General features: G+C 64.4%; 53 protein-coding genes and 1 pseudogene (1 of these 54 running past the window's edge). 21 read left to right on the forward strand and 33 right to left on the reverse strand.

All coding sequences use genetic code 11. The annotated features are described in order from the left end of the window. The 3 genes and pseudogenes from E3U47_RS13790 to E3U47_RS13800 all read right to left on the reverse strand — a co-directional run. Positions 1-390, reverse strand: a pseudogene (locus E3U47_RS13790) (copper oxidase); the annotation flags it as partial. Between the two features lie 286 nt (positions 391-676). Beyond that, positions 677-1,570: a dihydrodipicolinate synthase family protein gene (locus tag E3U47_RS13795; protein WP_134691989.1), complete on the reverse strand. Its 894-nt coding sequence runs from the start codon at positions 1,568-1,570 to the stop codon at positions 677-679. A gap of 32 nt (positions 1,571-1,602) precedes the next feature. Continuing rightward, positions 1,603-2,385: an aldolase gene (locus tag E3U47_RS13800; protein ID WP_134691990.1), complete on the reverse strand. Its 783-nt coding sequence runs from the start codon at positions 2,383-2,385 to the stop codon at positions 1,603-1,605. 153 nt (positions 2,386-2,538) lie between these two features. Here E3U47_RS13800 and E3U47_RS13805 point away from each other — a divergent pair, with 153 nt between their 5' ends. Next, complete coding sequence (locus E3U47_RS13805) at positions 2,539-3,081, forward strand: helix-turn-helix domain-containing protein (protein WP_134691991.1); 543 nt, start codon at positions 2,539-2,541, stop codon at positions 3,079-3,081. Between the two features lie 10 nt (positions 3,082-3,091). Beyond that, the gene (locus E3U47_RS13810) at positions 3,092-3,868 is read left to right on the forward strand and encodes an AraC family transcriptional regulator (RefSeq protein WP_134691992.1); all 777 of its coding nucleotides are present in this window, start codon (positions 3,092-3,094) and stop codon (positions 3,866-3,868) included. A 49-nt stretch (positions 3,869-3,917) separates the two neighbouring features. On the opposite strand, the gene E3U47_RS13815 is transcribed toward E3U47_RS13810, so the two are convergent. Next, on the reverse strand, positions 3,918-4,499 hold the full coding sequence (locus E3U47_RS13815; RefSeq protein WP_134691993.1) for a LysE family translocator: 582 nt from the start codon (positions 4,497-4,499) through the stop codon (positions 3,918-3,920). Between the two features lie 261 nt (positions 4,500-4,760). On the opposite strand from E3U47_RS13815, the gene E3U47_RS13820 reads away from it, so the two are divergent. Then, positions 4,761-6,332 carry a TerC family protein gene (locus tag E3U47_RS13820; protein ID WP_134691994.1) on the forward strand — a complete coding sequence of 524 codons (1,572 nt, stop codon included), beginning with the start codon at positions 4,761-4,763 and terminating at the stop codon, positions 6,330-6,332. On the opposite strand, the gene rarD is transcribed toward E3U47_RS13820, so the two are convergent. Both rarD and E3U47_RS13830 read right to left on the reverse strand, forming a co-directional pair. Next, complete coding sequence (gene rarD / locus E3U47_RS13825) at positions 6,295-7,182, reverse strand: EamA family transporter RarD (RefSeq protein WP_134691995.1); 888 nt, start codon at positions 7,180-7,182, stop codon at positions 6,295-6,297. The genes E3U47_RS13820 and rarD overlap by 38 nt on opposite strands. A 33-nt stretch (positions 7,183-7,215) precedes the next feature. Continuing rightward, positions 7,216-8,802 (reverse strand): EAL domain-containing protein, encoded by a 1,587-nt coding sequence (locus tag E3U47_RS13830; RefSeq protein ID WP_134691996.1) that lies wholly within the window; start codon positions 8,800-8,802, stop codon positions 7,216-7,218. A gap of 314 nt (positions 8,803-9,116) precedes the next feature. Here E3U47_RS13830 and hppD point away from each other — a divergent pair, with 314 nt between their 5' ends. Then, positions 9,117-10,190 carry a 4-hydroxyphenylpyruvate dioxygenase gene (gene hppD / locus E3U47_RS13835; RefSeq protein WP_134691997.1) on the forward strand — a complete coding sequence of 358 codons (1,074 nt, stop codon included), beginning with the start codon at positions 9,117-9,119 and terminating at the stop codon, positions 10,188-10,190. 87 nt (positions 10,191-10,277) lie between these two features. Here the strand turns inward: hppD and E3U47_RS13840 are convergent, their stop codons facing one another. Continuing rightward, positions 10,278-10,964: a type 1 glutamine amidotransferase domain-containing protein gene (locus tag E3U47_RS13840; RefSeq protein WP_134691998.1), complete on the reverse strand. Its 687-nt coding sequence runs from the start codon at positions 10,962-10,964 to the stop codon at positions 10,278-10,280. A 126-nt stretch (positions 10,965-11,090) separates the two neighbouring features. On the opposite strand from E3U47_RS13840, the gene E3U47_RS13845 reads away from it, so the two are divergent. After that, a complete protein-coding gene (locus E3U47_RS13845; protein WP_134691999.1) occupies positions 11,091-11,540 on the forward strand; it encodes a nucleoside deaminase in 450 nt (149 codons plus the stop codon). 205 nt (positions 11,541-11,745) lie between these two features. After that, positions 11,746-13,581 (forward strand): PAS domain-containing sensor histidine kinase, encoded by a 1,836-nt coding sequence (locus E3U47_RS13850; RefSeq protein WP_256660275.1) that lies wholly within the window; start codon positions 11,746-11,748, stop codon positions 13,579-13,581. A gap of 12 nt (positions 13,582-13,593) precedes the next feature. Here the strand turns inward: E3U47_RS13850 and E3U47_RS13855 are convergent, their stop codons facing one another. The 6 genes from E3U47_RS13855 to E3U47_RS13880 form a co-directional block, all read right to left on the reverse strand. After that, a complete protein-coding gene (locus E3U47_RS13855) occupies positions 13,594-14,649 on the reverse strand; it encodes a lipopolysaccharide assembly protein LapB (protein WP_134692000.1) in 1,056 nt (351 codons plus the stop codon). Positions 14,650-14,892: 243 nt separating this feature from the next. Next, positions 14,893-16,308: an efflux transporter outer membrane subunit gene (locus tag E3U47_RS13860; protein ID WP_134692001.1), complete on the reverse strand. Its 1,416-nt coding sequence runs from the start codon at positions 16,306-16,308 to the stop codon at positions 14,893-14,895. Continuing rightward, on the reverse strand, positions 16,305-19,484 hold the full coding sequence (locus tag E3U47_RS13865) for an efflux RND transporter permease subunit (RefSeq protein ID WP_134692002.1): 3,180 nt from the start codon (positions 19,482-19,484) through the stop codon (positions 16,305-16,307). The genes E3U47_RS13860 and E3U47_RS13865 overlap by 4 nt, the downstream gene beginning before the upstream one ends. Positions 19,485-19,496: 12 nt before the next feature. After that, entirely contained in the window at positions 19,497-20,738 is a 1,242-nt protein-coding gene (gene mexE, locus E3U47_RS13870; RefSeq protein WP_134692003.1) for a multidrug efflux RND transporter periplasmic adaptor subunit MexE, read from the reverse strand. Between the two features lie 172 nt (positions 20,739-20,910). Then, positions 20,911-21,504, reverse strand: coding sequence for a DUF4157 domain-containing protein (locus tag E3U47_RS13875; protein ID WP_134692004.1), 594 nt, complete (start codon positions 21,502-21,504; stop codon positions 20,911-20,913). Beyond that, positions 21,491-22,054 (reverse strand): TetR/AcrR family transcriptional regulator, encoded by a 564-nt coding sequence (locus E3U47_RS13880; protein WP_134692005.1) that lies wholly within the window; start codon positions 22,052-22,054, stop codon positions 21,491-21,493. Before E3U47_RS13880 ends, E3U47_RS13875 begins: the two co-directional genes overlap by 14 nt. Before the next feature lie 89 nt (positions 22,055-22,143). On the opposite strand from E3U47_RS13880, the gene E3U47_RS13885 reads away from it, so the two are divergent. Further along, positions 22,144-22,875 carry an SDR family oxidoreductase gene (locus tag E3U47_RS13885; protein WP_134692006.1) on the forward strand — a complete coding sequence of 244 codons (732 nt, stop codon included), beginning with the start codon at positions 22,144-22,146 and terminating at the stop codon, positions 22,873-22,875. 24 nt (positions 22,876-22,899) lie between these two features. Beyond that, positions 22,900-23,499, forward strand: a complete 600-nt coding sequence (locus tag E3U47_RS13890) for a 2-hydroxychromene-2-carboxylate isomerase (RefSeq protein WP_134692007.1) — start codon at positions 22,900-22,902, stop codon at positions 23,497-23,499. Positions 23,500-23,533: 34 nt separating this feature from the next. On the opposite strand, the gene E3U47_RS13895 is transcribed toward E3U47_RS13890, so the two are convergent. The 5 genes from E3U47_RS13895 to E3U47_RS13915 all read right to left on the reverse strand — a co-directional run bounded on the left by E3U47_RS13895 (position 23,534) and on the right by E3U47_RS13915 (position 27,314). Then, positions 23,534-23,821: a hypothetical protein gene (locus E3U47_RS13895; RefSeq protein WP_134692008.1), complete on the reverse strand. Its 288-nt coding sequence runs from the start codon at positions 23,819-23,821 to the stop codon at positions 23,534-23,536. 7 nt (positions 23,822-23,828) lie between these two features. Continuing rightward, on the reverse strand, positions 23,829-24,374 hold the full coding sequence (locus E3U47_RS13900) for a cupin domain-containing protein (RefSeq protein WP_134692009.1): 546 nt from the start codon (positions 24,372-24,374) through the stop codon (positions 23,829-23,831). 79 nt (positions 24,375-24,453) lie between these two features. Continuing rightward, positions 24,454-25,659, reverse strand: a complete 1,206-nt coding sequence (locus tag E3U47_RS13905) for an MFS transporter (protein ID WP_134692010.1) — start codon at positions 25,657-25,659, stop codon at positions 24,454-24,456. A 78-nt stretch (positions 25,660-25,737) separates the two neighbouring features. After that, positions 25,738-26,271: a cytochrome b gene (locus E3U47_RS13910; RefSeq protein ID WP_134692011.1), complete on the reverse strand. Its 534-nt coding sequence runs from the start codon at positions 26,269-26,271 to the stop codon at positions 25,738-25,740. Then, positions 26,268-27,314, reverse strand: coding sequence for a catalase family peroxidase (locus E3U47_RS13915; RefSeq protein WP_134692012.1), 1,047 nt, complete (start codon positions 27,312-27,314; stop codon positions 26,268-26,270). Before E3U47_RS13915 ends, E3U47_RS13910 begins: the two co-directional genes overlap by 4 nt. Before the next feature lie 240 nt (positions 27,315-27,554). On the opposite strand from E3U47_RS13915, the gene E3U47_RS13920 reads away from it, so the two are divergent. Together E3U47_RS13920 and E3U47_RS13925 are read left to right on the forward strand one after the other, a co-directional pair. Further along, positions 27,555-28,073: a sigma-70 family RNA polymerase sigma factor gene (locus E3U47_RS13920; protein WP_134692013.1), complete on the forward strand. Its 519-nt coding sequence runs from the start codon at positions 27,555-27,557 to the stop codon at positions 28,071-28,073. Then, the gene (locus E3U47_RS13925; protein WP_134692014.1) at positions 28,070-28,822 is read left to right on the forward strand and encodes an anti-sigma factor; all 753 of its coding nucleotides are present in this window, start codon (positions 28,070-28,072) and stop codon (positions 28,820-28,822) included. Before E3U47_RS13920 ends, E3U47_RS13925 begins: the two co-directional genes overlap by 4 nt. A 12-nt stretch (positions 28,823-28,834) precedes the next feature. On the opposite strand, the gene E3U47_RS13930 is transcribed toward E3U47_RS13925, so the two are convergent. Both E3U47_RS13930 and xthA read right to left on the reverse strand, forming a co-directional pair. Next, positions 28,835-31,297: a hypothetical protein gene (locus E3U47_RS13930; RefSeq protein WP_134692015.1), complete on the reverse strand. Its 2,463-nt coding sequence runs from the start codon at positions 31,295-31,297 to the stop codon at positions 28,835-28,837. 74 nt (positions 31,298-31,371) lie between these two features. Then, positions 31,372-32,184, reverse strand: coding sequence for an exodeoxyribonuclease III (xthA, locus tag E3U47_RS13935; protein ID WP_134692016.1), 813 nt, complete (start codon positions 32,182-32,184; stop codon positions 31,372-31,374). A gap of 166 nt (positions 32,185-32,350) precedes the next feature. Between xthA and E3U47_RS13940 the strand changes: the two genes are divergently transcribed. From E3U47_RS13940 to E3U47_RS13950, 3 genes are read left to right on the forward strand one after another with little or no spacing between them, the layout of a single operon-like run. Continuing rightward, complete coding sequence (locus tag E3U47_RS13940; RefSeq protein WP_134692017.1) at positions 32,351-33,001, forward strand: GNAT family N-acetyltransferase; 651 nt, start codon at positions 32,351-32,353, stop codon at positions 32,999-33,001. 53 nt (positions 33,002-33,054) lie between these two features. After that, the gene (locus E3U47_RS13945; RefSeq protein WP_134692018.1) at positions 33,055-34,797 is read left to right on the forward strand and encodes an autotransporter assembly complex family protein; all 1,743 of its coding nucleotides are present in this window, start codon (positions 33,055-33,057) and stop codon (positions 34,795-34,797) included. Then, positions 34,794-38,468 carry a translocation/assembly module TamB domain-containing protein gene (locus E3U47_RS13950; protein ID WP_372239506.1) on the forward strand — a complete coding sequence of 1,225 codons (3,675 nt, stop codon included), beginning with the start codon at positions 34,794-34,796 and terminating at the stop codon, positions 38,466-38,468. Before E3U47_RS13945 ends, E3U47_RS13950 begins: the two co-directional genes overlap by 4 nt. 122 nt (positions 38,469-38,590) lie before the next feature. Here E3U47_RS13950 and E3U47_RS13955 read toward each other — a convergent pair whose 3' ends face one another. Continuing rightward, complete coding sequence (locus E3U47_RS13955) at positions 38,591-38,971, reverse strand: Mor transcription activator family protein (protein WP_134692020.1); 381 nt, start codon at positions 38,969-38,971, stop codon at positions 38,591-38,593. Positions 38,972-39,367: 396 nt separating this feature from the next. Between E3U47_RS13955 and E3U47_RS13960 the strand changes: the two genes are divergently transcribed. Beyond that, positions 39,368-39,556, forward strand: a complete 189-nt coding sequence (locus E3U47_RS13960) for a hypothetical protein (protein WP_011533313.1) — start codon at positions 39,368-39,370, stop codon at positions 39,554-39,556. A gap of 35 nt (positions 39,557-39,591) precedes the next feature. Here E3U47_RS13960 and E3U47_RS13965 read toward each other — a convergent pair whose 3' ends face one another. Then, positions 39,592-39,954 (reverse strand): fe2+ zn2+ uptake regulation protein, encoded by a 363-nt coding sequence (locus tag E3U47_RS13965; RefSeq protein WP_134692021.1) that lies wholly within the window; start codon positions 39,952-39,954, stop codon positions 39,592-39,594. Positions 39,955-40,153: 199 nt separating this feature from the next. Here E3U47_RS13965 and E3U47_RS13970 point away from each other — a divergent pair, with 199 nt between their 5' ends. Beyond that, positions 40,154-42,460 (forward strand): acylase, encoded by a 2,307-nt coding sequence (locus E3U47_RS13970; protein WP_372239507.1) that lies wholly within the window; start codon positions 40,154-40,156, stop codon positions 42,458-42,460. Positions 42,461-42,600: 140 nt separating this feature from the next. Here E3U47_RS13970 and E3U47_RS13975 read toward each other — a convergent pair whose 3' ends face one another. Both E3U47_RS13975 and E3U47_RS13980 read right to left on the reverse strand, forming a co-directional pair. Continuing rightward, positions 42,601-43,323 carry a UDP-2,3-diacylglucosamine diphosphatase gene (locus tag E3U47_RS13975; protein WP_134692023.1) on the reverse strand — a complete coding sequence of 241 codons (723 nt, stop codon included), beginning with the start codon at positions 43,321-43,323 and terminating at the stop codon, positions 42,601-42,603. Beyond that, positions 43,320-43,820 carry a peptidylprolyl isomerase gene (locus E3U47_RS13980; protein WP_134692024.1) on the reverse strand — a complete coding sequence of 167 codons (501 nt, stop codon included), beginning with the start codon at positions 43,818-43,820 and terminating at the stop codon, positions 43,320-43,322. Before E3U47_RS13980 ends, E3U47_RS13975 begins: the two co-directional genes overlap by 4 nt. Positions 43,821-44,068: 248 nt before the next feature. On the opposite strand from E3U47_RS13980, the gene E3U47_RS13985 reads away from it, so the two are divergent. Both E3U47_RS13985 and cysS read left to right on the forward strand, forming a co-directional pair. Further along, positions 44,069-45,772: a glutamine--tRNA ligase/YqeY domain fusion protein gene (locus E3U47_RS13985; RefSeq protein WP_134692025.1), complete on the forward strand. Its 1,704-nt coding sequence runs from the start codon at positions 44,069-44,071 to the stop codon at positions 45,770-45,772. Positions 45,773-45,781: 9 nt separating this feature from the next. Then, the gene (gene cysS, locus E3U47_RS13990; RefSeq protein ID WP_134692026.1) at positions 45,782-47,164 is read left to right on the forward strand and encodes a cysteine--tRNA ligase; all 1,383 of its coding nucleotides are present in this window, start codon (positions 45,782-45,784) and stop codon (positions 47,162-47,164) included. A 121-nt stretch (positions 47,165-47,285) separates the two neighbouring features. Here the strand turns inward: cysS and E3U47_RS13995 are convergent, their stop codons facing one another. The 9 genes from E3U47_RS13995 to E3U47_RS14035 all read right to left on the reverse strand — a co-directional run bounded on the left by E3U47_RS13995 (position 47,286) and on the right by E3U47_RS14035 (position 53,449). Next, on the reverse strand, positions 47,286-48,677 hold the full coding sequence (locus E3U47_RS13995; protein ID WP_134692027.1) for a HAMP domain-containing sensor histidine kinase: 1,392 nt from the start codon (positions 48,675-48,677) through the stop codon (positions 47,286-47,288). Further along, entirely contained in the window at positions 48,655-49,335 is a 681-nt protein-coding gene (locus tag E3U47_RS14000) for a response regulator transcription factor (protein WP_134692028.1), read from the reverse strand. The genes E3U47_RS13995 and E3U47_RS14000 overlap by 23 nt, the downstream gene beginning before the upstream one ends. Positions 49,336-49,494: 159 nt before the next feature. Beyond that, positions 49,495-50,514, reverse strand: a complete 1,020-nt coding sequence (locus E3U47_RS14005) for a branched-chain amino acid aminotransferase (RefSeq protein ID WP_134692029.1) — start codon at positions 50,512-50,514, stop codon at positions 49,495-49,497. A gap of 125 nt (positions 50,515-50,639) precedes the next feature. Next, the gene (locus tag E3U47_RS14010; protein ID WP_134692030.1) at positions 50,640-50,882 is read right to left on the reverse strand and encodes a hypothetical protein; all 243 of its coding nucleotides are present in this window, start codon (positions 50,880-50,882) and stop codon (positions 50,640-50,642) included. Continuing rightward, positions 50,879-51,358 carry a hypothetical protein gene (locus E3U47_RS14015; protein ID WP_134692031.1) on the reverse strand — a complete coding sequence of 160 codons (480 nt, stop codon included), beginning with the start codon at positions 51,356-51,358 and terminating at the stop codon, positions 50,879-50,881. The genes E3U47_RS14010 and E3U47_RS14015 overlap by 4 nt, the downstream gene beginning before the upstream one ends. Before the next feature lie 135 nt (positions 51,359-51,493). Beyond that, entirely contained in the window at positions 51,494-51,844 is a 351-nt protein-coding gene (locus E3U47_RS14020; protein ID WP_372239508.1) for a hypothetical protein, read from the reverse strand. Beyond that, on the reverse strand, positions 51,844-52,209 hold the full coding sequence (locus E3U47_RS14025) for a glyoxalase superfamily protein (RefSeq protein WP_134692033.1): 366 nt from the start codon (positions 52,207-52,209) through the stop codon (positions 51,844-51,846). Before E3U47_RS14025 ends, E3U47_RS14020 begins: the two co-directional genes overlap by 1 nt. 8 nt (positions 52,210-52,217) lie before the next feature. Further along, positions 52,218-52,805, reverse strand: coding sequence for an HD domain-containing protein (locus tag E3U47_RS14030; protein ID WP_134692034.1), 588 nt, complete (start codon positions 52,803-52,805; stop codon positions 52,218-52,220). 80 nt (positions 52,806-52,885) lie between these two features. Next, positions 52,886-53,449, reverse strand: a complete 564-nt coding sequence (locus E3U47_RS14035) for a helix-turn-helix transcriptional regulator (protein WP_134692035.1) — start codon at positions 53,447-53,449, stop codon at positions 52,886-52,888. A 235-nt stretch (positions 53,450-53,684) separates the two neighbouring features. Here E3U47_RS14035 and E3U47_RS14040 point away from each other — a divergent pair, with 235 nt between their 5' ends. The 4 genes in view from E3U47_RS14040 to ureC are tightly spaced (at most 10 nt apart) and all read left to right on the forward strand, a layout consistent with a single transcriptional unit that may run on beyond the window. Further along, positions 53,685-54,518 (forward strand): urease accessory protein UreD, encoded by an 834-nt coding sequence (locus E3U47_RS14040; protein WP_134692036.1) that lies wholly within the window; start codon positions 53,685-53,687, stop codon positions 54,516-54,518. Positions 54,519-54,528: 10 nt separating this feature from the next. After that, positions 54,529-54,831 carry an urease subunit gamma gene (locus E3U47_RS14045; protein WP_011533326.1) on the forward strand — a complete coding sequence of 101 codons (303 nt, stop codon included), beginning with the start codon at positions 54,529-54,531 and terminating at the stop codon, positions 54,829-54,831. Between the two features lie 10 nt (positions 54,832-54,841). Next, positions 54,842-55,159: an urease subunit beta gene (locus tag E3U47_RS14050; RefSeq protein WP_134692103.1), complete on the forward strand. Its 318-nt coding sequence runs from the start codon at positions 54,842-54,844 to the stop codon at positions 55,157-55,159. After that, a protein-coding gene (ureC, locus tag E3U47_RS14055) for an urease subunit alpha (RefSeq protein ID WP_134692037.1) crosses the window boundary here: on the forward strand, positions 55,156-56,261 show its 5' portion. The gene runs 598 nt beyond the window's last position; 1,106 of the gene's 1,704 nt are visible here — the first part of the coding sequence; the start codon lies at positions 55,156-55,158; its stop codon lies beyond the right edge, outside the window. The genes E3U47_RS14050 and ureC overlap by 4 nt, the downstream gene beginning before the upstream one ends.

The following is a 56,261-nucleotide window of genomic DNA, read 5'->3' on the forward strand; positions in this document are numbered from 1 at the left end:
GAACTCCTCGAACAGCAGCAGTTGCTGGGTGAACGGCTCGGCGCCGAACAGTGGGCTGGGCTTGCCGTTGGTGGGGTACTTGCGCGAGGTCTGCAACGTGGGGGGCAGCACATTGTTGCTGGTCACCGTGGCGCGGTCGCCATAGGCGTTGTTGCTGAGCTCCAGCGAACCCTGGTTGGCCTCGGGCATGGTCTTCAGTGCATCCAGCGCCGCCGCTGCATCCACCGGGTTGGCTGGCGGATCGCGGTAGGCGGACGGGTCGGTGGGTGGTGGCTGGCTCACGTCGTCGAGCGACCCCGCGACCGCGCTGGCCAGCCCGAGGCTGAGCAGCAGTGCCGTGAGGGAGGACAACCTGAACACCGCAAAGGAGGTTGCTGCTGGTTTTTTCATTGCCGTATGCCCCGTGTTGTGCAGACCGGCATCTGGGCCACCGCACGGGGTGGCGATGTGCCTTGTAGGGGCTTGAGCAACGGCTGTGCCAAGAGAAAAATGGCGAAACGCCACATGTTTCAAGATGTTGCAATAATGCGAAAGAGAGCCCCCTCGTGGCTTGTCGCAAAGCTGGGGACAGGCACCCACTCCTGGGTGTGGAATACGCCCCACATGTCCTTGTCTTGGCGGTATCACCCAAGGCAAAAGGGACGACATCATGTGTCGCCCCTTCGCGGTCAAATAGTCAGCCCGCGTTACGCAACTGCTTGAGCAAGGCCTGCAATGTCGCCTTGCCCGGGTCATCCAACCCGAATACCGGCCGACGTGGCTCGCCCACCGCCAATCCGCTGATCGCCAAACCGGCCTTGATGGTAGCAGGCAAGCCGCCCTTGAGGATGAACTCGAGCAGGGGCAACTGGCGGTAGAACAGGGCCTTGGCCTGTTCCAGCTCGCCGGCCTGCACTGCCTTGTACAACTGCTGGTTCAGTTCGGGAATCAGGTTGGCCGCCGCGGTGCACCAGCCCGCCGCACCGGCGACGAAGGCCTCCAGCGCCAGCGGGTTGCAGCCGTTGTAGAACGGCACCTGGCCTTCACCGAGCAACTGCAGCTTGTGCATGCGCTGGATGTCGCCGGTGCTCTCCTTGACCATGGTCACGTTGTCCACTTCGCGCACGATGCGCAGGATCAGCTCCACCGGCATGTCGGTGCCGCTGGTGGCCGGGTTGTTGTAGAGCATGATCGGGATGTCGACAGCCGCGCCGATGGCGCGGTAGTGCTGGAGGATCTCCGCTTCGCCGAGTTTCCAGTAGGCCGCCGGCAGCACCATCAGCGCGTCCGCGCCATGCTGCTGGGCGAAGCGTGCGCGGCGCACCGCGCCGGCGGTGGTCAGGTCGGAAACGCTGACGATGCTCGGCACGCGCTTGCCGATACGCTCCAGGCTGTATTGCGCGACCTGTTGCCATTCATTGTCGCTCAGGTAGGCGCCTTCGCCGGTGCTGCCCAACGGGGCGATGGCCTGGACGTTACCATCGATCAGGCGTTCGATGGACTGGCCCAGGGCTGGCAGGTCGAGCTGTTCACCGTCCTGGCTGAACGGGGTGATGGTGTAGCCGATGATGCCGTGGAATCGATTAGTCATTGTGCAAGGCTCCGCAAGCAAGGCAGTCAGGGTCAGTTCAGGCAATCGGCGTGGACACGCAGCGCCTGCCGGGCGTAATAGTTGAAGGCGGCGCCGTGGCGCTTGGGCCGGTCGATCCAGTCGTGGGCGTCGCGGCCCAGCGCCGGGGCGATCGGCTTGATGGTACCGGCGGCCATCGCCAGCAGTTGCAGGCGCGCGGCGCGCTCGATCAGTTGGGCGTAGACGCAGGCCTGTTCGATGCAGGTCCCGGTGGACAGCTGGCCATGGTGCGAGAGCAGGATGGCGCGCTTGTCGCCCAGCGCGGTGCTGATGATCTCGCCTTCCTCGTTGCCTACCGGCACGCCTGGCCAGGCTTCAAGGAACGCGCAGTCCTCGTACAGGGGGCACAGGTCCATGTGCGAGACCTGCAACGGCACTTCGAGCATCGACAGGGCGGCCACGTGGGTGGGGTGGGTGTGGATGATGCAGTTGACATCCGGGCGAGCGCGGTACACCCAGCTGTGGAAGCGGTTGGCCGGGTTGGGCATGCCCTGGCCTTCGAGCACCTCGAGGTCTTCGTTGACCAGCAGCAGGTTGCTGGCGCTGATTTCGTCGAAGCCCAGGCCCAGTTGCTGGGTGTAGAAGGTACCGGGTTGCGGGCCGCGGGCGCTGATCTGCCCGGCCAGGCCCGAGTCATGGCCATGGTCGAAGAGAATTCGGCAGGTCAGGGCCAGCTTTTCGCGCACAGTCCACGTATTATCGGCGAGCGAGCCTTGCATCTGCGTCAGTGCCTTTTGCACCAACTGGTCTTTGCTGAGGGTGAGGGTGTTGGCCATGGGGATCTTCCTCTGTGGCTTGATATTGGGTGCCAGGGCTGGCTCGCCCCCGAGCTTTGGACGGTGAGGGGGCGAACCACCATATGACACAAATTATCCTATATGACACAAAGTGTCATATACAAGTGCGTTTGTTTGGGAAACCCGCGTCACATGTCTATCCGACTGAAACTGCTGAGAAAGAAACTGGGCGTCACCCTTGAGCAGCTGGCTGAGAAGTCCGGCATGACCAAGAGCTACCTGTCCAAGGTCGAGCGTGGCCTGAACACCCCGTCGATCGCCGCCGCGCTCAAGCTGGCGCGGGCGCTGAACGTCAATGTCGAGGAGTTGTTCGCCGATGAGTGCGAAGGCCAGGCGCGTTATAGCCTGGTGCGCCGTGGCGAGCGCCAGGCGCTGGTGGGCGATGGTCAAGGCCCGGGCTATGCGGTACTGACCTCGCAGGTAGGCCAGCGCAGCCTGTTGCCGTTCCTGATCCAGCCGCCAAGCGAGTTCAGTGATCCGACCTTCAAGGAACATGCGGGGGAGGAATTCCTGTTTGTCCACGCAGGGCAGGTGGAGGTCGACTTCATGAGCGAGCGGGTGTTGCTGGAGGCCGGCGACGCCCTGCATTTCAATGCCCAGACACCCCATCGCCTGCGTTCGGCGGGCGAGCACCAGGCGCAGTTGCTGGTGGTGGTGCAGGGCGGCGAAGGCTGAGGGCCGGGCGATGATCGAGGCCTCGCGGTTCTGGCGTGATCCGGCATTGCCCTTTGTCGAGGCTCGCCGTGTCGGCGACGGCCGCCAGGTGTGCTATGCGGCGCATTCCCACGAGAGTTTCTCGATCGGCGTGATCACTGGCGGGCGCAGCAGCTACCTGACTGGCAACGCCCGGCACGAGGTGGCGGCAGGCACCACGGTGTTGATGAACCCCGGGGTGGTGCACACCTGCAACCCGATCGACGGCCAGCCGTGGTCGTACCTGATGCTATTCGTCGACATGCCTTGGCTGTTGGCCCGAGGTTTCCAGTTGCCCTCGGTGGCCTTGAGTGCGTCGGCGGCGTTGTACGGGCAGTTGCTGGGGGTGTTCGCCGGGCTGTTCGAGCCCAGGGGCGAGGGCCGGGAGGCGCAGCTGGAGGCGTTCTTCAGGGCGTTGCCGCAGTTGCTGGAAACCGATGCGAGCGGCCAGCCGGCGGGTCATCCGCGCCTTGAGCTGGCCGCCGCGTTCATCCGTGCGCATCGCCTCGACCCGCTGACACTGGAGGACATGTGCGCCGCCGCGGGCCTGTCGCGGGCCTACCTGATCCGCGCGTTCGGCAAGCGCTTCGGGCTGACGCCCCATGCCTACCTGCTCGACCAACGAGTGCAACATGCCCGGGCGCAACTGCGCGCCGGCAGGCCGATTGCCGAGGTAGCGCTGGAGGCGGGTTTCGCCGACCAGGCCCATCTGCAGCGAGCATTCAAACGACACCTGGCGGCCACGCCGGGGCACTATCGCAACGGCTGAGCCAGCGTGGGAACGGGCTTGCCACGCTACAAGGCGCAAACCGTCCGCCTCACACCATCAGGTACAACGCGCTCGCCACCAGCAATCCCGCCAGCAGCCGATTGAGCAAGCGCATTCGCCACGGCTCGCGCAGATACTGGCGGATCATGCTGCCGGCCCAGGCCCAGCTGGCCACGGATACAAAGCAGATCGGCGCGTAGATCCAGGTGAACAGCCACAACAACGGCTGCTCGCCCGCCGTGTAGGCACCGATGCCGGCCACGGCCGCCAACCAGGCCTTGGGGCTCAGCCACTGCATGGCTGCGCCATGCCATGCGCTGGGTGCCTGTCGGCTATCGTCGCTGCCAAGCCGGCCATCGTCACTGGCCAGCTTCCAGGCCATGTACAGCAAAAACAGCACCCCACCCCAGTGCAGCAGGCGTTCCAGCAGTGGCCAGCGCAGCAGCAATTCGTGCACCCCCAGCCCCACCAGCACCAGCAGCAGGCAAAACCCCAGGGTGGCACCTGCCGCATGCCCGAGGCTGGCACGCAGGCCATGGCGGGCACCGCTGCCCAGGGCGACGATATTGACCGGGCCAGGGGAGATGGAGGCGGCCAGGGCGAAAGCGGCCATGGACAGTGAAAGGCTCATGCACTGGTTCCTTGCAAGGGTGAAAGGCCCTCATCCTGGGCGCGGCGCAGGGGTGCTGTATTGAACAAAAATGCCCATCCGCTCCTGTTACAGCTTTTGTAATAGTTTTGCGCTATCAGAGAATTCTGCTTCGATTGTAGGATCGTCTTCCCTATTTTCTATCAAGGTCTATATGAGCACCTTCGCGGAGCCCCCCAGTCCCTGGCCATCCCGGCCTTCCTCCCCGCGTTCCCGTGACGCTTCCCCAGTGAGTACCCGCTAATGGAATGGCTAGCCGACCCCACGGCCTGGCTGGGCCTGTTGACGCTTATCGTCCTCGAGCTGGTGCTGGGTATCGACAACCTGGTGTTCATCGCCATCCTGGCCGACAAACTGCCGCCCCACCAGCGTGACCGCGCCCGGGTGATCGGCCTGTCGCTGGCGCTGATCATGCGCTTGGGCCTGCTGGCCAGCATCTCGTGGATGGTGACGCTGACCGCGCCGCTGTTCGAGGTCTTCGGCAAGAGCTTCTCCGGCCGTGACTTGATCATGCTGTTCGGCGGTGTGTTCCTGCTGTTCAAGGCCACCATGGAGCTGCACGAACGCCTCGAGGGCCATGTCGCCCAGGCCAGTGGCGCGGTGCGTCATGCCGCCTTCTGGCCCATCGTCGCGCAGATCGTGGTGCTGGATGCGGTGTTCTCGCTGGACGCGGTGATCACTGCCGTGGGCATGGTCGAGCATTTTTCGGTGATGATGATCGCGGTGGTCTTCTCCATCGGCATCATGATCGTCGCCAGCAAGCCGCTGACCCGTTTCGTCAACGAACACCCGACAGTGATCATGCTGTGCCTGGGCTTCTTGATGATGATCGGCTTCAGCCTCACCGCCGAGGGCCTGGGCTTCCATATCCCCAAAGGCTACCTGTACGCGGCCATCGGCTTCTCGCTGCTGATCGAGCTGTTCAACCAACTGGCCCGCGCCCGCCGCAAGCGTAGCGTGCAGCAGCACCGGCCGCTACGTGAGCGCACCGCCCATGCCGTGCTGCGCCTGATGGGTGGGCGCCGGGTAGAGGCTGATGAAGTGGGTGAGGAAATCGCCGACCTGGTGGCAGGTGGCGACGAGCAAGTGGTGTTCGACCGCCGTGAACGGGTGATGATCAGTGGCGTGCTGAACCTGGCCGAACGGCCGATCCGCACCGTGATGACGGTGCGCGCCAAGGTCGACGCCATTGACCTGTCGCAGCCGGCCGAAGTGATTACCCAGGCCCTGATCAACTCGCCGTACTCACGCCTGCCGCTGATTCGCCAAGGCCGTATCGATGAACCGCTGGGCTTCGTGCACAAGAAGGAGCTGCTCAAGGAGTTGCTGGCTGGCAACCAGCCCGAGCTGGAAACCCTGGCTCGTGCCCCGCTGAACCTGCTGGAGAGTTTCAGCATCCTCAACGCCCTAGAGCAGATGCGCGGGCAGTCGACGCACATCGCTTTCGTGGTCAACGAATTCGGTGATTTCACCGGCGTATTGACCATGACCGACATCCTCGAGTCGATTGCCGGAGAACTGCCGGATGCCAGCGAGGTGGAGGGCCCGGGCGTGGTCGAGGAGGAGGGTGGCTTTGTCGTCAGCGGCGCCCTGAACCTGGCCCAGGTGCAGGCCCGTACCGGCTTCGTGGCTCGCGCCACCGAGGACTACCAGACCCTGGCGGGCCTGGTGATGAGCTTGCTGGACCGCCTGCCTGTGGTCGGTGATCGGCTGGCCTGGAATGGCTGGGTCATGACCGTGGTCGCGGTGGAGGAGCGCCGGGTGCGCCAGGTGCGTCTTACACCGGGCGCCGACGTTGACGCAGCAGGTGCTTGAAGCCTTCGAGCACCAGCACCAGCACCGCGGCCCAGATCGGCAGGTAGGTCAGCCACTGGTCCGGGCCGATGGTTTCGCCCAGCAGCAGGGCCACTGCCACCAGCAGCACCGGCTCGACGTAGCTGAGCAGGCCGAACAGGCTGAACGGCAACAACCGGCTGGCCAGCACGTAGGCGATCAGGGCGCTGGCGCTGATCGCCCCGAGCAGCGGGATAAGCCCGTACAGGCCCGGGTGTTCGGCCAGGTCCGCCGCTGACAACGGGCCCTGGATGACGAAGTACAGGGCCCACGGCAGCAGCAGGCACATGTCGCACCACAACCCCCCCAGGTGGTCGGTGCGGCAGCGGCGGCGCAGCACGAAGTAGATCGGGTAGCCGATCATCACCAGCAACGTCTCCCAGGCGAAGCTGCCATGTTGGTAAAGCTCGTGGCCCACCCCCAGGGCCGCGCAGCCGACCGCCACCTTTTGCAGGCGCGACAGGCGCTCGCCATAGACCAGCCGCCCGGTCAGGACCATGGCCAGTGGCAGCAGGAAGTAGCCCATCGACACTTCCAGGCTGCGCCCGTGCAACGGTGCCCAGAGGAACAACCACAATTGCACGCCCATCAGCCACGAGGTGCCGAGCATGCCCAGCAGCAGGATCGGGCTGCGGCGCACCCGGCCGAGCAGTTCGCCGACGCGTTTCCAGTCCTTGGATACCAGCATGAACAGGGTCAGGCAGGGCAGGGTCAGCAGGGTTCGCCAGCCGAAGATCTCCTCGCCGTCGAGGGGCTTGAGGAAGGAGGTATAGAAGTACATCACGGCGAACAGACAGGATGCCATGACCGACGAAAGAATGCCTTTTGACACGAATGCCTCGGAAACGGGAAGTGAGCGGGTGGATCAGCCGCGCATGATCTCAGGGGCGTTGCCTTGCGGCAACCGTGGGCTGCCGGGACGCGCGGCCAGGGCCAGGAGCAGCTCGTGGGCGGGCATCGGCCGGGCGAACAGGTAGCCCTGCTGGAAGTCCACCCCGTGGCGCGCCAGGTAATCGCGCTGCACCTCGGTTTCCACGCCTTCGGCGACGATGCCCAGGTCGAGCTTGGCCGACAGTTCGATGATGGTGTCGAGGATATGCTGGGACAGCGCGTCGCCGCCGATCATGGCGACGAAGCTCTGGTCGATCTTCAGGTAATCGACCTTGAACTGGCGCAGGTAGTTGAGGCTGGACACACCAGTGCCGAAGTCGTCGAGGGCGATCATTACCCCCAGCGCGTGCAGCTTTTCGAACAGCTCGAGGGTGATCGGCGTGGGTTCGAGCAACTTGCGTTCGGTCAGCTCCAGGGTCAGCACCACCCGCCCTGGGGGAAAGTGCTGGAGAAAGGTCTGGCAGTCGTCGAGCAGGCTCAGGTCGCGGCAATGGTCGGCGGTGATGTTGACGCCGACATGAAAGCCGTCCTCCAACAGTACGACGTGAGGGGCCAGGGCCTGGGCAGTGGCCAGCATCAGGCTACGGGTCATGGCGACGATCTGGCCACTGTGCTCGGCATAGGGAATGAACAGGTCGGGGCGTACCAGGCCTTCGCGTGGGTGTTGCCAGCGCATCAGTACTTCGATGCCGGCCCAATGGTAGTCGCCGTTGCGCACCACGGGCTGGAAGTAGGGCACGAACTCGTTGGCCTCCAGCGCCCGCTCCAGTTCGGCGCGTGGGGAGCTGGCCCTACGCAGTTGCCAGCGGCAGGCAGCGCCGGCGACCGCGCCCAGCACCAGCAGCAGGCTCAGCAGCGCCGGGTAGCGCGCGCGCATCACCTCGCCAGGTTTGCTGGCGGCATAGCCGCCGTGCACGCTGAACGGATAGCGGGTGGAGGAGAAGGTCACCGCAGCGCTGGCGGCTATCGGCGGGGTACCTGGTAGAACCTTGCCATTTGCGCCCATCCAGTGGTTGCCCACCTGCACTTGCAGTTCGTCGTCCTCGCCGATCAGGCGCAGGGCGGTGAGCAGGTGGCCGCCGTCCACGGTGCTGATTGCCCCGCGGCCATCCTCGCTCACCCGGTAGACCAGCAGTGGGTGGCCCGGGGTGACTGAATTGCCGTCCATCAGCCACAGTTGCCCGCCGGTATAGTCACGGACATCCACCGGCTCGTCGAAATCGCCGAACAAGGACGAGCAATAAAGGGTGTCGCGGTCGAACAGGTTGGTCGAGCGCACGAAGGCGTTGCGGGTGACCTCCACGCGCAGCGCCAATTGCACCTGTTCGCAGGGCAGGCCGGCCATGGGCAGCAGGTGGTTGGCGGCGCTGGAGAGGCTGTCGAGGATCTGCTCGATATGCCCGACCACCTCTTTGGCGGTGGTCTGGCTGCTGACGCGCAGGTCGTGTTCGGTCTGCCAGCGCATCACCAATAGCCCGCAGAGCAGCGGTAGCACGCCCACCACCCATGGCAGCAGCGAGCGCCAGTTCCAGCGGGCAGGGCGTTTGGCGGTCAGTGGCATGGGCAGGTAAACCTTGTGGTTCGCGGGCGTGATGAAGCGAAGGATAGCCGTTTGTCGACACAGGCTGCGAACTAAAGCGCGACAAAGCTATTTACGCCCTGTAGAATTGGTTTACGAATAAAACAATAAGGTTCTCCGCTTTCCGGGGAATCAAGCCCGCTGAGAATGGGTCCATATGACATACCATGGGTTCAAGCTGATCATTGGTGACTTCCTTGCCCGTAGCGTGCGCGGCATTCCCTGTTCACCTCCACTGCTGTTCGACATCCAAAGCAACTAATCAACCGTTATTCGCTGCAGATGAGGACACGAACATGGCAGATATCTTCGAAAACCCGATGGGCCTGGAAGGCTTCGAATTCATCGAGCTCGCCTCGCCGACCCCAGGCGTGCTGGAGCCGGTATTCCAGATGCTCGGTTTCACCAAGGTGGCGACCCACCGCTCCAAGGATGTACACCTGTATCGCCAGGGTGGCATCAACCTGATTCTGAACAACGAGCCTGGCATCGCCTCGTACTTCGCCGCCGAGCACGGCCCGTCGGTGTGTGGCATGGCCTTCCGCGTGCGCAACGCCCACGAAGCCTATCGCCGCGCCCTTGAGCTGGGCGCCCAGCCGGTGGAAATCGAAACCGGCCCGATGGAGCTGCGCCTGCCGGCGATCAAGGGTATCGGCGGCGCGCCGCTGTACCTGATCGACCGCTATGAAGAAGGCAGCTCGATCTACGACATCGACTTCAAGTTCATCGAAGGCGTCGACCGCAACCCGGTCGGTGCTGGCCTGAAGATCATCGACCACCTGACCCACAACGTCTATCGCGGGCGCATGGCCTATTGGGCCGGTTTCTACGAGAAGCTGTTCAACTTCCGCGAAATCCGTTACTTCGACATCAAGGGCGAGTATACCGGCCTGACCTCCAAGGCCATGACCGCCCCGGATGGCATGATCCGCATCCCGCTGAACGAGGAATCGTCCAAGGGCGCCGGGCAGATCGAAGAGTTCCTGATGCAGTTCAACGGCGAAGGCATCCAGCATGTGGCCTTCCTCACCGACGACCTGCTCAAGACCTGGGATGCCCTCAAGGCGTGCGGCATGCGCTTCATGACCGCGCCACCGCAGACCTACTACGAAATGCTCGAAGAGCGCCTGCCGGGTCACGGTGAGCCGGTTGACCAGTTGCAAGCCCGCGGCATCCTGCTGGATGGCGCGTCCGAGGCCAACGACAAGCGTCTGCTGCTGCAGATCTTCTCGGAAACCCTGTTGGGCCCAGTCTTCTTCGAGTTCATCCAGCGCAAGGGTGACGATGGCTTCGGTGAAGGCAACTTCAAGGCGCTGTTCGAGTCGATCGAGCGCGACCAGGTGCGCCGTGGCGTGCTGAGCGTCGAGTAAGCCGTTTCAGGCCACAAGCCATCACGGGGCAAGCCCGCTCCCACATTCACGTGGGAGCGGGCTTGCCCCGTGATGCTTTTGTGCTGGTTATCGGTTGTCCAGGAAGCGCATGACGGCGTCAGCGACCTGGCTGGTTGAGGCGGGGTTCTGCCCGGTAATCAGGCTGGCATCCTCCACCACAAAGGGTGCCCAGGGGTCATCGGCCTTGCTGTACTCACCGCCGCGGGCAATGAGCTCGTTTTCGGTCAGAAACGGCACCACCTTATCCAGCTCGGCCAGTTTCTCTTCAGTGTTGGAGAAGCCGGTTACCTTGCGCCCCTTGAGCAGTAGGCTGTTGTCGCTGAGCTTGATGTTGAGCAGCCCGGCCACGCCATGGCACACCGCCGCCACCGCGCCGCCCCGTTCATGGATACGCCGCGCCAGGTCCTGCAAGGGTTGGTTGTCGGGGAAGTCCCACATCACCCCATGCCCGCCGGTGTAGTAGATCGCACTGTAGTGCTCGGCCTTGGCCTGGCCTGGGTTCAGGGTGGCACCCAGGCGGTTCATGAAGGCCCTGTCGTTGTACCACTGCCAGTCCAGCTCCGGCGCCATCTGCAAACTGTGCGGGTCGATCGGCACGTAGCCACCGGCCGGGCTGACATAGTCGACGCTATAGCCGGCTTGCTGCACCTTGTCGACGAAGTGCACGGCTTCACCCAGCCACAGCCCTGTGGCGCGCTTCAATTCTGGATATTTGGCGGTGTTGGTCAGCACGACCAGGATCTTCTTGTTCATGTGTGCATACCCGTCGAACCCATGGGAAACGGATGGCCAAGCCAGCGAAAGCCTATAGAGCATAGCCGTGCTGCGGCGAGTGTTGTGCTAGTCTGCTGCAAAACAATTGCACCCCAGGGAAAGACCATGGACCAGGCAACTTGTGCCTTCATGCAGGCCGCTATCGACGAGGCCCGCAAAGGGTTGGAAGAGGGCGGTATACCGATCGGATCGGTGCTGGTGCACGATGGCAAGATCATCGGTCGCGGACACAATCGACGAGTACAGCAAGGCAGCGCCATCCTGCATGGTGAAATGGATGCCCTGGAAAATGCCGGGCGCCAGCCCGCAAGCGTCTACCAGCAGGCCACGCTGTATACCACCCTGTCGCCCTGCGCCATGTGCAGCGGGGCCATCCTCTTGTACGGCATCAAGCAGGTGGTTATCGGCGAGCATGACACCTTCATGGGTGAAGAGCAGTTGCTGAGCGGCCGTGGGGTGACGCTCGAGATACGCCATGACCAGACCTGCAAGACGCTGATGCGCGAGTTCATCGCCAGCAAGCCTGAGCTTTGGGACGAAGACATTGGCCGCTGAGCAGGACCCATTTGCCGAGCCAGTCATCCAATTGCGGCGCTCTGCGGCGACGGTGGCCGGGCCGAACGAAGTAGTCACCGGTTTCGACTGGGGCACTACCCCCCTAGGGCCCCTGGTACTGTGGCCTGCGGCCTTGCGTATCGCCGTCGACATGCTGTTGTTGTCGCCGTTTCCCTGCGCGTTGATATGGGGGCCGGAGCTGACCTTGGTTCACAATCAGGGTTACAAGCTACTGCTGGGCGAAGTCGCGGACATTCAGGGCCAGCGCTTCGATCAGCTGTGGGCGCATGCCTGGGAGAGCCTGGGTCCATCGGTGTTCATGGCCCTCGAAGGGCGCGGCAGCCTGCTGGCGGATGCGCCGTTGCCGATCGAGCGCCAAGGCGGCGCGGCAACGGTCTGGGTCACGGGTAGTTTTTCACCTTTGCATGATGACCGCCAAGAGATAGCCGGATTCCTGCATACCTTGATCGAGACCACCGCCAGTGTCGAAACGACCCGGCAGTGGCGGGAACTGGCACAGTCCTTCGAGGCCCGGCTGGCGCATCACCTGGCCAACCCCACGCCAACTTGGCCTTGGTCTGGCGACTTGATGCTGTTGCTCGATGCCGACTTCAGGATCCGCATGGCCAATCCGGCTTGGCAGCGTTTGTTGGGTTGGTCCGAGGACGAGTCGCGGGTGTTCGGGTTGCCGGAGCTGTTCCACCCCGCTGATCGCACTGAGGCCATGCTCGGGCTGAGCGCACTGCGCCAGGGCGCCGAAATGGACCACTTCGATGGCCGGGTGCGTCATCGCGACGGTCATTACCTGTGGTTTCGCTGGCGGGGTGCCTGCGACCAAGGTTTGCCCGCCCTGGTCGGGCGCAACCTCACCGAAGAGCGGCAATCCGTGCAACGCCTGGCCCAGGCCACGGTGCTCGACAGCCAGCGGATGGAGCCGCTGGTCAAGGTGGCCGCAGGCATGGGCCACGAGATGAACAACGTGCTTTCCGGGGTCAGCAGTAGCCTCGAGCTGCTGGACCGGCGTCTGGCCCAGGGCCGCTCGGAGAACCTGGACGCTTACGTGGCTATGGCCCGCGAGGCTGCCGAGCGGGCCATAGGCCTGACCCGCAACCTGTTGGCATTTGCCCGCAGCCAGCCGCTTTGCCCCAGGGCACTGGACATCAAGCGCGTGCTAGGTTCGATGGAACCATTGTTGCAACAGACGCTGGGTAGTGGCATACAACTGCGCTGGCAAGTGGACATGGCCCCCTGGACACTGAAACTTGATCCGGACCTGTTTCGCAACGCGTTGCTGCACCTTTGCAGTAACGCTCATGACGCCTGCCTCGGCCAGGGTAACGTGACGATCCGCATCGCCAATGAGCGGGTCGAGCAGGGCAATACCGGCCACGCCGAGTTGCTGGCAGGCGATTACGTCATGCTGCAGATCGAGGACGATGGGCAGGGCATGTCGGCGCAAGACGTGCAGCGTGCGTTCGACCCCTTCTTTACCAGTAAATCCCTCGGACAAGGGGCCGGCCTGGGTTTACCGATGGTTCATGGTTTTGTGCGTCAGTCGGGAGGGCAGGTCTGGCTTGACTCGAAGCTTGAGCAAGGTACGCGGGTCGTCCTGATGCTCCCGCGTTGTCTCGACAGCGTGCCCGAGCCGGAACTGCCCATAGATGCCCAGGTCACGGGCGCGCGGCTGCTGCTGGTGGATGACGAAGCCGGCCTGCGGCGGGTGATGACGGAAATACTGACCGATCGAGGCTTCGAGGTTTGCAGCGTTGCTGACGCCAACAGCGCCTTGGCTGAGTATCGACACCATGGCCCGTTCGACCTGGTGGTGACCGACATTGGATTACCGGGCGGTTTCAGCGGCCGGCAAGTCGCCAAGGCCTTGCGCTTGACGGATGCGGATCAGAAAATCCTGTTCATCACTGGTTTCAATGACGATCCAGTAGAACAGGCACTGCTCGATGAGCCAGGTATCGATCTATTGCTCAAGCCCTTTTCGCTGGCGACATTGGTTGAGCGGGTTCAGCGCTTGCTGCAGGCGTGAGCGTCTGTTCTGTCAAAGCCCTTGTTGCAGGTAAGGATCATCGGGGTTCTGGCGCTCCAGCTCGGCGAGCAGTACCTGAACATTCTGCAATTGCCCGGTTTCTTTCCAGTATTGGATCAGTAGCACCCGTGCCCGCCTATTGGCGGGCTCGCGGCTGAGCACTGTCTCCAGTTGCTTCTGCGCGGCATCCACTTGTTCGAGCTGGTGCAGGGTGGTGGCGAGGGTGTAGCGGTATTCGTTGTTCTCCGGCTCCAGCTCCACGGCGCGCGCGAGGGCCAGCAGGGCGTATTCCTGTTGCTGGTGGCGGCTTAACCACAACCCCAGTTCATATTGCAGGAACGCCGAATCCGGGCGCAGGGCCAAGGCCTTGGCCAGTACCGCGCGCGAAGCGTCGTGCTGCCCCTGGCGCTCCAACAGGCGCACCTGGGTGGCCAGGGCAGCGAGATTGTCGGGTGCCACCGCAAGACTGCGTTCCAGGGCCCGGGCAGCGGCATCGAACGCTTGCTCGTGCATGTACAGCCTGGCCAGGTGCACCTGCGCCGCGGCGTCATCGGGTTGTTGCTCCAAGGTTTGCTCGTATTGCTCCAGGTTGTCCTGCAAGGGCCCGAAGTACAGGCCGATGGCATCGGGATCGAGGCCGAGCAGGGCGTCCACCACGGCGAAGCGCACGCTTTGGTCGTCGTCTTCGAGCAAGGGACCGATCACCAGGCTTCGCTGGACGGCCGGCAACAGGCGACGGACGGCGGCGATTGCGGCGCGGCGCACCATAGGCTCATCGTGCTCGAGGTCCTGCTTGGCCAGTTTCAAGGCTTGTGGCGAGGGATAGTTGGGTAGCTCGGCGTACAGGGCGGCGCGGCGGATCGGCGCCAGGTCATCGCGCTGTAGCTGTTGGTACAACACTCGCGCGGCACCTGGCTGGCCATCATGGGCCTGGCGCAGGGCCTTGGCATAGCTGTGCGGGGGCAGGTTGGGCACGCTGGGTTGCGGGTCGCGCCACAGGTAGCCGAGCACGACGGGCACCAGTACCGCGAACAGCAGGGCGAGCAGGTAGCGGTGGCGTCTGGGCATCGTGCGCGGTGGTCCTTGGCGGGGGAAGGCAGAGCTTGGGGCAGAATGGCCTGTGCTGCAAGCGACACGCTAGCTGCCAGGCGCCACGGCGGCAGGCATCGGCCACACCGGTATCTCGGGGCAAGTCCGCTCCGACGTCCTGGCAGGTACTGGTTCATCCAAAAAAAGCCCCGCGGGCCAAGGCCAGCGGGGCAAACGGTTGGGGGAGGAACCAACCAAAGGAGTCTTTACATCACAAGCCAATCACTGCGTGGTGGCGACCACCTCCGGCTGCCAGCCGCCGCCGAGGGCCTTGTAGATCGCCACGATGCCGCTGTACAACTCGACCTCGCCCTGGGCCTGGGCGTCTTCGGCGCTCAGGCGCTCGCGTTCGGCGTCGAGCAGCACCAGGTAGTCCACCGTGCCTTCGCGGTAGCGCACCGAGGCCAGGTCCGCCGCCTTGCGGCTGGCGTCGCTCTGGCGCATCAGCGCCAGCAGGCGCTGCTGGCGCTTGCCGTAGTCGCTGAAGGCGTTGGAAGACTCTTCCAGGGCCAGCAGCACTTGCTGTTCGTAGTTGGCCAACGCCCCTTCGGCATCGGCCTTGGCGCCGCGCAGGCGGGCGCGCACGCTGCCCAGGTCGAAGGCCGCCCAGGTGATGCTCGGGCCCAGCGCCCAGGCATTGGCTGCCGAGGAGCCGATCTGCGAACCGCGGGCGGCGGTGAAACCGAGGAAACCACTGAGGCTGACCCGCGGGAACAGGTCGGCGGTGGCCACGCCAACGTTGGCCGTGGCCGCGGCCAGCTGGCGCTCGGCGCTGCGGATGTCCGGACGGCGGCGCAGCAACTCGCCGGGATCGCCCACCGGCAAGGCCTTGGCGATCGCCGGCAGAGCCTTGGGCGAGAGATCCACGGTCATGGCGTCAGGGCGCTGGCCGAGCAGGGTGGCGATGCGGTTCTTGGCCCGTACCTGTTCGGCCTGCAATTGCGGCACGCTGGCTTCGACACCCGCCAGGCGGGCGTCGGCGCGGACCACGTCGAGCTCGTTGCCGACCCCGGTGTCGCGCAGGGTCACGGTGATGTCCCGGGACTGCTGCTGGGTCTTGAGGTTGGCCAGGGCGATCTGCTCGCGCAGCTGCGCACCGCGCAATCGACCGTAGGCATCGACCAGCTCGGCGATCAGGCTTACCTGCAGCTGTTGCAGGTCGGCCTCGGCGGCTGCCTCCTGGGCTTCGCTGGCTTCGATCTGGCGCTGGATGCGGCCGAACAGGTCAAGCTCCCAGGCCATGTCCAGGCCCAGGTCATAACGCTCGCTGTTGACCCGGCGCTCGATCTGGCCGGGCACCTGGCCCTTGCCCAGGTCGCTGCTGGCGCGGCTGGTGACCACGGGGAGCTGGTCGTTGGACACGTCCTCGCGAATTGACCGCGCCGCTTTAAGGCGGGCAAAGGCCACGCGCAGGTCGCGGTTGCCGTCCAGCGATCCCTGTACCAGCTGGTTCAGCACCGGGTCGTCGAACTGTTTCCACCACAGGCTCTCGAAGCGGCTGCCGTCATAGGCTTTGGCTGCAAGGCCGGCGTCCAGCTTGGCCGGTTCGGTCAGCGGGGCCTGGTAGTCCGGGCCCACCGCGCAGGCCGCCAAGGCCAGTGCCAGCAGGCTCGGGGTCAGGGGTTTGAGCAACTTCATGCATGGTTCTCCAGTGCCACGACGTGTTCGGCCTTGCGGGCCTGGCGACGCTCGACGAAACGGCGGATCAGGAAGAAGAACACCGGGGTCAGGAACAGGCCGAACACGGTCACCCCGATCATCCCCGAGAACACCGCCACACCCATGGCGTGACGCATCTCGGCACCGGCGCCAGAGGAGAACACCAGCGGCACCACACCCATGATGAAGGCGATCGAGGTCATCAGGATCGGCCGCAGGCGCAGGCGGCAGGCTTCCAGTACCGCAGCCAGCGGGTCGAGCCCCTTGGCCTGTTCATCCTTGGCGAACTCGACGATCAGGATCGCGTTCTTGCACGCCAGGCCCACCAGTACGATCAGGCCGATCTGGGTGAAGATGTTGTTGTCGCCACCGGAGATGATCACCCCGGTGATGGCCGACAGCAGGGTCATCGGCACGATCAGGATCACCGCCAGCGGCAGGCTCCAGCTTTCGTACTGGGCGGCCAGCACCAGGAAGGCCAGCAGCACGCACAGCGGGAACACGAACAGTGCGGTATTGCCCGAAAGGATCTGCTGGTAGGTCAGGTCGGTCCACTCGAAGGTCATGCCGTTGGGCAGTTCCTCTTTCAGCAGTTTCTCGATGGCCGCCTCGGCCTGGCCGGAGCTGTAGCCGGGGGCTGCGGCGCCGTTGATTTCAGCGGTGATGAAGCCGTTGTAGTGCATCACGCGGTCAGGCCCCGAGGTGTCGCTGACCTTGAGGAAGGTCGCCAGCGGGATCATCTCGCCCAGGTTGTTGCGCACCTTCAGCTGGCCGATCTGTTCGGCATCGAGGCGGAACTGCTGCTCGGCCTGGACGTTGACCTGGTAGGTACGGCCAAAGCGGTTGAAGTCGTTGGTGTACAGCGAGCCCAGGTAGATCTGCAGGGTGTCGAAGATATCGTTGATCGCCACGCCGTGGGTCTTGGCCTTTTCCCGGTCGATGGCAGCATCGACCTGGGGCACGTTGACCTGGTAGCTGGTGAACAGACCGGCCAGCTCCGGCACGTTGTGGCTCTTGGCGATGATGTTCTGGGTTTCCTTGTACAGCGCCTCGTAACCCAGGTTGCCACGGTCCTCGATCTGCAGGCGGAAGCCGCCGATGGTGCCCAGCCCTTGGACCGGCGGTGGCGGGAAGATCGCGATGTAGGCGTCCTGAATGTCGGCGAACTGCGCGTTCAGCGCGGCGGCGATGGCACCGGCCGACTGGCTGGGGTCCTTGCGCTGGTCGAACGGCTTGAGCGGGGTGAACACGATGCCGCTGTTCGGGCTGTTGGTGAAACCGTTGATCGACAGGCCCGGGAAGGCCACCGAGTCGGCCACGCCCGGTTGTTTCAGGGCAATTTCGCTCATGCGCTTGATCACAGCCTCGGTACGGTCGAGGCTGGCGGCGTCAGGCAGTTGGGCGAAGGCCACCAGGTACTGCTTGTCCTGGGCCGGAACGAAGCCGGTCGGGGTGGACGAGAAGCCCAGGTAGGTCAGGCCCATCAGGCCGGCATAGACGAACAGGGCGATGCCGCTGGAGCGGATGACCCGGCGCACGCCGCCGACGTAGCGATGGCTGGCGCGGTCGAAGAAGCGGTTGAATGGCGCGAACAGCCAGTTGCCCAACAGCTTTTCCAGGATCCGCGAGAAACGGTCCTTGGGTGCGTGATGGTCCTTGAGCAGCACCGCGGCCAGGGCCGGCGACAGGGTCAGCGAGTTGAACGCCGAGATCACGGTGGAGATGGCGATGGTCAGGGCGAACTGCTTGTAGAACTGGCCGGTCAGGCCAGAGATGAATGCCGCCGGCACGAATACCGCGCACAGCACCAGGGCGGTGGCGATGATTGGCCCGGTCACCTCGCTCATGGCTTTTTGCGTGGCCTCGAGCGGCTTCAGGCCCAGGCCGATGTTGCGTTCGACGTTCTCCACCACGACGATGGCGTCGTCGACCACGATACCGATGGCCAGCACCAGGCCGAACAGCGACAGCGCGTTGAGCGAGAAGCCGAACAGGTGCATGACCGCGAAGGTGCCGATCAGCGACACCGGTACCGCCATCAGCGGGATGATCGAGGCGCGCCAGGTCTGCAGGAACAGGATCACCACCAGCACCACCAGGATCAACGCTTCGAACAGCGTGTGCACCACCGCCTCGATGGAGCCGCGAACGAACACGGTGGGGTCATAGACGATGCTGTAGTCCATGCCTTCGGGGAAGTCCTTCTTCAGCTCGGCCATCTTCGCCCGGACCTGGTCGGAGATCTCGATGGCGTTCGAGCCTGGGCGCTGGAAGATCGGCAGGGCCACCGCCGGCTGGTTGTTCAGCAGCGAGCGCAGGGCGTACTGGCTGGAGCCGAGCTCGACCCGGGCGATGTCCTTCAGGCGGGTGATCTCGCCGTCGGCACCGGCGCGGATGATGATGTTCTCGAACTCTTCCTCGTTGACCAGGCGGCCCTGGGTGTTGATCGACAGCTGGAAGCTGGTCGAGCCCGGGGCGGGCGGGGCGCCCAGCTGGCCGGCGGCGACCTGGCGGTTCTGCTCGCGGATCGCTGCCACTACGTCGCTGGCGGTGAGGTTGCGCGAGGCGGTCTTGTTCGGGTCGAGCCACACCCGCAGCGAGTAGTCGCCCATGCCGAACAGTTGCACATCGCCCACGCCGCCCAGGCGCGCCAGCTCGTCCTTGATGTTGAGGATGGCGTAGTTGGACAGGTAGAGCATGTCGTAGCGGTTATCCGGCGACGTCAGGTGCACGACCATGGTCAGGTCGGGCGAGGCCTTGTCGACGGTGATGCCGATGCGCGTCACTTCTTCGGGCAGCTTGGGCTGGGTGCGGGTCACGCGGTTCTGCACCTGCACCTGAGCGTTGTCCAGGTCGGTGCCCAGGGCGAAGGTGATGGTCAGGGTCAGCTTGCCGTCGGCGGTGGACTGCGAGGACATGTACAGCATGTTCTCGACACCGGTGATGGCCTGTTCAAGCGGCGCGGCGACGGTTTCGCCGATCACCTTGGGGTTGGCGCCGGGGAAGTTGGCGCGCACCACCACGGTGGGCGGCACCACTTCGGGGTATTCGCTGATCGGCAGCTGGAACAGCGAGATCGAACCCGCGATCAGCAGCACCAGCGACAGCACCGCGGCGAAGATCGGCCGGGTAATGAAGAATTTCGAAAAGTTCATCGGTGTGGTCCCTTAACCGCGCGGCGCTTGGGCGCTGGCGACTTTTACATTGGCCCCGGCCACTTTCGGCGTCGGGTTGCTGGCCTCCAGGGCCTGGCGCTGCTGGGCGAGGGCGGCGAGGGTCTGCTCGCTGGCCATTGGCGTTTCCTCCGGGGTGACCGGCGAGCCAGGGCGCACGCGTTGCAGGCCCTTGACCACGATGCGGTCGTCCTTGGCCAGGCCGCTGCGCACGATACGCAGGCCTTCGAGCTTGGGGCCCAGTTCCACGGCGCGGTAGGCGGCCTTGTTGTCCTTGTCCATGACCAGCACGAACTTCTTGCCAAGGTCGGTGCCGACCGCTTCGTCGTTGATCAGCACGGCGTCGTACTGGGCGCTGCCGACCAGCTTCAGGCGCGCATACAGGCCGGGGGTGAACTGGCCGTCGCGGTTGTCGAACACGGCGCGGCCACGGATGGTGCCGGTGCGCGGGTTGACCTGGTTGTCGACGAAGTTCATCTGGCCCAGGTGCGGGTTGCCGGTTTCGCTGGTCAGCCCCAGGTACACCGGGGTGCTCTGGCCGCGCTGGCCTTCGCGGGCCAGCTGGGTGTACTTGAGGTACACACGCTCGTCGGCGTCGAAGTAGGCGTAGACCTTGTCGGTGGAGACCACGCTGGTCAACGGGGTGACGTCGGCGGTGACGATGTTGCCGGCGGTGAACTGGGCACGGCTGACACGGCCGCTGATCGGCGCGCTGACCCGGGTGAAGCTCAGGTTCAAGCGAGCCAGGTCCAGTTGTGCCTGGATCGCATCGACCCCCGCGCGGGCTTCGGCGGCGCTGCTGCTGCGCGATTCGGCCAGTTCCGCGGAAATCGCATTGCTGTCACGCAGGCGCTCGCCACGGCGGGCCTCGTTGGCGCTGCGAATGGCGGTGGCCTTGGCTTGTTGCAGTTGGGCTTCGAGGCGGCGTACTTCGGCTTGGAACGGACGTGGGTCGATCTGGAACAGCAGGTCGCCTTTCTTTACCTGGGCACCCTCGGTGAAAGCCACCAGGTCGATCTGGCCGGACACGCGTGGGCGTATCTCTACGGTTTCCGGTGCTTCGAGGCGGCCGGTGAACTCGTCCCATTCATTGATCGGCTGTTCGATGACCTTGGCAACGCTGACTTTGGGCGCAGCGGGAGCCTGCACGGCGTCGGGGGTGCGGCCACAAGCGCTGAGCACCACCACTGCCAGGGCAGCGAGGGGAAAGCGCAAGGGTTTAAGTGAGTGGTCCATGGAGAACTCCGCCAAAGTATTAGTAGTGGGCGGAGTTTGAGTGTCTTGCGCGTGACGCACGAATCGAATGCAGCGAAGGTTATTATCACGGGCAATGATATGTCGGGTGCCATCATCGATCGTTACGCATGATTCCAGCGCGGCTCCTACAGGGGGCGGTGTGGTACGGCAGTCAGCGTGGCCCGCCGGATGCCTTTTCGCGCAACGCCTTGGCCACCTGCGCCTCGATCTCGTAGGCCGGCCCTTCCAGCGCCTGATAGTCGCGGGTGTAGCGCCTGGCGAACTCCTCCACTCCCAGCTCCTGATACTGCTGCACGTGCTTGAGCTCATGGGCCCACAATGCCACGTTGTCCTCGGCATCGCCGGGGCGGCGGAAGATGACCGTGTCGATCAGGGTCACGGCGTTGACGTCCGGGTTCTGCAGTAGAGCGTTGGCGGCGCTGATCTGCTGTTCGCTACCGACCCGGTAACGTGCCGCGTCGAGCACGGCGAAGTCGTACCAGGGTTCGAGCTGGGCGCGAATATGCAGGGGAATCGGCTGCGTGCCGTTGGCGATGGCTTCGTCGCGTGCCTGGCGCAGGGCGAACACCAGGCTGCCGCTGGCCATGCGCTCGACATCCTGCAGCACCTGGCCTCCTTGGTTGGGGTCGATGGGCGCGCAGAAGCACACCACCAGGCAGACCTGGTACTGCCCGGTCGGGCAGCTGTCTTGGGCGAAGGCGGGCAAGGCCAGCAGCAAGCCCAGCAGCGTGCTAGCGAACTTCATCGAAAACCCGCTCGACCAGCTTGCGGCTGGCGTCCAGCACCTGTGCCTGCACCGGTTCGCTGGCCAGCATGCGACCCACCACCAGCGCGCCGACACACTGGCTGAGCAAGGCCCAGGCCAGCTCCGGGTCGTCGAGCGTCTCGCTCCACGCCTGCTGTAGTGCCACCAGCCAGTGCTCGGCCTGCTCGCGCACCGGTTGCTCGGCGCGGGCGATCTCCACCCCCAGTGGCGGCAGCGGGCAGCCGCCTTCGGCGTTGTGCAGGTGGGCCAGGCTCAGGTACTGCTCGAGCAGGCGCTTGAGGCGCGCGCGGTCGACGCCATGCTCGGCCTGCCGGCCCAGGGGGCTGTTGCTCAGTTCGCGACGGACGATTTCGCTGAACAGGTCGTCCTTGGACGGGAAATGGTTGTAGAAGGCCCCGCCGGTCAGGCCGATGGCCTTCATCAGCCCGGCCACGCCGGTGGCGGAGAAACCGCCGCGCTTGGCCAGCGCGCCGCTGCTGATCAGCAGTTTTTCGCGAGTCTGTTGTTTATGGTCGGTGGCGTAGCGCATGCGCGAAACCTCGTGGCGCGGGCTTGACGATGAGGTGATCGTAGCATAGCGTTCGTTTACTAAACGATCATTTACCAATGGGGAGATCCATGGCAGAACAACAAAAGGTCGTGCTGGTGATTGGTGCGGGCGACGCTACCGGTGGCGAGATCGCCAAGCGTTTTGCCCGTGAGGGCTACATCGCGTGTGTGACCAGGCGCCAGGCCGAGAAGCTGCAACCTTTGCTCGACCAGATCCGTGCCGAAGGCGGGCAGGCCCATGGCTTTGGCTCTGATGCACGCAAGGAAGAGGAGGTGGCCGAACTGGTGGAAACCATCGAGCGCGACATCGGCCCGATCGAGGCCTTTGTCTTCAACATTGGCGCCAATGTGCCCTGCAGCATCCTTGAGGAAACCCCGCGCAAGTACTTCAAGATCTGGGAGATGGCCTGCTTCGCCGGTTTTCTCACCGCCCAGGCGGTGGCCCGGCGCATGGTCACCCGCGAGCGCGGCACCATTCTGTTCACCGGCGCCACCGCCGGCACCCGTGGCGCGTCAGGGTTCGCGGCCTTCGCCGGGGCCAAGCACGGCCTGCGCGCCCTGGCCCAGAGCATGGCGCGGGAACTGGGGCCACGTAACATCCATGTCGCCCATGTGGTGGTCGATGGCGCCATCGACACCGCGTTCATCCACGACAGCTTTCCTGAACGCTATGCGCTCAAGGACCAGGACGGCATCCTCGATCCTGCGCATATCGCCGACAGCTACTGGTTCCTGCACGCCCAGCCACGGGATGCCTGGACCTTCGAACTTGACCTGCGCCCGTGGCTGGAGCGCTGGTAAGCCCCCTCATACAAGGATCGAATCATGAGCAAGACCGTCGAGTTCTACCTGGACCTGGGCAGCCCGGCCACCTACCTGGCCTGGACCCAACTACCTGCCCTGTGCGCGCGCCACGCAGCGCAACTGGTGTACAAGCCGATTCTGCTGGGTGGTGTGTTCCAGGCTACTGGCAATGTTTCGCCGATCACGGTGCCGGCCAAGGGGCGTTACGTGTTCATCGACCTCGCGCGCTACGCCTCTCGCTACGGCGTGCCGCTGACCCTGCCACCAGGCTTTCCGGTCAACACCCTGACCCTGATGCGTGGGCTGACCGGCGTCCAGTTGTTTGCCAAAGAGCGTTTCGAGGCGCTGCTGAAAGTGCTGTTCACAGGGCTGTTCGAGCATGGACGCAATCTGGCAGATCCTGTGGTTTTGGAGCAAACCCTGGCTGACGGTGGCTTCGAGGCCGAGGAATTCCACGAGCTGGCCGCCCGGCCCGAGGTCAAGGACGCCTTGCGCAAAGCCACCGAGGAGGCGGTCGAGCGCGGCTTGTTCGGGGCGCCGACGTTCTTCGTCGACGGGCAGATGTTCTTCGGCCAGGACCGGCTGGATTTCGTCGAACAGGCGTTGGCTCGGCAGGCATGATGATCTGGGTCATGACAACCCCTGTAGGAGCGGGTCAGGCCAGCAGGCGTTCTACCTGACCTCGCTCCCAAATGCTCAGGTGATCGACCGGATTGGTGCCATAACGCTGCCAATCGTCCAGCGTGCCTTGGCGTCCATCCGGGCTCTGGCAGTGGCTGCAAAGGGCCAGGCCTTCGCTGTCACGCACCAGGGTCAGTCGCCAGCCTTCGATCAGCACGTCGATTTGCCCGCCGTTCAGGTGGGCGACGGTTACCAGTGGCCGGACGCCGAGGGCGGCGTCACGCAGGCACTGGTACGCCTCGCGGCTGGCGACGCTGGGCATGGGCAGGTTAGAAGTTCGCCGGGGTATTGGCGCTGATGATCTCGGCCTCGTCGGGGCCGATGTTCTTGAAGCTGTGAGGCAGGGTGGTGGGGATGTAGTAACCATCGCCGGCGTTGAGCACGCTGACCTGGCCGTCGACCCACAGCTCCAGGGTACCCCGGGTGACCAGGCCGCATTCCTCGCCTTCGGCATGCACTATCGGCTCGCCGGAATCGGCGCCGGGGGCATACAGTTCACGCAACATACGCATCTGCCGGCCTTCGACACTGGCGCCGACCAGCAGCATGCGCAGGCCGTTACGGCCCAGGTCCGGCTGTTCGCCGCCACGGAACACATAGCGCTCTTCGCGCACCGGCTCGTCGAAGCTGAAAAATTCCGCCAGGGACATGGGGATCCCTTCGAGCAACTTCTTCAGGGAACTGACCGAAGGGCTGACCCGGTTCTGCTCGATCTGTGAGATCGTCGAGTTGGTCAGGCCGCTGCGGCGGGCCAGTTCCCGCTGGGAGAGGTTGTTGCGTTCACGCACCAGTTTGAGTCGTGTCCCCGTGTCCATAGCCGCCTTGTTTGCAGAGGTGTCAAAAATAATGGGCGACGCATTAAAACACACTCTGCACGCTCGCGCGCTGTGTGCATCAGTGGCGTTGGTCGGCGACTGTCGGCCATAGCCCGACCACCAGCAACAGCAGGCCCACCGCCAGAAACGGCAAGCGTGGATCAAGGGCATAGACCAGGGTGCCGGCCAGTGGCCCGACCACCGCGCCCATGCCCTGCGCCGCGCCGATCGAACCTGCGGTGGCGCCTTGTTCGCTAGCCTGCATGGCATTGGCGGCCAGGGCAGAGAATGCCGGAAAGACAAAGCCCATGCCGAAGGCGGCGACGAAGAATGCGCCCCACAGCCAGGAAGCGTGGGTGGCCAGTGCCGCGGCAGCGAAACCCAGCCCGGAAACGCTGGCGCCGATGCGGATCATTTTTGCCGGTGGCCACTCCAGCTTGCGCAGGAACACCTGGGCCAGCATCAGCGCCACGCCCACGCAGGTCAGGGCGATACCGGCAGCCTGGGCGGCGGCTCCTGCCTCCAATTGCAAGCGGTCGAGGGCGAAGAAACCCACGGCGATTTGTGACACGGTGATGCTGAGCATGGCACTGAACGCCACCAGCAATGGGCGACGCAAGCGTGGATCGGACAACCGCACAGGATTAGGCGCATGGGTCTGCGCCAGTGGCTGTGGCTTGAGCTTGAACAGCAGCACCAGAAACGCCGTGGCCGGCAGCAGCGACATGGCATAGAACGGCAGGCTCAGGCTGTAGCGCGACAGCAGCGCGGCCAGCGCCGGGCCTACCACCAGGCCGACGGCGTTGGCCGCGCCCAACGATGCCATTGCCCGGGCCCGGCGTTGCGGTTCCACATGGTCGGCGATCAACGCATTGCCGCCGACCGGCAGGGCGGCATAGAAAGCGCCGATCATACCGCGGGCCAGCATCAGGCCAAGGAACGCCAGGGTCGCTCCCGGCAGCCAACGCAATGCGCCGTCGATGAACAGGCACAGCACCCAATAGGCCAGGGTGAAACCACCGCTGCCGAGCAGCAGCACGCGGCGCCGGCCATAACGGTCGGCCAGGCGGCCCCAAGGCCGCGCCAGGATCACCCAGACCACGCCGGCCACGGTCACCGCCGCGCCGGCCTGCCAGGTGGCCATGCCCAGCAGGCGGGCGATGGGGCCGATCAGGGCGACGAAGGCCATCATCGACATGGTACAGGCCATGTTGACCAGCATCAGCGGACGCAAGTCCAGGGTGCTGGCTGGGGTGAATGCGGCAGGGTCCTTTGCGACGTTCATGGGGCAGTCCGGGGCAGTTCGACAAAATGAGCGCCGATGTTAGTAATAATTATTTACGCTTGTCGACCCCGGTAGTGCTCATTCACCACCACGCAATGGGCCTGGCCACATGCTACGCAAGACGCCGTCGCGGTGCACCAGGGCGTGCAGCAATGCCGCGCCCAAATGCAGCAGCACGGTGGCGAACAGCAGGTAGCCGGCCCAACCGTGGGCCTGGCGCAGCACGGCATACAACTGTAGATCGTGTGGCGCGATGGCAGGCAATTGCAGCGGGCGTGGATAGCCGCCGGCCGAGAGCATGGCCCAGCCCAACAGCGGCATGCCCAGCATCAGGGCGTAGAGCAACAGGTGCGATGCCCCGGCGGCCAGGCGCTGCGCGGTCGGCAGTTGGCGTGGCAGCGGTGGGTGCGCCAGGGTCAGGCGCAGGGCGATGCGCAGGATCACCAGCACCAGCAGGGCCAGGCCAGTGGCCTTGTGCAGTTCGACCAGCAGCGGGTGGCGGGGCGAGAGGTCGGCAACCATGTAGACGCCGATGAACAACATGGCCAGGATCAGCAGCGCCATCAGCCAGTGCAGCAGGCGCGCCAGGGGGTGGAAGGTGGTGACGCTCATGGCTGGGCTCCTTCGCTCAGCGATTCGTGGCTGCGGCGGTTGAATGACACTGAATAGGCGGCTGAGCGGGCCGCGAGGATCGGGTCGGCAGAGGGCTCGATACCCTGGGGCAGGATCAGTGGATCGAAGTTAAGGTCGCGGCAAGCGCCTTGTTCGGGGCCATCGACCTGTTCCAGGACCAGGGTGCCGGCATCCAGGCTGCGACGTTCGGCAGGCCAGGGGCGTGCCGGGTCGTCCACCGGGTCACCGGGCTCTGCCAGGGTCAGGCGCAGGGTCCAGCGCAAGGGACCTTGGGCTAGCCGTTGCTGCAGGTCGTGCTGGAGGAATTGCTTGTCGTCGATTTGGGCGGGCAGGGCGGCGAAGGGGGCCTGAGGCTCCAGGGCCCAACGCACCGGTTGTGCCTTGCCATCGGCGGCAATCAGGCGAAAGGCGTTGATGCTGTGGTAGGCGGTGTTGGCGAAGCTGTCGCTGGGCGTGTAGCTGGCCGCCCACTGGCGAAATGCCGCGCTCTCGGGATGGCTGGCGAAGAAGGCTTGCAGTTTTGCCGGGTCGGGCTTGCCGGTGGCCGGGTCGGGGGCGCCGGCCAGAACCTGGGCGTAGAACCCTTCGGGTGTGCTGACCGCCAGTACCGGTGGGTTGTTCATACCGGTGCGCCAGATCTGGCCATCGTCGCTGGTCAGCTGCAGCGCCAGGCTGCGCACCGGTATCGCGGTATCGGGTGCGAACGGGTTGGCGCCGCCGATGGCGAAGCGGCCGATCACCGGCACCCGCTGTTGGCTGAAGACCCGCGCGCTGGAAAGCGCCGCGGCCTGGCCGCTGCTCTGGAAGTAGCCGCTGACGCACAGCCCCTTGGCGTGGTTCTTGCGAAAGCCTGGGTGATGGCCGGCCTGGGCCTCGAAGGTGTCGATGATGCGTTGCGGTGTCAGTTTGGCGCTGCCGATCCAGCCGGCGGCATAGGCGAAGCCTGCGCCCAGCGCCGCGAGGGTGGCGCCGATCGCGGCCAGGCGCAAGGCTCTGGCGGGGCCGGGCAAGGGGGTATTCATGGGGCGGTCCCTGTTGTTGGAATGAGCCAGTACGACGCGCGAGGCAATGATGTATTCCTCGGTTGTGCTGGGCGTCGGTTTGTCGACGAACAGCGGCAAGGCCGGTGTCATCCACCGCGGCGCCTGGTTCGCCAGCAAGGCTGGCTCCTACGCTTGGGATTGCTCGATGACAGGGAATAAATTTCATGCGAGTGCGTCAGCCTCTTACACTGACCGCCCACAGGGGCCCGGAACCCGACCATGCATGACCTGGATGAGCAACAATGGCGCGAACTGCTGCAACGCCTACGGCGCTTCGCTCTGTGGCTGACCCGTGAGCCCGGCAGCGCCGACGACCTGGTCCAGGCCACGGTTGAACGAGCCCTGAGCCGCCGTGGCCAGCAGCGCGAACGCGAAGGCCTGCGGCCTTGGCTGTTCACCATCCTGTACCGCTTGTTTCTGGACACCAAGCGCCGCGAGCGCCTGCATGCGCGCTGGTTGTCCTGGTTTGGCCAGGGCCTTGCCGAGGACACGGCAAACGACGAAACCGAGCGCATCGTCCTGGCCCAGGCCGACCTGCAGGCGTTCGCGCGCCTGCCCACCGAGCAGCGGGCCTTGCTGTTGCTGGTCAGCGTCGAGGGCCTGAGCTACAAGCAAACCGCCGAAACCCTTGGTATCCCCATCGGCACCGTGATGTCGCGGCTGTCGCGGGCCCGCGCCGCCCTGCGTCAACTGACCGAGGACGACCCTGCGCCCTCGGTCTTGCGGAGACTCAAATGACACGCCTGATCCCCACTGAACACGAACTGCACGCCTATATCGACGAGCGCCTGGCCCCTACGCGCCGGGCCGAGGTCGAGGCCTGGCTGGCGGCCAACCCGCAGGAGGCGGCGCGGATCGAGGCCTGGCAAGTGGATGCCAGGCGCTTGCGCGCGGCCCTGGCGGGGTTTGGCGAGCGGCCGCTCGACTCGGCTCTGGAATTGGCGCCATTGCGCAAGCGCTTGCGCCAACGCCGGCAACGGCGCCTGGCCGCGGCGGCCGTGCTGCTGCTGGCCGTGGGCCTGGGCGGGCTAGGGGGCTGGCAGGCGCGGGAGGCGACGCTGTTCGCCGGCATGTTGCCGATGGCCGATGCCGTGCAAGCCCACCGGATGTTCGCCCAGGCCAGCGCACTGGATATCCAGGCCAGTGATCCGGCGCGTTTGCAAGCGTGGCTGGGCCGCCACTTCAACCGGGTCGGCCAGTTGCCGGACCTGGCCGGCTTCGGTTTCCAGCCGGTGGGCGCGCGCTTGCTGAGCAACGAAGCGGGGCCTGCGGCCTTGCTGGTGTTCGAGGACGGCCAGGGTCAACGCATCAGCCTGTTCCTGCGCTCGCCCGGCGAGCATTTCGAACGCATGCCCACCGGCCAGCGTACCGAGGGCCAGCTGGCGGCGCGGTACTGGTCGCATGGCGACTACAACTTTGCCTTGGTCAGCGCCGCCGATGATGCGCGCGTCGAACCGCTGCGCAAGGCGTTGGGCGTCAGCCTGTAGGTCGGGCAGCGTTCATTCGGTCTTGCGCGCCAGGCCCGAAATGATCGCCGCGGCCAACAGGCCGATGCCCCAGCCGATCAAGGTCTGCAGCCAGATCACCAGACGCACGGCATGTTGCGCCGTGAGCGCCTGGAACTCCTGGCTGGGATCGGCCTTGGGCGTGGGAACCAGCGGCGCCCAGTCGGTTTCCTGCTTGAGGTCGACAAAAGGCATCAGCACATCCAGCGAATAGGCCAGGGGGCTGAACCCTGTGTACTCGGCGGGTAGCTCGGCGCACAGGTACCAGTTTTCCTTGAGCCTTGGTTTGATCGGCGGCCAGGCCTCGCTACTGTTGGGACGGCAGGCCTGATAGGCAGGGTTCTGATAGATGCGTGGGTCGGTTGGGGCGAAGATCCCCACCAGCGCGGCGGCCCAGTAGATCGCTGCACACGCCAGCCAAGTGCCCACGAAGTAGTGCAGCAGCTTGATAGGCCGGTAACCGTAGTCGGTGAATTGCCCGTACGCCCAATGCAGGCAACGGCTCACCAGGCGGCTGACCAGGCCTCGATGTTGGTGCTCGGGATCGAGCGGTTGGTCGATAAGGCCGAGTTTGCGTCTTTCCTTTTCCAACTCGATGCCAACCCGCCGTGCCTCGGCAAAATGCGCAGAGTCCTCAAGCACTTGCTTGAGTTGCCACCAGGGTTGAGGACGAAAATCCTCGGCGCGCCGCGCATTGAAGCGGCATACCCCAGGCCAGCGCTTGTTCAGCCAGCACTTGATCCGTTGGTACCTGCCTGATGGTTTTGGAGTTGGCGCAGCCAGTTGCGCGACCTGCGATTGCAGCCACTTGAGGCGCGTGGCCAGGCTCAACGGTGGATTGGCGGCCAGCGCGTCGTACTTGAAGCCATTGAGGACAATCTGTTCTCCCCAGGTGTCTTTATCGTCATCCAGGCGCCCTACCTGGGCATGCTCGAAAGAGGCCCTGCTCAATGGGCTGGCGAACTTGAGAAGCGAGAGCGTGCCCTTGATCCGGGTCTTTTTCAGGCTAAGGGTTTCGGTCGAGTCGGTGGCGAAAGTGCTGCGATCGCAGCGCAATTCACCTTCGATGCAGGCATCGTTGAAGGCAACACTGCCACTGGCCTGAACATTAAGTACGACCTTGCCCAGGACTTTCGATTGGTTGGCATTGAGCGATCGACTGGCAGCATCGCCCTCGAACCGTGCTTGGTTAAAGATCAAGTCTCCTTCGAACGTTGTGCACAGCAGTCTTACGGTGCCTTTGGCGTAGAAATCGGCAATGAAATGCGCATCTCTGCCGATGGTCGCGGCATCGGCGCTCAGGGCGTTACCGTTGTTTGCGTGTAGCTGGGTACCCTTGCAAACCAGTTGTCCGCCAATCTGGGTGGTAATCAGCCGGACTTCGCCAAAGACTTCGGCACGCGAAAGATTGAGGCGGCCGTCAATCTTAGCGCTGTCGAAGATGATTGCAACGTCAGTCCCTTCGAAGCGTCCCAGCAGCTCGGCGTTGTCATTGATTTGCGCCTTGGTGAACCTCACCGTGCCTTTGGCGCTGAACCCTTTGGGCAGGGATAGCTCTCCCTGGAGCACAGCGGCATGGGCGTTGACAGCATCAGCATCGCCACCATCGAATGCGCCATCAAGCGAAAGAGTCCCGCCCACGCGCGTGGAGGCAAGCCTGGTCTGGCCTTGAACTTGCGCGCCGCTCATGAACAGGTTGTGTCGCAGTTGCGTGCCGCTCAAGTCAAGCGCCACGCCTTCGTGTGCCAGCAGGGTCGTCGTTTGCAAGCGAAACCCGCCATTGATTGTTGCCAGCTGGCAACGCAGGCCCTGAAGCTTGGAATCGGCAAAGTAGATACCCGCCCCCAGCGTCAAATTGTTGAGAATCAATGCCGGTTCGTTTGCTGCAAGTAGTGAAGATTTAAAACAATGAAACATGCCACTGATCTGCGTGCCCGGAAGCGACAATGAGCCATCGCTCTTTACCTTGCGCAGAATCAGGTTGCCCTGGATGCTGGCGTTCCAGGCGGCGAGGCCTTGCTCCAGCCATGTATTGGTCAGGCGAAGATCGCTGTGGATGACGCAACGGTTGGCGAGTAGTTTGGGTACTCGGCATCCAGAAAGGCGGATAGCGCCGGTGATCTCGGCTTCGTTCAAGTTCAGGGGCTGCTCTAAGGTACAGAGGCGCAACTCGAAGGAGGTCGAGGCTTTCGAATTGCGCAGGTCGAGGTGGCCGCTGATATAGGCGCCCTGCACGCGAATGCCGCGCTCATGGATAGCTGTATTTCGGTCTCCGCCAAGAATCAGGAATCTCAGGAACGCGGCACGGATGACGCGTATAGGGTAGGGGACCTGCGGTCTGGTGCTGCTTATGCGGGCCAGTTGGCCGCTGCTGCAGCACGCCAGCAATTGCTGTTCTGCCGCGCTCAGGGGCACAAAGTCCTGCAGCGACCTTCCTTTGATTCCGTTGGTACTCACAGCGATCTCGATGACAGGCGCAGGCCCCGCATATTGGGGCCTGGTGATTCAGATGGGGGGGGGAATGCCAGGGTTCAGGCCAACTCAAGCCAGATCGGTGCATGATCCGAGGGTTTCTCCATGCCACGCAGATCATAGTCGACCCCGGCCGCCTTCAGCCGCGGCAGCAGCCCCTGCGATGCCATGATCAGGTCGATGCGCAGCCCGCGCTTGGGCTCGTCCTCGAACCCGCGGCTGCGGTAGTCGAACCAGCTGAAACGGTCACTCACTTCGGGGTGCAAGTGGCGGAAACTGTCGACCAGCCCCCAGCCCTTGAGCCGCTCCATCCATTCACGCTCCTCGGGCAGGAAGCTGCACTTGCCGGTCTTGAGCCAGCGCTTGGCATTGTCCGGGCCTATGCCGATGTCGCAGTCCTGGGGCGAGATGTTCACATCGCCCATCACCACCAACGGCTGATCGTTTTTGAACTGCCCTTCGAGCAGTGCCTGCAGGTCGCTGTAGAAACGCTGCTTGGCCGGGAACTTGGTGGGGTGGTCGCGGCTTTCGCCCTGGGGGAAGTAGCCGTTCATGATGGTGATCGGCGTGCCATCGGCGTCAGCGAAGGTGCCCCAGATGAAGCGCCGCTGGGCGTCTTCCTCGTCAGTGGTGAAACCCTTGGACAGCGACAACGGCGCCTGCTTCGAGAGCAAGGCCACACCGTAGTGGCCTTTCTGGCCATGGAAATGCACGTGATAGCCGAGTGCCTCGACCTCGGCCAGCGGGAACTGATCGTCGCTGACCTTGGTTTCCTGCAGGCCGATCACGTCCGGCTGGTGCTTGTCGATCAGTGCCGCCAACTGGTGGGGGCGGGCGCGCAGGCCATTGATGTTGAACGAGACGATCTTCATGGCAAGACGATCCTGGTAAAAGCCACGGATGCTAGCCGACAACGGCGCTCACGGCCAGCGTGGCGCGGTGTCGGCGGCGCTGCTAACGTGCTGGGAGAAGAGCTGAACCACACGCCGTGAAACGGCTCCAAGGCACTGTATGCCCATTCCAGGAGGACCGCCCGCAATGCCTGAGACCATCGCCACCACGGCGCGCACCTGTGTGCTCGATGAGGGCTACGCCCGCGAGGTGCGTTCGCTGCTCTACCATGCCTATCGTCACGAGCCGACCTTCGCCTGGTTGTTTGAAGCCCAGCGCCCGGGCTACGAGCGGCGCCTGCGGGTGATGGTACGTGAATGGGTGCGCCAGCATTTCTACCTGCAACTGCCTGCCATTGGCCTGTTGCACGACGATCGTCTGATCGGCGTGGCGTTGATCGTGCCACCGCAGCGGCGCCTGGGCGTGGCGGACAGTTGGGCCTGGCGCCTGCGCATGATCCTTGGCACCGGCTTGCGCTGTACCCGCCGCTATCTGGACTACCAGGCGGCGTTGGCCGGCTGCCTGCCCAGCGAGCAGGTGCATGTGCTGCCGTTGTCCGGGGTGCATCCGCAATTTCAGGGGCAGCAGCACGGCGAGCAGCTGCTGCAGGCCGTGCATGACTGGTGCGCCGAGGACCTGAGCAGCGACGGCGTGGTGCTCGATACAGGCAATGCCCACTACCTGGCGTTCTACCAGCGACAGGGCTACCAGGAAATCGGTGAAATCGCAGTAGGACCAATCCGCGAGCGCGTGTTCTTTCACCCTAATCCCGTATCATCCAAGTCTGCAAACCTGTGACAGGTATTTACCGGCGGGCCCTTTGACCGTTGCGCTCTGGTAGCATGCGCCCCATGACGTATTCAGGAAGACTTGGCTGGGGCCTGCTTTTGTTGGCCGCCAGCTCCATGGCATGGGCGCAGAGCGAATTGCTGGTGCGGGTCAAACCCGCCAACAAGATGCTCAAGTCCAATATCGAAGGTTATATCGGCAGCCTGGGTGACCGCGACGAAGAAGCGCTGCTGCGTTTCAGTCGAGGCGCCGAGGAGCAGGCGCGCAAGGCGGCCCAGGCTCTGGGCTACTACTTGGCGCACGTCGACAGCGAGGTCAAGGCGCCTGGCGACAAGGACAAACCCGCGCAATTGATTCTGCGGGTCGAGCCGGGGGAACCTGTGCACCTGCGCAACGTCACCGTGCGCATCGAGGGGCCGGCCAGCGAACTCAAGGCCTTTCGCGTCCCCGACAGCAAGGCCCTGCGACCGGGCGAGCAACTCAACCATGGCACCTACGAGGATGCCAAGCGCCTGATCCAGAACCAGGCCTCGCGCTATGGTTTCTTCAATGGCCGTTTCGAGCGCCAGCGCCTGGCGGTCGATCCCCAGGCCGGGGTGGCCGACATCGAACTCATCTACCAGAGCGGCCCGCGCTATCGCCTGGGCGCGGTGAACTTTGGCGGCGATACGCCACTGGACAACGACCTGTTGCAACGCATGGTCTCGTTCAAGCCCGGCACCCCCTACGATTCCGAGCTGATCGCCGAACTCAACAACGATCTGCAATCGAGCGGCTACTTCGAGGGCGTGCGGGTGGACGCCGCGCCCACCGCCGCGGTGGGCGAGGAGATCCCCGTGGAGGTGCGCCTCGATACCCGCAAGCCGCGGACCATGGGCCTGGGTCTGGGCTTCTCGACCGACGTTGGTCCGCGCGGCAAGGCCAACTGGACCCGGCATTGGGTCAATCCGCAAGGCCATAGTTATGGTTGGGAGACCGAGCTCTCGGCGCCGCGGCAGAACGTCGGCCTGTGGTACGACATTCCGCTGGACCCGCCACTCACCGACAAGCTGCGCTTCGCCGGTGGCTACCAGAACGAGGATATCTCCGGCACCGACACTCTCAGCAAGCTGCTGACGGTGGGGCCGGAATGGCACAGCAAGCTGCCCAGCGGCTGGCAGCGGGTGGTTTCGCTGAAGTACCAGCGTGAAGAATACCGCCTGGGCGACGACTCGGGCCTGAGCAACCTGCTCATGCCGGGTGTCAGCTTTTCCTACCTGCGCAGCGACAACCGCATCGACCCGCATAACGGTTATCGCCTGCAGTTCGACCTGCAGGCGGCCAAGGAAGGGTTGGGCTCGGACACCAACCTGGTGCATGGCAACGTGCTGCTCAAGGGGCTGACCACCCTTGGCCAGAACCACCGCTTCCTCGGCCGGGTGCAGTTCGGCGGCAGCGCGACCAATGGTTATCAGCAGAACATTCCACCCTCGCTGCGTTTCTTCGCCGGTGGCGACCAGAGCGTACGGGGCTATGACTACCAGTCGCTGTCGCCGAAGAACAACAAGGGCGACCGCATTGGTGGTCGCTACCTGGTCGCGGGCAGCGCCGAGTACCAGTATTCGATTGCGCAAAAATGGCGCCTGGCAACCTTCATCGACCAGGGCAACTCCTTCAACTCGCTGGAGCTGCCTAGCCTCAAGACCGGCGTCGGTTTCGGCGTGCGCTGGGTGTCGCCGGTTGGGCCGTTGCGCCTGGACCTGGCGCGCGCGCTGGATGACGATGGCGGTCTGCGCCTGCACTTTTCCATGGGGCCTGAGCTGTGATGCGTGTATTCAAAACCTGCCTGCTGGTGCTGCTGGGCCTGTTGCTGCTGATCGGACTTGCCCTGGGCCTGGTGCTCGGTACCGACGCCGGCAGCCGCTGGCTGCTGGGGCGAGTGCCGGGGCTCGAGGTCAGTGCTTTCAGTGGTCGCCTGGGCGGCCAATGGCAGGCCAGCCAACTGCGCTGGGTCGAGGGTGACAACCGAGTCGAGCTGCAAGCCGCGCAAATGAGCTGGTCACCGGCTTGCCTGCTGCGTGCCACCCTGTGTATCGAGCGCCTGCAAGCCGAGCGTATCGACATGGCATTTGCCCCGGGCGAGCAACAGGCCGATAGCGGCCCATTGCAGTTGCCAACCCTGCGCCTGCCGTTGGCGATCGAGTTGGGTGAGGTCAAGGTGGGCCAATTGCGTCTGGACGGCAGCGATTTGCTCGGCGACCTGCAACTGGCGGCGTACTGGACCTCCAGCGGTTTGCGGGTCGACAGCCTGCGTTTACGTCGCGACGACCTGCGCTTGGACATTGCTGGCGATGTGCAACCGCAGGGCGACTGGCCACTGCAACTGCAAGGCACGCTGCAACTGCCGGCGGTTGATGGCAAGCCCTGGCAACTAGCGTTGAACGCCAGGGGCGAGTTGCACAAGACGCTCACCTTGCAGGCCGATAGCACGGGTTACCTGGATGCACGCCTGACCGGTGAGCTACAAGCACTAGCCGAGCACCTGCCGGCGCGCTTGAGCATTCGTAGCGATGGGTTCAAGCCTGCTGGCAGCCTGCCCGACACCTTGCAACTGGAGCAATTGAAGCTCGACGCCCAGGGGAATTTGCTCAAGGGCTACCTGCTGTCCGGCAGCGCCACCTTGCCGGCGGAGCAGGGCCCCGTGGGGCTGATGCTCGCGGGCAAGGTCGATGCCAAGGGGGCTCGACTCGATGCCCTGGACCTCAAGGCCAGCGACAGCCAGCACCTGAAGTTGCAGGCCAGTGCCGACTGGCAGCAGGGCCTGAGTGCCGAGGCGAGACTGGATTGGCTGGACTTCCCATGGCTGCGTCTGTATCCGCTGGAGCCCGCGCCCCAGGTCAGCCTCAAGCGCCTTGACGCTCAGGTGCAATACCGCGACGGCAACTACCAGGGCGCCTTCAAGGGCGACCTCGATGGGCCGGCAGGTGCCTTCAGCCTGGCCAGCCCGTTCGAAGGCGACCTCGCTCAGGTGCGCTTGCCGCAACTGGCGTTGAGCGCGGGGCAGGGCAAGGCGGCAGGCAGCATTGCCCTGCGTTTTGCCGATAGCCTGGCGTGGGATGTCGATCTGCAACTGTCGGCCCTGGACCCGGCCTACTGGTTGTCCGAGCTGCCGGGCAGCCTGGCCGGCCCCTTGCGCAGTCAGGGGGAATGGAAGAACGAACAACTCAGGCTCGAGGCGCGACTCGACCTCAAGGGCCGCTTGCGCGGCCAGCCAGCCTTGCTCAAGGTCGACGCCGAGGGCGCGGGCGATCACTGGACCTTGGGCAGCCTGGCAGTACAACTGGGGGAAAACCGCATCCATGGCAGTGGCAGCCTGCAGCAGCGCCTGGCCGGGCGCGTCGACCTGGAGCTGCCGCGGCTCGGCCAGCTGTGGCCACAGTTGCAAGGGCAGGCCAAGGGCCGCCTGGATTTAGCAGGCACCTTGGCAGCCCCGCAGGGTACGTTCACTTTGCAAGGCCAGCAACTCGGGCAGGCCGACAACCGTCTGCAGAGCCTTGATCTGGATGCACGCCTGGACAGCGCCCAGCGCGCGCAGCTAGCGCTCAAGGTTGGCGGTATACGCCTGGGTGAGACTGCCTTGGGCGATCTCCAGGTGCAAGGCAAGGGCGATATCCGCGAGCAGGCCGCCACGCTCGCCCTCGTGGGGCCCCAGCTCAAGCTTGACCTGGCCCTGGATGGCGCATTGAGCAAAGGTGACTGGCGTGGCCGCCTGGCCAGTGGACGTATCCAGGCCGGGGGCCAGGAATGGCAACTGCAGGCGCCGACGAAGCTGCAGCGCCTGGCCAGCGGGCAGCTGGATTTTGCTGCCCACTGCTGGCGTTCCGGCCAGGCCAGCTTGTGTGGCGAGGACCAGCGCCTGGCCCCTGAGCCGCGCCTGCGTTATCACCTCAAGCAGTTTCCGCTGGACAGCCTGGCGCAATGGCTGCCCAAGGACTTCGCCTGGCAGGGCCTGCTCAACGCCGATATCAACCTCGATATCCCGGCCAGCGGCCCCAAGGGCACAGTGCGCATCGATGCCAGCAAGGGGACCTTGCGGGTGCGTGACAAAGGGCGTTGGGTCGATTTCCCGTATCAGATGCTGCGCCTGGACAGCAACCTGGCGCCCCGGCGGGTCGACACGCGTCTGGATTTCCAGGGCGAGCGGCTTGGTGAGCTAAGCCTGAACACACGGCTCGACCCGCTGGGTCGCAACAAGCCGCTGTCTGGCGACTTTCGCCTGGCCGGGCTCGACCTGTCGATTGCCAGGCCCTTCCTGCCGATGGTCGAGCGCCTGGCCGGTCAGCTCAATGGCAGTGGCCGTCTGTCCGGCAGCCTGCTAGCGCCGCAAGTCAATGGCAGCCTGGCCTTGAGCGGTGGAGAGGTCAGTGGCGCCGAGCTGCCGATCAGCCTCGAGGCGTTGTCGTTGCAAGCGCTCATCGCTGGCGAACAGGTGCAGCTCAAGGGCGATTGGCGTAGTGGTGAGGGTGGGCGAGGGCAGTTGGCCGGGCAGATGACCTGGGGCCAGGCATTGGCCATGGACCTGCGTCTGCAGGGCCAGCAGCTGCCCGTCAACGTGGAACCCTACGCCGCCCTGGAAGTGGCTCCCGACCTGGTGATCCGCCTGGTCGACGATCGGCTGGCGGTCACCGGTAAGGTTCACGTGCCCAAGGGCAAGATCACCGTGCGGGAGCTGCCACCTTCAACTGTGAAGGTTTCCGACGACACGGTGATCGTCGGCCACCAGAATGAAGCCGGTAAGCCGCCAATGGCCGTGGCCATGGATATCGACGTCGATGTCGGCAGTGAAAAATTGTCGTTCAGTGGCTTTGGCCTGAGCGCCAACTTGCTCGGCCACGTGCACATCGGCGACAACCTCGACACCCGTGGCGAGCTCAGCCTGGCCGACGGTCGTTACCGCGCCTACGGGCAGCGCCTGACCATTCGCCGTGCACGCCTGTTGTTCGCCGGGCCCATCGACCAGCCATACCTGGATATCGAGGCCATTCGCCAAGTCGATGATGTGATTGCAGGTATCCGCCTCAGCGGCAGCGCCGAGCAGCCCACTACCAAGGTGTTCTCGGAGCCGGCGATGAGCCAGGAGCAAGCCTTGTCCTACCTGGTTCTGGGCAGGCCATTGGGCAGCTCTGGCGAGGACAGTAACATGCTTGCCGAGGCCGCCCTGGGCCTGGGCTTGATGGGCAGTGCTGGCCTGACCGGCGGCCTGGCGTCGAACCTGGGTATCGAGGACTTTCAGCTCGATACCCAAGGCTCGGGTAACAGTACCAGCGTGGTGGCCAGCGGTAACCTGACCGAGCGCCTGAGCCTGCGCTATGGGGTTGGCGTGTTCGAGCCGGCCAATACCATCGCGCTGCGCTACAAACTGAGTAAAAAGGTCTATCTCGAGGCCGCCAGCGGCTTGGCCAGTTCGCTGGATATCTTCTACAAGCGCGATTTCTAAGCGCTGTCCCTGACCCGCGCCGGCCATCCCTGGTCGGCTGCGGCTGCTGTTGACCCCATTAAACACTGACGGTTCTGACCTGGCGTGGTGTCGGACGCCGGGTACGTGGTGTGCGGGAATGTTCAACGGGTGTGACAGTCCTGGCGACGGATGTTGCCGATCTGACGCAGACTCAGCCCGTATTTGTCGGCCAGCAGGCTGCGGGACAGGCCATCGGCGCTTTCTTTCTGGATCTGCTGGTTGCGCAATTGCCGCTGGAAGTGGTCGGCCTTGGGAATTTCCAGGGCCAGGCCGGCAAAGCGCTCGATCAGCGCGTCGAGCGCCTGGGGTGGCAGGACGTCCGCCAGCTTGGTGCGATCGCGATGCTTGGGGATGTACTTAGGGCGCCCGCCGAAGGCGCTGGTCAGACGATAGGCGTTTTGCAAACCGATGCATTCGATCAGTGCTTGCAACGATTGTGGGAGTTGGTTGGTTTCTATGTTGTTCAGATCTGGCATTTCCACGTGAAGCTTCCTTTTGCTGTATGGATTTTTCAGGGCACTTGCCGCTCGAGGCATGCGCCGTGAATGGATTCTTGATCAGCTCAGGAAAGTGTCGCTAGGCGCGAAGCGGACCAGGACCTGTAGCCTTTACGGCTCATCAATTGAAGGCAGCAATACAGCTTTGCGTAGGAAATGCCTTCACCCATACGCTGTACGCCCCAAACCTCGGGGAGAATGGCTTCCATGATGGCATTTTGGGTGCATTACCCGGCGCGGTTGCAGGGGAAAGCCTCCCAAGGCTGCTGGGTGTGAGATCTCGAGGGAAAGGTAGGAAACTCAACATAGGAAAAAGCAGCGAGGTATCATGGCGTCGGCTCCCCGGGAGCCCCATGTCCCTGATGTCGCAAGGAACCTCCGATGACACACGTGCAGCGCCTGAAATATTCGATCCTGATCATCCTGGTGGTGCTGGGCATCATGCTCGGCCTAAGTTATCTGCAAAAGCAGGGCACCATCAGCGAGCAGACCTTCCAGTACATCGCCATCGCCATCGCGGTGGTCGTGGTGGTGATCAACGGGATCCTGCGGCGCAAGGTAAAACCTTGACGGGGCGGGCCGGCTTTTGTCTGCCGGCCATGCGCTCAGCGTGCGCTGTGCTGTTCGAGCACGGCGCGGGCCTGCGGGTTGAGGCTGTAGCATTTGTCGTGGCCAATGCTGATCACGCCTTCGCTGCATAAGCGCTTGAGCACTTCGCGCACGCTCAGGAACGACAGCGGAATGTCCAGTTGCTCGAGTTGCGCGTGGACCCCACGCACACCAATGCTGCGGCCATTGCGGTCGGCGGCGTGCAAGGCGTCGATGACCTTGAGGCGAATCAGGCTGGTGCGTAGGCCATAGCTGCGCAGCAGTTCGCGAATCTGCTCGTTGCCCAGGCGCTCTTCCGGTGCGGCCGGTGGCTGGCCCGGGCTGGGGGCGACCGGCAGCGCGCGTTGTGGGTTGTACATGTGAATGCTCCTTTTCGTGAACTGTCCCGAAATCATGGGTGCCTCACTTATAAAGACGAACGAGATCGACAAAACTGCAACTCCTCGGTAAAAAAATCCGACAACCTCTGTAGAAAACGTTACGGCACGCCGTTAACCGTAAAATTTTCATGTGGCTGCTCGTCTGTTCGGGATAACCCGAGTTGCATGAGGAATGCCCGTGACTGCCCGTCCCCTGTTCCACCTTGGCCTTGCCGTCGCGCTGACGGGGGCCTGCCTGGTCGCCCAAGCCCGCGAAGCGGTGGGTGATGCCTCCGCGCAAATTCGCCGGACCAGCTTCGGCGTGCCGCACATCCTGGCCAAGGATGAACGCGGCCTGGGCTATGGCATCGGTTATGCCTATGCCCAGGACAACCTGTGCCTGCTGGCGGGCGAGGTGCTGACGGTCAATGGCGAGCGCTCGCGCTACTTCGGTGGCGAAGGCAAGACCGTCGAGCAGCGCGAAAACCTGGCCAGCGATGTGTTCTTCACCTGGCTCAACGCCCCCGCGGCCGTTGATGGTTTTCTAAAGGCGCAACCGGTGGCGGTGCGTGAGCTGCTGGAGGGTTACGCCAGCGGCTACAACCGTGCCCTGGCCGAGCGTCGCAGCCAGGGGCTGCCGGCTGAATGCGGGGCGGGGGACTGGCTGCGTCCGATCACCAGTCGCGACCTGGTCAAGTTGACCCGGCGGCTGTTGGCCGAGGGCGGGGTAGGGCAGTTCGCTGAAGCTCTGGTGGCCGCGACCCCGCCGAAGCTGGCCGCGCAGCGGCCGCCGGTCGACTACAGCGTGGCTCTGGCCCGCCAGGCAAGCTTTGCCGCGGAACGCGGCAGCAATGCGGTTGCCGTGGGCGCGGAACGTTCGGCCAATGGCCGCGGCCTGCTGCTGGCCAATCCACATTTCCCCTGGGTCGGCGGCCTGCGTTTCTACCAGATGCAACTGACCATCCCCGGCCAGCTGGACGTGATGGGCGCGGCCCTACCGGGCCTGCCGGTGGTGAATATCGGCTTCAACCGTCACCTGGCCTGGACTCACACCGTCGACACCTCGAAGCACTTCACCCTGTATCGCCTGCAACTGGACCCGAAGGACGCCACCCGCTACCTGCTGGACGGCCAGTCGTTGCCGCTGGAGCGCCAGATGCTGAGTGTCACGGTCAAGGCCAAGGACGGCAGCCTGAGCCAGGTGGAGCGTCCGGTCTATGTGTCGAAGTTCGGCCCCGTGGTGCAGTGGCCGGGCCGTCTGGACTGGGACACCCACGCGGCCTACAGCCTGCGCGATGCCAACCTGGACAACACCCGGGTATTGCAGCAGTGGTACCGGATCAACCGTGCCGACAGCCTGGCGGCATTGAAGGACTCGGTGGCACGACTGCAAGGCATCCCGTGGGTCAACACCCTCGCGGTGGACGAGGCTGGCCAGGCGCTGTACCTGAACCAGTCGGTGGTGCCCTATGTCGACCAGGCGCTGTTCGAGCAATGCGGCAATCCCAAGGCTGCGAGCCCGCTGGTGGTGCTCGACGGCTCTCGCAGCGCCTGCCAGTGGAAGGTCGATGCGCAGGCGGCCCAGCCGGGGATATTCCCCGCGCACCTGCAGCCGAGCCTGGCGCGTCGCGACTTCGTGCAGCATGCCAACGACTCGGCGTGGATGGCCAACCCGGCGCAGCCGCTCACCGGTTTCTCGCCGCTTGTCAGTCGCGCCGACCAGCCCCTGGGCATGCGCAGCCGTTTCGCCCTGCAGCGTCTGCAAGGCAAGGGCAAGCTGGGTGTCGAAGAGTTGCGGCGCATGGTGTTTGATGACGAGGTCTACCAGGCCAGCCTGCTGAAACCTGACCTGCTGCAGTGGTGCCAGGGTGTCGAGGCCGACCTCAAGGCGGTGTGCGACAGCCTGCAGGCCTGGGATGGCAAGGCCGATCTGGACAGCGGCGTTGGCCTGCTCCACTTCATGAACATCCTCACTGCGTTGTCGGAGCATCCCGACACCTGGCGGGTGCCGTTCGATCCGGCCGATCCGCTGCATACCCCGCGTGGCCTGGCGGTAGAACAGGCGGCGGTCGGCAAGCTGCTGCGCGAGGCCGCCCTGGCTTCCCAGGCGCAGCTCGCCAAGGCCGGTATCGCCGCCGACCAGCGCTGGGGGCAGATCCAGCAGGCCGCCGATGGTACGCCGGTGCCGGGTGGTCCGCAGGCGCTGGGCGTGTACAACGCGATGGTCAGCGTGCCGGTGGGGCCGGGCAAGCGCCTGGTGGTCAGTGGTTCGAGCTATCTGCAGGTGGTCAGCTTCACCGAGCATGGGCCGCAGGCCCAGGGTTTGCTGGCGTTCTCGCTGTCGAGCGAGCAGGCTTCGGCGCATGCCGCCGACCAGACGCGGGCCTTCTCGGCCAAGCAACTGGCGCCGATTCCATTCACCGAGGCGCAGATCAAGGCCGACCCGCAGTATCGCCAGTATGTGATCAGCGAGCGGGACAAGGGGCAGGTGGTCACCACCCAGTAAGGGGCGGCTTTTTGTAGGTGCGGCCTGGTGTCGCGAAAGGGGCGCGCAGCGGCCCCGGGCTTCAGCGTTTATGCAGTAATCGCCGGGGCCGCTTTGCGGCCCATTCGCGACACAAGGCCGCTCCTACAAGGGCCTGGTGCTCAGGCGAATTCGAACGGGGCCAGCTGGAAGCCCTGTTCGTCCACCTGCAACGCCCAGCCGCGGCGATCCCAGTCACCCAGCACGATACGCCGCGCCGGCTGGCCATCGACCACCAGCTTGTGCAGCGCCGGGCGGTGGGTATGGCCGTGCACCAGGGTGCGCACACCGTGCGCCGCCATCACCTTCGGCACTTCCTCCGGGGTGACATCGACGATTTCGGTGTTCTTCATCCGCGTCTGAGATTGGCTCTCGCTGCGCAGCTTGCGCGCCAGCTTGTGCCGCGTGGACAGCGGCAGGTGCCGCAAGATCCAAAGGCTAAGCGGGTTGCGCAGGTAGCGACGCAGCTTCATGTAGCCGACATCGCGGGTGCACAGGGTGTCGCCATGCATCAGCAGCACCGGCTCGCCGCCCAGCTCGACCACGCAAGGGTCGTCCAGCAGGGTGCAGCCGGCCGCTTCGCAGAACGCCTGGCCGATGAGAAAGTCGCGGTTGCCATGCATCAGGTAGATCGCCGTCCCGCTGTCGGCCAGCCGGCGCAGGGCGTGGCAGATCGACTGCTGGAACGGGGTCATGGCATCGTCGCCGATCCAGGCCTCGAAGAAGTCGCCGAGGATGTACAACGCCTTGGCATGCCGCGCGCGGCCTTCGAGCAGATCAACAAACGCCCGGGTAATATCCGGGCGTTCTTCTTGCAGGTGCAGATCGGAGATCAGCAGGATCACTCAATGATCTCGGCTTTCTCGATGACCACGTCGTCTTTCGGTACGTCCTGGTGACCGGCCTTGGAACCGGTGGCGACTTTCTCGATGGCGTCGACCACTTCCTTGCCTTCGATCACTTCACCGAACACCGCGTAGCCCCAACCCTGCACGTTCTTGCCGCTGTGGTTGAGGAAGTCGTTGTCGGAGGCGTTGATGAAGAACTGCGCCGAGGCCGAGTGCGGCTCCATGGTACGGGCCATGGCGATGCTGTACTTGGTGTTCTTCAGGCCGTTGTCGGCTTCGTTCTGGATGCTGGCGCGGGTCTTCTTCTGGCTCATGCCAGCCTCGAAACCGCCGCCCTGGATCATGAAGCCCTTGATCACGCGATGGAACACGGTGCCGTCGTAGTGGCCTTCCTTGACGTACTGCACGAAGTTCTCGGTGGTCAGCGGGGCTTTTTCGGCATCCAGTTGCAGGACGATATCGCCGTGGTTGGTGCTCAGTTTGACTTTGGACATGCTGAAATTCGCTCTTTCAAGGCATACGGGAAATTAGGGTGCGCGCTGCGCTCGGTTAACCTGACGCAGCATCAGGCGACCGCGACACACGCCACTGGGTGGTGATTCTGCCGGATTGTAGACCGTTGCGGCGACAAAACGCGCCACTTTGTCAGTGCTCCGGCTGTCAGCAGCTTGACTGCTTCGGCTATGATAGGCGCTTTGATTCAATCGGCCTACCCGGCCGGCTACCTGCATTCAAGGACACTATGAGCAAGCCCACTGCCGACAACGCGCCAACCGCCGCTGCCAAAGGCGCCCCCGCCGTCCCTGTGAACTTCCTGCGGCCGATCGTCCAGGCCGACCTGGACGCGGGTAAGCACCAGAGCATCGTCACCCGTTTCCCGCCGGAGCCCAACGGTTACCTGCACATTGGTCACGCCAAGTCGATCTGCGTCAACTTCGGCCTGGCCAAGGAATTCGGCGGTGCCTGCCACCTGCGTTTCGACGACACCAACCCGGCCAAGGAAGACCAGGAGTACATCGACTCCATCCAGCGTGACGTCAAGTGGCTGGGCTTCGAGTGGGCAGGCCCGGTGCGCTACGCCTCGGACTACTTCGAGCAGTTGCACGACTGGGCGGTGGACCTGATCAAGTCGGGCAATGCCTATGTCTGTGACCTGACCCCCGAGCAAGCCAAGGAATACCGCGGCAGCCTGACCGAGCCGGGCAAGAACAGCCCGTTCCGCGAGCGCGGCGTCGAGGAAAACCTCGATCTGTTCGCGCGCATGAAGGCCGGTGAGTTCAAGGATGGCGAGCGGGTGTTGCGGGCCAAGATCGACATGGCCTCGCCGAACATGAACCTGCGTGACCCGATCCTGTACCGCATCCGCCATGCCCACCACCACCAGACCGGTGACAAGTGGTGCATCTACCCCAACTATGACTTCACCCACGGTCAGTCGGACGCCATCGAGGGCATCACCCACTCGATCTGCACGCTCGAGTTCGAAAGCCACCGTCCGCTGTACGAGTGGTTCCTCGACAAACTGCCGGTGCCGGCGCATCCGCGCCAGTACGAGTTCAGCCGCCTGAACCTGAACTACACCATCACCTCCAAGCGCAAGCTCAAGCAACTGGTGGACGAAGGCCACGTCGAGGCCTGGGACGACCCGCGCATGTCGACCCTGTCGGGCTACCGTCGCCGTGGCTACACCCCGGCCTCGATCCGCAACTTCTGCGAGATGATCGGCACCAACCGTTCCGACGGCGTGGTCGACATGTCGATGCTCGAGTTCAGCATTCGCGACGACCTCGACCGTACCGCGCCGCGCGCCATGTGTGTGCTGCGTCCGCTGAAGGTGGTCATCACCAACTACCCTGAGGGCCAGGTCGAGCAGCTCGAACTGCCGCGCCACCCGAAAGAGGACATGGGTGTGCGCGTGCTGCCATTCGCCCGTGAGCTGTACATCGACCGCGACGACTTCATGGAAGAGCCGCCAAAAGGCTATAAACGCCTGGAGCCGGCCGGTGAAGTGCGCCTGCGCGGCAGCTACGTGATCCGCGCCGATGAGGCGATCAAGGATGCCGATGGCAACATCGTCGAGCTGCGCTGCTCGTACGACCCGGACACCCTGGGCAAGAACCCCGAGGGCCGCAAGGTCAAGGGCGTGATCCACTGGGTGCCGGCCGCTGGTAGCGTCGAGTGCGAAGTGCGCCTGTACGACCGCCTGTTCCGCTCTGCCAACCCGGAGAAGACCGAGGATGGCGGCAGCTTCCTCGACAACATCAACCCGGACTCGCTGCAGGTGCTCAGCGGCTGCCGCGCCGAGCCTTCGCTGGGCCAGGCCCAGGCCGAGGACCGTTTCCAGTTCGAGCGCGAGGGCTACTTCTGCGCCGACCTGAAAGACAGCCAGCCGGGTCGCCCGGTGTTCAACCGCACCGTCACCCTGCGTGACTCCTGGGGCAGCTGAGGAAACGCCGTGCTTTCGATCTACAACACCTTGAGCAAGACCAAGGAAGCCTTCAAGCCGCTCGATGGCAACAAGGTGCGCATGTACGTGTGCGGCATGACCGTGTATGACTACTGCCACCTTGGCCACGGCCGCAGCATGGTGGCCTTCGACCTGGTCACCCGCTGGCTGCGCAAGAGTGGCTATGAACTCACCTATGTGCGCAACATCACCGACATCGACGACAAGATCATCAACCGCGCCAACGAGAACGGCGAGTCGTTCGACGCGCTGACCGCGCGCATGATCGACGCGATGCACGAGGACGAGCGCCGCCTGAGCATCCTCAAGCCCGACCTGGAACCCCGTGCCACCGACCATATCCCCGGCATGCACGCGATGATCCAGACCCTGATCGACAAGGGTTACGCCTACGCCCCGGGCAATGGCGACGTGTACTACCGCGTCGGCAAGTTTGTCGGCTACGGCAAACTGTCGCGCAAGAAGATCGAAGACCTGCGCATCGGCGCGCGCATCGAGGTCGACGAGGCCAAGCAGGACCCGCTCGATTTTGTCCTGTGGAAGGGCGTCAAGCCGGGTGAGCCGTACTGGGATTCGCCATGGGGGCCGGGCCGTCCGGGCTGGCACATCGAGTGCTCGGTGATGTCCACCTGCTGCCTGGGCGAGAGCTTTGACATCCACGGTGGCGGCAGCGACCTGGAGTTCCCGCACCACGAGAACGAGATCGCCCAGAGCGAGGCCGCTACCGGCAAGCAATATGCCAACGCCTGGATGCATTGCGGCATGATTCGCATCAATGGCGAGAAGATGTCCAAGTCGTTGAACAACTTCTTCACCATCCGCGATGTGCTCGACAAGTACCACCCGGAAGTGGTGCGTTACCTGCTGGTGGCCAGCCACTACCGCAGCGCGATCAACTACTCCGAAGACAGCCTGCGCGACGCCAAGGGCGCGCTCGAGCGCTTCTATCATGCGCTGCGTGGCCTGCCGCGGGTGGCTGCCCAGGGTGGCGAGGCGTTCGTCGAGCGCTTCACCGTGGCGATGAACGACGACTTCGGCACGCCTGAAGCCTGCGCCGTGCTGTTCGACCTGGTGCGCGAGATCAACCGCCTGCGTGACAGCGACCCCGAGGCCGCTGCCGGCCTGGCAGGTCGTCTGCGCGAGTTGGGGGATGTGCTGGGCGTGCTGCAACTGGAAGCCGATGACTTCCTGCGCGCCGGCGCCGAGGGCAAGGTCGATGCCGCTGAAGTGGAGGCGTTGATCCAGGCGCGTCTGCAGGCGCGCAGCGACAAGAACTGGGCCGAATCCGACCGCATCCGCGACCAGTTGGCCGCCATGGGCGTGGTGCTGGAAGACAGCAAGGGCACCACCACCTGGCGCCTGGCTGACTGATTGGCGCCACTGGGGCTGCTATGCAGGCCTTTCGTGGCACAAGGCCGCTCCTACAGAGCTGCGTGGCCCCCCTGTAGGAGCGGCCTTGTGCCGCGAAAGGGCCGCAAAGCGGCCCCGCTCTTTATTGAGCTACCCCAGCCAATGGGCAATGCAACACCAACTTGGCCCCACCCAGCTCGCTGGCCCCCACCTCCAAGCCGAACCCATGCAGGTCGACGATCGCCGCGACGATCGATAGCCCCAGCCCGAACCCCGCGTGGCGATGGCCTTCCTCGCTGCGGTAGAAGCGCTTCAACACCGCCTCGCGCTCATCCGCCGGAATCCCCGGTCCACTGTCCTCGACTGCAATATGCACGCCGGTATCGTCCTCGCTGGCGACGATACGCACCTGTCCGCCCTCGGGGGTGAACTTGATCGCGTTGCCCACCAGGTTGGCCAACGCCTCGAACAGCAACTCGCGGTCGCCATGCAGCGCCGGCAACTGCGCGGGCTGATTCAGTTGCAAACAGATACCTCCGTCCTCGGCCAGCGGCAGGTAGAAGTCGTGCAACTCCACCAGCAGCCCCTGCGGGTCAAGCTGGACAAAGCCGGCGCGCCGCTGCCGGTCTTCAAGTTCACTGATGCGAAGTAGTCCACGAAAACGCGCCATCAGTGTGTCGGTCTCGCCGATTGCCTGATCCAGCGCCTCGCCTTCGGCGGAGCCGGCAGGGCTCTGCTGGCGAATGCGGTACAGCTGGGCGCGCAGCCGGGTCAATGGCGTGCGCAGGTCGTGGGCGATGTTGTCGCATACCCCTTTGACCTCGTGCATCAGCCGCTCGATGCGGTCGAGCATGGCGTTGACGATGGCCGCCAGCATGTCCAGCTCGTCACGTCGGGCCGACAGCGGCAGGCGGTGGGTGAGGTCGCCGGCAACGATCAGGTCGGCTTGGTCCTGGATGGCGCGGATGCGCTTGAGTGGCCGGCGGCGCAACAGGTACCAGCCGGCAAAGCCGGGAATCAGGGTCAGCGAGATCCCCCAGAGCAGGGCATGCAGGATGATCCGGGTCACCACGAACAACGAGCCGTTGTCGCGCACCAGCACCAGCCAGCGGCCGTCCTGCACCTTGATCGCCACCGCGTCGCAGCTGTCGCGGGGCAGGTGCGGGTCGTCGGCGTCCAGGCAACGCTTGAGTTCATGGACCTTGCCATCGAGCCCTAACTCCGCGGGGATGTTGCGGATGCGTCCGCCAATGGGGTTGAGCTGGCGATCGAACAGGCCGTAGGCATCGAAGCTGCGTTCTTCGAAGGCTTGGCTGGCGATCAGTGCATCGTCCAGCTGCTTGCCGCTCATGTGGGCGAACAGGTGCTGGCGTTGCAGCATGGAGTGGCGGGTGAGCTTGTTCAGGTAGCTGGTGACCTCGAAGTACAGCACCCCCATGAGGATGCTGCTCCAGGCCACGAACAGGAAACTGTACAGCGCCAGCAGGCGGCTGGTGGAAGAACTCCAGCCTTTAGACGGGTTCGGCAATGGCATAGCCGGAGCCCCGCACGGTACGAATCAGCGGGTTCTGGCCGGGCGAGTCGATCTTCTTGCGCAGGCGGCCGATGTGCACGTCGATCAGGTTGGTGCCAGGGTCGAAGTGGTAGCCCCAGACCTCTTCGAAGATCATCATCCGGGTGATCACCTGGCCGGAGTGGCGCATCAGGTACTCGAGCAGCTTGTACTCGGTGGGCAGCAGGTTCAGCGCCTGTTCGCCGCGGCGGGCTTCGTGGCTGATCAGGTCCAGCTCGAGGTCGGCGACCTGTAGGCGGGTCTGGGTCATCGGCACGCTGTTGCGGCGCAGCAGCACCTCGACCCGGGCGGCCATCTCGTCGGAGGCGAACGGTTTGGTCAGGTAGTCGTCACCACCGGCGCGCAGGCCGCGCACGCGCTCGTCGACGTCCGACAACGCGCTGATCATCAGGATCGGCGTGGCGATCTTCAGGCTGCGCAGGGTGGTGACGATGGTCAGGCCGTCGACCTCGGGCAGCATGCGGTCGAGGGTGATCAGGTCGTAGCCGCCGGCGATGGCCTTGGCCAGGCCCTCGCGGCCGTTGTCGGCCCAGTCGACTTCCAGCCCGTGGCTGGACAGTTCGGCGACGATTTCCTGGGCGGTGACGGCGTCGTCTTCGATGGTCAGTACGCGAGGCATGCTGGTTCCTGGGCGGCGAGTGGAGACCTGATTGTGCCAAAGAATAGACAAGCGGCGATTTAAGAAAAATTCATCTGGGAGCATGGAACGGTAGGCGCCATAAGCAAAGGGGGCATGCCATCGCTGGCATGCCCCCTTTGTTCACTGCAGGCGCATGCCTCAGGCGACCTTGACGATCCAGCCCGCTGGCGCTTCTACGTCACCGCTCTGGATGCCGGTCAGCTCGGCGTAGAGCTTCTGGGTGACCGGGCCGACCTTCTCCAGGTCGTGGAACACGTGCAGCTTGCCGTTGTACTCGATACCGCCGATTGGGGTAATCACCGCGGCGGTGCCACAGGCGCCGGCCTCGATGAAGCGGTCGAGCTGGTTGATCTCGACATCGCCTTCGATCACGGTCAGGCCCAGGCGCGATTGCGCCAGTTCCATCAGCGACAGACGGGTGATGCCCGGCAGCACCGAGGCCGATTTCGGGGTGACGAACTCGTTGTTGGCAGTGATGCCGAAGAAGTTGGCCGAACCGACTTCCTCGATCTTGCTGTGGGTCAGCGGGTCCAGGTAGATGGCGTCGGCGAAGTTGGCTTTTTTCGCCTCGGCGCCTGGCTGCAGGCTGGCGGCATAGTTGCCACCGACCTTGGCCGCGCCGGTGCCTTGTGGCGCGGCGCGGTCGAAGCTGGAAATCTGGAAGTTGTGCGGCTTCATGCCGCCTTTGAAGTACGAACCCACCGGGATGGCGAAGATCGAGAAGATGAACTCGGGCGCGGTGCGCACGCCGATGTTGTCACCGGTGCCGATCACGAATGGGCGCAGGTACAGGGCGCCTTTGCCGTGGGGCGGCACGAACTTCTCGTTGGCCTTGACCACTTGCTTGCAGGCTTCGATGAATACATCGGTGGGCACCTGCGGCATCAGCAGGCGAGCGCAGCTGCGTTGCATGCGCGCGGCATTCTGGTCAGGACGGAACAGGTTGATCGAGCCGTCCTTGCAACGGTAGGCCTTCAGGCCCTCGAAGCACTGCTGGCCATAGTGCAGGGCAGTGGAGCCTTCACTGATGTGCAGCACGTTGTCTTCGGTCAGGGTGCCCTTGTCCCACTCGCCGTCACGCCATACGGACAGGTAACGTTTGTCGGTCTTGATGTAGTCGAAACCCAGCTTGTCCCAGTTAATGCTTTCGTTACTCATGACACCCTCATTGCTCTTGCCCGAACACGGCGGGCTGCTTTTATATGCGCACCCCGCCACCATAATACATCCGGCGCGGATCGGGAACGGCCAGTCACACAATCCGCCGGGCGTGTACGTTCGGGTCAGTCGCTGTCGCGATGACGATTACGATGAACGAACAACCCTGAGCCTGTGCAGAGCAGAAATGTCACCCACATGACCCAATCCACGCCCAGGTACAGGCCCTGAGGAAGGAACCGCCAAATCAGCACACCTGCGCCAAGCAGAGACAGCCCAGCCCATTTGCGTACCTTTGCAGCGCGAAGGTTGTGGTAGAGCACGGCTGCTGCAAGTATGAGCAGCGCCGCGGCGATGAAGGCATTCATGGGTGCGCCTGGATAATAAGCGATTGGCTTGACCGTTGCGGTCCGATTCCTCCGCTGACACTCGCCTCTACGTGGACCATCCTGTCGCCCATGTGGTAAGTCGGTAACCTGCTGCTTGCCAGTGGGCCGATGGCCACCCCCAGCACGGCGCCGGTTATTGGCGCGACCAGGCCCACAGGTACGCCAATAGCTGTGCTGATTAGCGCACTGACGTGCCCGCGTTGGTCATTCAGTGTATCGGCTTGTTCTCTGGTGAGCGCCATGGAGATCGATACCCGAACTTGGCAGGGGCCTTTCGCCTGCGTACGGTCGTAGACCTGTATCAAGGTTTCTGTCACTCGATAGCTGGCCTGCCGAGCGCTCGTGAAATCAAGCATTGCAAGCTTTGCGCGGTCTGCTGGATGAATAGTCAGTTCATGAACATCAAGCACGATGCCGCGGTTGGCGATGACTTGATAGGTTTTCTCGAATTGCACTGTGACTTCCCTTTCGTTGCTGGGGCGTGTTTCCCAGGGCCTGACAGTGAAAGGTTTTTGCAGTTGAACGAAGCTCCGTTCTTCCGAATTGGTTGTGGGACTTTTCTGTAATTTTGAGCCGTTCGAGGATCCGCCTCAGCGCAAGCGCCGGTTCCAGTCGCCGCCATGATCGCGCCAGCAGGCTTCTTCGCTGTCGAAGCCCACGTGCCAGGCTACATGGTCCAGCGCGACGCCTGCATCGCTCAGTGCCTGGGCAGTCAGCGCGATCATCCGCGCCTTGTCCGTGCCGGCCAGTGCGCGGGCCTTGTCGGTGTCGTCGGCGAACACCCAGGTGATGCGCAGGCTGGCAGGGAAGTCATCGAGGTCGACCTGATGGGTGAGCCAGGCAAAGCCGACGATCTCGGCCTGGGCAGTGGCGCAGGCTTCGGTCAGGCAGGCGACCATCTCGCGCTCCAGGCGCGCCAGCGTTCGGCGATTACCAGCCATCAGTCGTCGATCTGCTGGCAGAAGCGCAGACGGTTGCCGAACGGGTCGGCCACCTGCATCTCCAGGCCCCAGTCCACCTCCTCGGCCGTGGGGCGGGCGTAGCCATACTGCTTGGCCAGCAGTTCGCGCTCAAGGGCCTTGAGGTCGGCGACCCGGGCGAACACCGCCGAGCCTGGGGTGGCATCGCCATGGTGTTCGGACAGGTGCAGGACCAGCCCGTCGCGGTGAATCTGCATGTACAGCGGCAGGTCGGCGGCGAAGCGATGCTCCCAGTCGAGGGTGAAGCCGAGGAAGTCGAGGTAGAACTCCCGGGCCTTATCCACCGAGAAGATGCGCAGAATCGGAATGGCGGGGGCGAATTGCATATACAGGCTCACTGATTAGTGGGGGGCAGGGGCGCCGTCATGCGCTCGCGCGTGTCTTTGTCGATCTGCTCGCGAAGGGCTTGGAACAGCGGCGAGGCGTCAGTATAGCGGCGGCCATAGTCGAGGTTGAAGGCGTAGTCGAAGTCCGGCGGATTGGCTCCCTGGGTGTGCTGCAACAGGGTTTCCAGCTTGTCCAGGGCCTTCACTGCGCGGGCCTCGGCGCTGCGTGCCGCACTGTACTCCTGCCACAGGTCGAGGATGTCGGTGCGCAGCGGCTCGTCGAGCACCGCGCACAGTTGCCGCAGGTCGGCGAATTCCTGCTGGTCCTTGTCCTGGCCGGGGTGTTGGTCGACGGCGGGGATATCGCCGTGCAACGCCTCGCCCAGGTCGTGGATGACACACAGTTGCACGACCTTCAACAGGTCGAGGCCAGGCATCTGGTCGGCGAACACCAGGGCCATCAGGCACAGCCGCCAGCTGTGCTCGGCGGTGCTCTCGGTGCGGCCGGTGGCGGTGTGGGCACTGCGTAGCACGTCCTTGAGACGTTCGGCCTCGCGTAGAAAGACCAGGCGGTTGGCCAGCAATTGATGATCCATTTCAGCTCCCCGGGTGGATACAGTCCGTTAGCCTAGACGTGGGGCTGCCCGTGGACCACGGATAATTTATGCGCGCAGGCTCAAGCCAGGGTTTCGACCAGGCGCGCGGCGCTGCCGTCGGCCAGCAGCAGACGGGTCCAGCGGCAGCGCCCGGCCGTGATCGGCACCACCCGCGAGCGGTTGTGGCCAGTGTCGAACTCCAGCGCTGGTGGCGCCAGCTGTTCGCGCCAGCCGAGGGCCTGCAGGCTGGCCTCGCGCTGCATGATCGCCTCGCTGCTGAAGCGCCAGAGCGAGTGCCCCAGCAAGTCTGACAGCGGCAGGGCGAACTCGGCGGCGCGGGAGGGCGAGCAGGCCAGCAGGCGGTGGCTGAGATCGCAGACCAGGTGCACCGGTCGCTGGTTGCCCTCCACCAACCGGGCCAACGCCCGGTCGGCGGCGGCACTCAGACGGGCGCCGAGCAGTTGCCCGAGCCGTGCCTGCTCCTGCGGGCTCATCAGCTGCTGGCCGCTCTCCCAGCGGGAAATGGTCGATTGCGCCACGCCGAACAGCTGGGCCGCGTGCGCTTGCTTGACCCGGTGCAGCAAGCGCCAGCGGCGCAGCGCGATACCCAGGCCGGCGGGTTGGGGCAGGGCGGTAGCGGGCATGGGCTGACCTGTCGGGCACTGGAACGGAGCGGCAGTGTCGCGCGGGCTCTACGGCAGGGCAAGGCGCACTGACCGGCGGTTCGCAAGTTTCATCTGCGTTCACCTGCGCAGTTGGCCCGCTCCCTGCTATATCCAGCCAGCGAATTTGATCGAGTGGTCAACCCGGCGCGCCAGCGCGCGACCGGCGCATGACCCTCCGGCCGGCCGCCAGGCCACGGATTTCAGGGGTAGCAGGATGACACTGGGGCAACGGATCGAAGCACCGCAGGCAGACCCAGGCTGGAGTGCCCACCTGCAGTTGCGCTTCAACCTGCGCGAGGGGGTGACCCGCCTTGGTGCGAAGCGCCATGTCGGACCTCTTTTGGTGCAGCGCCCGTTCCATCCCGAAGGCGCGCCGTGCCATGTGTATGTGCTGCACCCACCAGGCGGCATCGTTGCTGGTGACCGGCTGGACCTGGATATCCACCTCGAAACGGGCAGCCACGCGTTGTTGACCATGCCGGGAGCCAGCAAGTTCTACCGTAGCGTCGGCCCGACCGCGCGCCTGGCCCAACGTTTTCACCTGCAGGCCGGCAGCACCTTGGAGTGGCTGCCCCAGGACAGCATTTTCTTCAATGGCGCCCGCGCCAGCCTCGACAGCCGTTTCACCCTCGAGCCCGGTGCCCGCCTGCTGGCCTGGGAAACCCTGTGCCTGGGCCGTCCGGTGATCAACGAGGATTTCGCCCAGGGCGCGCTGGACAGCCGCTTGTGCATCGAGCTGCCCGACGAACCTGGCCTGCACGAGCGGCTGCGCATCGAGGGTGGCCACCTGGGCAAGCTCGCTGGCCACCCCTTGCTCGCCACCTTCTGCGCCACGCCCGCCGACCCAGACGTGCTGGAACGGGTCCGCCAGTTGCTCGATGGCTTGCCGACGCCGGCCGGGGCCACCTTGCTCGGCCCGCTGCTGGTGATCCGCCTGCTCGACCACGACAACCAACGCCTGCAACACAACCTGCAGCGCCTCTGGCACCTGCTGCGCCCGGCCGTGCTCGGCCTGGCGCCGTGCCCGCCGCGCATCTGGGCCACCTGAGAGAGCCGCCATGGAGCTGACCCCAAGAGAGAAAGACAAACTGCTGTTGTTCACCGCCGCGCTGCTGGCCGAGCGTCGGTTGGCCCGTGGCCTGCGGCTCAATTACCCGGAAGCGGTGGCGTTGATCAGCGCCGCGGTGCTCGAAGGCGCTCGCGATGGCCGCACGGTGGCCGAGCTGATGAGCCTGGGCCGCGAAGTACTGGTGCGTGAGCAAGTGATGGACGGTGTGCCCGAGATGCTCCACGACGTTCAGGTCGAAGCGACATTCCCCGACGGCACCAAGCTGGTGACCGTGCATGACCCCATCGTCTGAGGTGCTGCCCATGATTCCCGGAGAAATCCAGGTCGCCGCCGGCGACATCGAACTCAACGTCGGCCGCCAGACGCTCAGCGTCAGCGTGGCCAACCACGGCGACCGCCCGGTGCAGGTCGGTTCGCACTACCACTTCTTCGAGGTCAACCACACCCTGGTGTTCGAGCGTGCGCCGACCCGCGGCTTTCGCCTGGACATCCCGGCCGGCACCGCGGTGCGTTTCGAGCCGGGCCAGGCCCGTACCGTCAGGTTGGTGGCCTATGCTGGCAAACGTGTGGTGCATGGTTTTCAGGGCAAGGTGATGGGCGCGCTGGAGGGCAGGGCATGAGCCGTATTTCCCGGCAGGCCTACGCCGATATGTTCGGCCCCACCGTCGGCGATCGCGTGCGCCTGGCCGATACCGCGCTGTGGGTGGCGGTGGAGCAGGACTTCACGGTTTATGGCGAGGAGGTCAAGTTCGGCGGCGGCAAGGTGATTCGCGACGGCATGGGCCAGGGCCAGATGCTGGCCGCCGAGGCCATGGACCTGGTGCTGACCAACGCCCTGATCATCGACCACTGGGGCATCGTCAAGGCCGATATCGGTATCAAGCACGGGCGCATCGCCGCCATCGGCAAGGCCGGTAACCCTGATGTACAGCCAGGCGTGACGATTGCCGTGGGGCCGGGCACCGAGATCATCGCCGCCGAAGGCAAGATCGTCACCGCCGGCGGCATCGACTCGCATATCCATTTCATCTGTCCGCAGCAGGTCGAGGAAGCGCTGACCAGCGGCATCACCACCTTCATCGGCGGTGGCACCGGGCCTGCCACTGGCACCAACGCCACCACCTGCACCCCTGGCCCCTGGTACCTGGCGCGCATGCTCCAGGCCGCCGACAGCCTGCCGATCAACATCGGCCTGCTGGGCAAGGGCAATGCCTCGCGGCCCGAGGCCCTGCGCGAGCAGATCGACGCCGGAGCCGTGGGCCTGAAGCTGCACGAGGATTGGGGCTCGACTCCAGCGGCCATCGACTGCTGCCTGGGCGTGGCCGAGGAAATGGACATCCAGGTGGCGATCCATACCGACACCCTCAACGAATCGGGCAGCATCGAGGACACCCTGGCCGCCATCGGCGAACGTACCATCCATACCTTCCACACCGAAGGTGCCGGTGGTGGTCACGCCCCGGACATCATCCGTGCGGCGGGGCAGGCCAACGTGTTGCCGTCATCGACCAATCCGACCCTGCCGTACACGGTCAATACCGTCGACGAGCACCTGGACATGCTCATGGTCTGCCATCACCTGGACCCGAGCATCGCCGAGGACGTGGCCTTTGCCGAGTCGCGCATCCGTCGCGAGACCATCGCCGCCGAGGACATCCTCCACGATATCGGCGCCTTCGCCATGACCTCCTCCGACTCGCAGGCGATGGGCCGGGTTGGCGA

Origin of the sequence: Pseudomonas sp. RIT623, from assembly GCF_004519305.1 — a bacterium.
In the GTDB taxonomy this organism is placed as follows: domain Bacteria; phylum Pseudomonadota; class Gammaproteobacteria; order Pseudomonadales; family Pseudomonadaceae; genus Aquipseudomonas.

Coding starts and splice junctions, on each gene's coding strand:
- xthA (WP_134692016.1), bottom strand. CDS start 32,184: ATGAAGATCGTCTCGTTCAACATCAATGGCCTGCGCGCCCGCCCCCAC.
- E3U47_RS13845 (WP_134691999.1), top strand. CDS start 11,091: ATGGACCAGGCAACTTGTGCCTTCATGCAGGCCGCTATCGACGAGGCC.
- hppD (WP_134691997.1), top strand. CDS start 9,117: ATGGCAGATATCTTCGAAAACCCGATGGGCCTGGAAGGCTTCGAATTC.
- E3U47_RS13960 (WP_011533313.1), top strand. CDS start 39,368: ATGACACACGTGCAGCGCCTGAAATATTCGATCCTGATCATCCTGGTG.
- E3U47_RS13905 (WP_134692010.1), bottom strand. CDS start 25,659: ATGAACGTCGCAAAGGACCCTGCCGCATTCACCCCAGCCAGCACCCTG.
- E3U47_RS13795 (WP_134691989.1), bottom strand. CDS start 1,570: ATGACTAATCGATTCCACGGCATCATCGGCTACACCATCACCCCGTTC.
- E3U47_RS13800 (WP_134691990.1), bottom strand. CDS start 2,385: ATGGCCAACACCCTCACCCTCAGCAAAGACCAGTTGGTGCAAAAGGCA.
- E3U47_RS14025 (WP_134692033.1), bottom strand. CDS start 52,209: ATGCAATTCGCCCCCGCCATTCCGATTCTGCGCATCTTCTCGGTGGAT.
- E3U47_RS13915 (WP_134692012.1), bottom strand. CDS start 27,314: ATGAATACCCCCTTGCCCGGCCCCGCCAGAGCCTTGCGCCTGGCCGCG.
- E3U47_RS13895 (WP_134692008.1), bottom strand. CDS start 23,821: ATGCCCAGCGTCGCCAGCCGCGAGGCGTACCAGTGCCTGCGTGACGCC.
- E3U47_RS13840 (WP_134691998.1), bottom strand. CDS start 10,964: ATGAACAAGAAGATCCTGGTCGTGCTGACCAACACCGCCAAATATCCA.
- E3U47_RS13860 (WP_134692001.1), bottom strand. CDS start 16,308: ATGAAGTTGCTCAAACCCCTGACCCCGAGCCTGCTGGCACTGGCCTTG.
- E3U47_RS13810 (WP_134691992.1), top strand. CDS start 3,092: ATGATCGAGGCCTCGCGGTTCTGGCGTGATCCGGCATTGCCCTTTGTC.
- E3U47_RS13985 (WP_134692025.1), top strand. CDS start 44,069: ATGAGCAAGCCCACTGCCGACAACGCGCCAACCGCCGCTGCCAAAGGC.
- E3U47_RS13875 (WP_134692004.1), bottom strand. CDS start 21,504: ATGAAGTTCGCTAGCACGCTGCTGGGCTTGCTGCTGGCCTTGCCCGCC.
- E3U47_RS13910 (WP_134692011.1), bottom strand. CDS start 26,271: ATGAGCGTCACCACCTTCCACCCCCTGGCGCGCCTGCTGCACTGGCTG.
- E3U47_RS14040 (WP_134692036.1), top strand. CDS start 53,685: ATGACACTGGGGCAACGGATCGAAGCACCGCAGGCAGACCCAGGCTGG.
- E3U47_RS14020 (WP_372239508.1), bottom strand. CDS start 51,844: ATGGCTGGTAATCGCCGAACGCTGGCGCGCCTGGAGCGCGAGATGGTC.
- E3U47_RS14035 (WP_134692035.1), bottom strand. CDS start 53,449: ATGCCCGCTACCGCCCTGCCCCAACCCGCCGGCCTGGGTATCGCGCTG.
- E3U47_RS13945 (WP_134692018.1), top strand. CDS start 33,055: ATGACGTATTCAGGAAGACTTGGCTGGGGCCTGCTTTTGTTGGCCGCC.
- E3U47_RS14050 (WP_134692103.1), top strand. CDS start 54,842: ATGATTCCCGGAGAAATCCAGGTCGCCGCCGGCGACATCGAACTCAAC.
- E3U47_RS14010 (WP_134692030.1), bottom strand. CDS start 50,882: ATGAATGCCTTCATCGCCGCGGCGCTGCTCATACTTGCAGCAGCCGTG.
- E3U47_RS13900 (WP_134692009.1), bottom strand. CDS start 24,374: ATGGACACGGGGACACGACTCAAACTGGTGCGTGAACGCAACAACCTC.
- E3U47_RS13815 (WP_134691993.1), bottom strand. CDS start 4,499: ATGAGCCTTTCACTGTCCATGGCCGCTTTCGCCCTGGCCGCCTCCATC.
- E3U47_RS13965 (WP_134692021.1), bottom strand. CDS start 39,954: ATGTACAACCCACAACGCGCGCTGCCGGTCGCCCCCAGCCCGGGCCAG.
- E3U47_RS13830 (WP_134691996.1), bottom strand. CDS start 8,802: ATGCCACTGACCGCCAAACGCCCTGCCCGCTGGAACTGGCGCTCGCTG.
- E3U47_RS13805 (WP_134691991.1), top strand. CDS start 2,539: ATGTCTATCCGACTGAAACTGCTGAGAAAGAAACTGGGCGTCACCCTT.
- E3U47_RS14030 (WP_134692034.1), bottom strand. CDS start 52,805: ATGGATCATCAATTGCTGGCCAACCGCCTGGTCTTTCTACGCGAGGCC.
- E3U47_RS14000 (WP_134692028.1), bottom strand. CDS start 49,335: ATGCCTCGCGTACTGACCATCGAAGACGACGCCGTCACCGCCCAGGAA.
- E3U47_RS13920 (WP_134692013.1), top strand. CDS start 27,555: ATGCATGACCTGGATGAGCAACAATGGCGCGAACTGCTGCAACGCCTA.
- E3U47_RS13885 (WP_134692006.1), top strand. CDS start 22,144: ATGGCAGAACAACAAAAGGTCGTGCTGGTGATTGGTGCGGGCGACGCT.
- E3U47_RS13980 (WP_134692024.1), bottom strand. CDS start 43,820: ATGTCCAAAGTCAAACTGAGCACCAACCACGGCGATATCGTCCTGCAA.
- E3U47_RS13890 (WP_134692007.1), top strand. CDS start 22,900: ATGAGCAAGACCGTCGAGTTCTACCTGGACCTGGGCAGCCCGGCCACC.
- mexE (WP_134692003.1), bottom strand. CDS start 20,738: ATGGACCACTCACTTAAACCCTTGCGCTTTCCCCTCGCTGCCCTGGCA.
- E3U47_RS14005 (WP_134692029.1), bottom strand. CDS start 50,514: ATGAGTAACGAAAGCATTAACTGGGACAAGCTGGGTTTCGACTACATC.
- E3U47_RS13925 (WP_134692014.1), top strand. CDS start 28,070: ATGACACGCCTGATCCCCACTGAACACGAACTGCACGCCTATATCGAC.
- E3U47_RS13855 (WP_134692000.1), bottom strand. CDS start 14,649: ATGCCCAGACGCCACCGCTACCTGCTCGCCCTGCTGTTCGCGGTACTG.
- E3U47_RS13995 (WP_134692027.1), bottom strand. CDS start 48,677: ATGCCATTGCCGAACCCGTCTAAAGGCTGGAGTTCTTCCACCAGCCGC.
- E3U47_RS13865 (WP_134692002.1), bottom strand. CDS start 19,484: ATGAACTTTTCGAAATTCTTCATTACCCGGCCGATCTTCGCCGCGGTG.
- E3U47_RS14045 (WP_011533326.1), top strand. CDS start 54,529: ATGGAGCTGACCCCAAGAGAGAAAGACAAACTGCTGTTGTTCACCGCC.
- E3U47_RS13820 (WP_134691994.1), top strand. CDS start 4,761: ATGGAATGGCTAGCCGACCCCACGGCCTGGCTGGGCCTGTTGACGCTT.
- E3U47_RS13880 (WP_134692005.1), bottom strand. CDS start 22,054: ATGCGCTACGCCACCGACCATAAACAACAGACTCGCGAAAAACTGCTG.
- E3U47_RS13940 (WP_134692017.1), top strand. CDS start 32,351: ATGCCTGAGACCATCGCCACCACGGCGCGCACCTGTGTGCTCGATGAG.